Source organism: Bacteroides caecimuris (genome assembly GCF_001688725.2).
Lineage (GTDB): Bacteria > Bacteroidota > Bacteroidia > Bacteroidales > Bacteroidaceae > Bacteroides > Bacteroides caecimuris.
On the sequence record NZ_CP015401.2, the window covers coordinates 2,479,870 to 2,537,540 of the forward strand.

Below are 57,671 nucleotides of genomic sequence, written 5' to 3' on the forward strand. Positions count from 1 at the left end.
ACAACTTATTGATGTGAAAAATCGTGAGAACTATTGTGAGAAATTTCTCACAACAAATTTTCATCGATGAAATGGCACTTTTTAAACAATCAAAGAATAGCTATTTCCTGATGATTTAATAGATATATTCACTGATTCTTCCCGAAGTATACACCTTAAATCACTCACTACACGACGCAACCTACCTTCTACGCCTCTATCTTCCGACCTCCAAAAACATGAAATAATCTCTTCTTTTGTCATCGTATGATTGGGAGCTTTCAAAAGCAGCAAAAGTAAAGATGCAGGTTGGCTAGTAATCCGGATCTTTCGATTATCATCTGTATAAAATTCATGCGAACTGTAAACATAACGCAGATTCGCTATTTTTATATTTAATTGGGAGATATCTGTTACTGAAGGAATGCTCTTTTTTATTCTTTTTCTTAGATAATAGATAAAACAAACAAATAAAAGAACAAGGATAATTAATTCTACAATAACCACCATCGTTATTGAAGTGTTTTTAAGAACTGTCAACCAAGAATACCGAATAAAAGGCTCTACTTCAATTTCATTGGAAAGTCCGGAGTAAAAACTACTAATTTTTTTATACTCTGGTAAAAATAACGTAGAATCTCCACAAGCAAGTACATAGGCACTATCTGTATGAATATGTATTCGTAATGCATGACAAGAAACAATATTAGCCGCAGACAGTTTCTTACTCCACAAAGATAAACAAGCATCGGCATCTATTCCCTCTTCTGCTAAAACGGTATGACTTATTCCAGTATCAATATCCGAACTCACTACGACCTTGTTTTCTTCAACCACAATATCTTTTACTTTTTTACCTTTAGAACTAGTTATAGTACAATGCTCAAAGTTCCTATTTGGTTCCATTTTATAACCAGCCTCATATAGTCCCAGTGCCTTATATTGTGCATTGAATCCATCTTCTATTGTTTCCAATAAAGTTATTCTAGTCTTATTTGCAAGTGCAACTTCTCCTGAAGCATAAAGCATTCGTTCTAATGTAACAACAAGAATTATCATTAAAATGAAAAATAGCAAAGCCATTCGTCTGTCTGGATCCATAATTCGCACAAATAACAAATTACTACAAATAGTTCTCATAGTATTTCTTTTTATATATTTTTCAAGCACAAAGGTAACATTATTTAATTAATTCGCGAATAAACCGTAACAATATCTATAGTGCGAGAAACAATATTCTCGCAGTTTCAGCAGAGTATCCTATTTTATGAATAAAAAAAACGCTCCCAGCACAAATGGAAGCGTTGTCTTTATCATTTTAAAATTCACATTTTTCGGGGGCGATCCTTCTACAAACTTTTTATTTCTTCAATGGATAGTCCTGTAACTTGCGAAATGGTATCAAGTGGAATATTCAAAGATTTCATATTATGTACCATTTCTCTTTTTTCTTCCATACGACCTTCCATAAGTCCCTCGGCACGGCCCTCAGCACGGCCCTCTGCACGACCTTCAGCACGACCTTCAGCACGGCCCTCAGCACGACCTTCCGCACGTTCGGTATATATATTGTCACGTAGAATTACTATATTATCCAAATGACGATAATAAGCACTTAATTCTTCTTTTGTCATCTTATCCAGTTTCAGGCGTTGACGAGCCTCATCCAACCCCGGTGCTGTCGCACCATCAGGTATATCACCTGTATTCATATAATAAATCCATTCTTCCAACGGACTCCGGGCCACTTGATTGAAATCATTGACCTTCAGAATATAATATTCGGGATAAAGCTGACTGACACTATCTACTTTGAATGTCTGTTTCTGGAAAGGAGTCAATTCCAAAACATCTCCCTGATGGATTCCGCGGAATTCTGTTTTTCCATGATATACGATATCCTTTCCACTCCCTAAAGAGAAATATACAATATTGACACTATATACTTTCCTTACTTTGTCATACCCTTCCCCGCGGTTTATGTATTCGGTCACCAATTTAGAAGTGCCGAATAACATACGTTGGAAATACGCATACTCATTATTGTTTTGAACTTCAATCAAAATGAGTTCACCCTTTGAGTTTTCCGCAAGCATATCCACCCGATTATACTTGTCAAACTCGTCCTCTTGATTGCTCTCACTTTCCAACAGTTTCTGAATGACTATCTTTTCATTTAGAAGAGTGGTTAGAAAGCCCTCGAGAACTGCAAAATTGGCTTTATTACGCAACAAGCGTTTCATTGCCCAATCGAAACGAATATAATTACTTGCCATAAGTTCGTCTCCTTTACCGTTTCCTTTTTTCATGCTGACAAAGGTAAGCAGAAAATGTTTGATTTCAAGTATATATGATTCAATTTATTTCTATCTAAGAATATTCTATCTCCCACTCTCCCAAAGTCCGCGTTGCGCTATCGAAATTCGCTCCAACTTTAACAACCTTGCGATGGGCTATCTCATAAGGGATGGCATATTGTTTACTATTAATTTGCACCAATGCCTCTTCAGGAGTACCATCCACCTTGAACTCAAGTACATAAACCGCGTCAGGCATTTTGATTACCACGTCGGCCCTGCCAATGGCATTCTTTACCTCTACATCCACATATTGCCCCATCAAACGGAATAACAAATAGAATATGGTTTGATAGTGTTTTTCCTGATTGTTCTCCAAATCATAAGGAATAGAAGAGAAGAAAGAACGGGTACGAAGCAGACATTGCTCAATATCACCTTTCATCAAATCCCTTACAAAAGAGACTGAATATCTCTTTCATATCAATCTAATGTCTTTTGTTGAAACATATACAAAGATAACGTTTTTACGCATACCTTGTATAATAAAGTTCTACTATATTAGATAAAATAATGGCTTATTGCTTGAAGATATCCATTGGTTCCGATTGTCCCATATATTGTGGGACTGAAACAATATCCTTGCAGTTTTAACAAAGAATGGAATATCAACTATATTCGTTTATAAGGCATTTTGTCAAAAAGTTGGGATAATGTTTTTGGGGATAATAATTTTTATTATCCAAATATTCAAGCAAAAGTTTGTTCATCTAAAAGCTTTTATTTTACTTTGCATCACAAAGTACTTTTATATGAATAAAGATAAAGCATTAGAATCGGTAAATGAGATAAAAGAGTTGATGGAAAAGTCCTCAAAGTTTATCTCTCTAAGTGGTCTCGCTGCAATCATGGCGGGCATTTACGCATTAGTTGGGGCATATATCGCCACACAAGTTATTACACCGGACACTTATTTAATTGTTGCCCTTGAACTAATGGTCATAATAGCCTCGCTCGTATTGATAGCTGCGGCGGTCACTACCTGCATCCTGTCCTATTACAAATCTAAAAAGACAGGACAAAAATTTTTCAGCCGCCTCACTTACCGGGCATTGTGGCATTTCTCTTTTCCGATGCTGACCGGAGGTGTTTTATGTATTTCCATCCTTATGCACGAGTATTATGACATTATGGCTTCTGTCATGCTTTTATTTTACGGGCTGGCACTGGTCAACGTTTCCAAGTATACTTATTCCAGCATTGTATGGTTAGGCTATGCTTTCATTTGCCTGGGCGTCGTAGACTGTTTTTGTGAAGGTCATTCACTATTGTTCTGGACTATCGGTTTCGGTGTTTTCCATATCCTCTATGGTATATTATTCTATTTACACTACGAAAGAAAGAAATCATAAATGATAGAAGCATTCCAATATATTAATAAAGCATTCGAAAGCAAGGTCCGATTAGGCATCATGGCTATCCTGATGGTAAATGAGGAAGCTGATTTCAATTTTCTGAAAGAACAGCTCTCTCTGACCGACGGCAATCTTGCCAGCCATACCCGCGCCCTGGAAGAGCTGGGATATATCGTATGCAACAAAAGTTTTGTCGGACGAAAGCCACGGACTGTTTTTCAGGCAACCCCGCAAGGCAGAGAAGCTTTCAAATCGCATATTGAAGCCTTAGAGAAATTTCTAAAATCAAAATAAATAATTCATCAAAACATTACTGGTTTATGGACGCTTTCAACGAAAATTCAAATGAGCAACAGGCACAGCAACCTATGGGATGCCTCAACCGTTTTTCCAAAACAATCAAAGTGGTCATCATCGGATTATTAATCCTTCTCCTGATGATACCTATGTTCATGATTGAGAATCTTATTTCCGAACGGGGACAAACCCAGGAAGAAGCTATCAACGAGGTAAGCCAAAAATGGAGTCTTGCACAAACCATCACTGGTCCTTACCTGAATCTCCAGTATCCGGTTGTCACTGAAAACAACGGCGAGAAGACGGTTTCCATCAAAGACCTGATACTCTTTCCTGACGAGCTTACGGTCAACGGACAACTGAAGACTGAAATTCTGAAAAGAAGTATCTATGAGGTCAATGTATATCAATCGGAACTGACATTGAAAGGATCATTCAGTTCGGAAGAATTGAAAAAGAGCAGAATAGATATGGAGCAATTGCAGTTTGACAGGGTAGCAATTTGCTTAAACCTGACCGATATGCGAGGTATCAGCGAACAAATCAGCATCACTCTGGGTGATTCTGTTTATATATTCGAACCGGGTATGGACAACAGAGGAATAAATAACACTGGAGTTCATGCAATCGCAAATTTATCGGAATTGAAGCAGAACAAAGAACTGCCATACGAAATAAAAATCAAACTGAAAGGTTCACAGTCACTCAACTTTATTCCGCTGGGTAAAACAACCCGTGTAGACCTGAAAGCCAATTGGAATACACCGAGTTTCACCGGAAACTACCTGCCTAACAACCGGAATATTACCGAAAAAGAATTTTCGGCACAATGGCAAGTTTTGAACTTGAACCGGAATTACTCACAAGTAATGATTGACTATACCAATTCTAATATTAAAGATATAGATAATTCCAGTTTCGGTGTGAACTTCAAAATTCCGGTGGAACAGTACCAACAGTCCATGCGTTCAGCGAAGTATGCTATCCTGATTATCCTGTTGACATTCGGAGTTATCTTCTTCACTGAAATTATGAATAAAACCCGTATTCATGCTTTACAGTATTTGTTAGTGGGACTGGCACTTTGTCTATTCTACAGCCTGCTCCTCTCCTTCTCCGAACATATCGGCTTCAACCCTGCCTATTTGTTATCTTCTGCACTGACTATTATACTGATAGGCGGATATATGTTCGGAATCACCAAGCAAAAGAAACCGTCATTAATCATGTCCGGTTTGTTGACTATACTCTATATTTATATCTTTGTTCTTATCCAGCTGGAGACTTTCGCATTATTGGCAGGCAGCTTAGGATTATTTATTATCTTAGCAATGGTGATGTATTTCTCAAAGAAAATAGATTGGTTTAATGAGTAGTCAGTTTTTTAAAATAGAACTATGAACATAATGTATATAAAAGGAGATGCCACATCTCCTATTGCGCCCAATAATAAAGTTATCACTCACATCTGTAACGATATTGGCGGTTGGGGATATGATTTATAAATAAAATCAACACTATCGCATGAGCAACCCGCTTTTCTTCTGATACATTTGACAAACGATTTTTTTATATTGTATTTTTGAGGAAAGAAAAGTAATCAACAGCATGGATAATATAAGAAAAATAGATACATAAATAACATTTAACTGATATATTTTAGTATCAGTACAAATATGGTATAGGGCAATAGTCTAACGATTATTGTCCTATTTTGTTCATATTTTTACTTAGATCCTGTTTTAAATTCTCTTCAGTCATAATATTATAGCTGATATTTTAGCTTACCTCGGCTCTTCTTGTCGCGTCCGTCTGTAGTTGGCGGAAGGGGTATTAACAGTTGCGCTCTTGGCTATTAATAGAAAACTTCCCGCCCATTAAGTCTAAAGTTCCTTCGGACAGGAAGGAAACTTTCTTTTCATTCGATGCAAACTATAAACGCAAGCTTTGATTATATAATTGCAAGCTTCGTTTTTATAATCAAAGCTTTTGTTTTTATAAACGAAGCTTGCGTTTATAGATTACGGTTAACGAAAAATAAGTTTACATGCTGATAATAAGAAGTTTACAATTAATGAAAGAGAACTTTTCTATTAATGAATGAAAAGTGGGTTATTAAGAGCCTGCTCCGAGTTTTGCCCGACACAGTTTTGAGAGTTGCTCTCGAGTATATTTTCTGTTACTGTGAGAAGCATGACGGAGACTATGTGACGAATAAAAACAGGTCGGTAAAGCCTATCTAACATAATCTCAGGAAAATTTAAACAGGCTCTAATAATTCAAGGAATTCTTTTTTATCCGAAGTTACTAGTTTTATTTCCATATTTTCTTTCTATGAAAAATACATTTGCATCACAAAAGTAATAAACTTACCAATAACTGTTCTTTCAATTAAATAATTATGATATCCAAAGATGAAAAAACACGCTCGTTTAAAAAGAAAAACACTACTTTTGCATCACTATTTTGATTTTAGAATAAAAAAAATACCCAACGTCCATTTATGACTGAAGAAAAAATACATAAAGACCGTCGCGGAAACTGGTGGGCATTGAGCCCGTTACTCGTATTCTTATGCCTTTATCTCGTGACTTCTATCCTCGTCAACGACTTTTATAAAGTGCCTATCACAGTGGCTTTTCTTATCTCTTCCTGTTATGCCATCGCCATTACACGCGGCTTGAAACTGGACCAGCGTATCTATCAATTCTCGGTAGGAGCTGCCAATAAGAATATTCTCCTGATGATATGGATATTCATTCTTGCCGGAGCTTTTGCTCAAAGTGCGAAGCAAATGGGGGCAATCGATGCTACCGTCAATCTGACACTGCATATTCTTCCTGACAATTTATTGCTGGCAGGCATCTTTATTGCCGCCTGTTTCATCTCTTTATCCATCGGAACCAGTGTGGGAACTATTGTCGCCCTTACTCCCGTTGCCGTAGGACTGGCAGAAAAGACTGAAATAACTCTCCCCTTTATGGTAGCTGTCGTAGTAGGCGGTTCTTTTTTCGGAGACAACTTATCTTTTATCTCCGATACCACTATCGCTTCGACAAAAACCCAGGAATGTGTAATGCGCGATAAATTTCGGGTAAATTCTATGATTGTCGTCCCGGCGGCCATCATTGTATTGGGAATTTACATATTTCAAGGACTGTCCATTACTGCTCCCACCCAAACACAGACCATCGAATGGACCAAAGTTATACCTTACATAATAGTATTAGGAACAGCCATTGCCGGAATGAACGTAATGCTCGTACTCATAATAGGTATATTGACAAGTGGCATCATTGGCATCGCGACCGAAAGCTTCGGAATCTTCGACTGGTTTGGTGCCATGGGAACAGGAATTACAGGAATGGGAGAACTGATTATTATTACTCTGTTGGCCGGAGGGATGCTCGAAACAATCCGTTATAACGGTGGCATTGATTACATTATCAGAAAACTCACCCGCCACATCAATGGTAAAAGAGGGGCCGAACTAAGCATCGCCGCTCTGGTAAGTATCGCCAACTTATGTACAGCCAACAACACGATTGCCATTATCACAACAGGGCCGATTGCCAAAGACATTGCCATGAGATTCCATATCGACCGAAGAAAAGCAGCCAGCATCCTCGATACTTTCTCCTGCCTGATACAAGGGATTATTCCATACGGAGCACAAATGCTGATTGCAGCAGGACTTGCCAATGTCTCCCCTATCAGTATCATCGGCAATCTCTATTATCCGTTTACAATGGGAGCATGCGCCCTGCTCGCGATTTTATTCCGCTATCCGAAACGATATTCGTAAAAAAGACGCGAAATGTTTGTCAATCAAAAGAAAAGCCGTATCTTTGCGCCCGCTATTACGAGATAATAGCATAATTCAAATCAATCATTAAAAACAATTATTTAAAATGGCAACTAGAATCAGATTGCAGAGACACGGACGTAAAAGTTACGCGTTCTATTCAATTGTAATTGCAGACAGCAGAGCACCACGTGATGGTAAATTTATTGAGAAGATTGGTACTTACAACCCTAACACCAATCCTGCTACAGTAGATTTGAATTTCGACGCTGCATTGGCATGGGTACTGAAAGGTGCACAACCAAGTGACACTGTACGTAACATCCTCTCTCGTGAAGGAGTTTACATGAAGAAACATCTTTTGGGCGGTGTAGCAAAAGGCGCATTCGGAGAAGCAGAAGCAGAAGCTAAATTCGAAGCTTGGAAAAACAACAAACAGTCAGGTCTGGCTGCTTTGAAGGCTAAACAAGAAGAAGCTAAGAAAGCTGAAGCTAAAGCACGTCTGGAAGCAGAAAAGAAAATCAACGAAGTGAAAGCAAAAGCACTCGCTGAAAAGAAAGCTGCTGAAGCTGCTGAAAAAGCTGCTGCTGAAGCACCCGCAGAAGAAGCTGCAGCTCCGGCTGAAGAAGCTGCTGCAACAGAAGCTGCTGCTGAATAATTTTCGGCAGGTTCCGAATAAGAAATCAGGAAAAGCTATAAATCCTCTCCGGTTCGCTGGAGAGGATTTTTTCATTTTATGCTATAAAACATAGTAAATAATTAGTTTCATTCAGAATAAAACGCCTTCCTTTGCATCAGCATAGTTCAGTACAGTATTATTTACTTTTCGAATATGAAACGAATTGATAAAAAGGCAACATTCGGACAACAGGCAAGCAAGGTTACGCACTAGCGGACACACTTAGCCAGGCGATTTCCAGAAAAGAATTTCTTGAAGGAGATTCTTTGCCTTCCATCAATCAGTTAAGCGCTCAATACGGAGTATCACGTGATACGGTTTTCAAGGCTTTCCTTGATTTACGCGAACGAGGACTGATCGACTCCACTCCCGGAAAAGGATATTATGTGACGAGCCAGGTGACCAATATCTTATTGCTGCTCGACCAATACACTCCTTTCAAAGAAGCTTTATACAATAGTTTCGTCAGACATCTGCCCATTAACTATAAGGTAGACTTATTGTTTCATCAATACAACGAACGGTTGTTCAATACGATCCTCCGGGAATCCATCGGAAAATACAACAAATACATCGTGATGAATTTCGATAACGAGAAATTCAGCACTGTTCTCAATAAAATTAATCCTTCAAGATTATTACTTCTCGATTTCGGCAAATTTGAAAAAGAAAAGTATTCATATATCTGTCAGGATTTTAATGATTCTTTCTATCAGGCATTGAATCTGCTCAAGGAAATGTTAAGGAACTATCACCAGCTCGTTTTTCTGTTTCCCAAAAGCCTGAAACACCCTCAAAGCAGTAAGGTATATTTTACCCGTTTCTGTCAGGAACAGGGGGTTCTCTGTGAAATACAAGAGGATATTGAGAATCTGATCGTACGTAAGGGAGTTGCCTATATCGCCATCAAACAACAAGACGTAGTAAAGGTGGTGAAACAAGGAAGATTGGAAGGGCTGGAATGCGGAAAAGATTTCGGTCTGTTGGCGTACAATGATATTCCTTCCTACGAAGTGATTGATGAAGGAATAACCTCATTGAGTATTGATTGGGAAATGATGGGAAACGAAGCCGCCAATTTCGTTCTCAATAATGTACCGGTGCAGAAGTTCTTGCCGACGGAAGTAAGACTTCGAAAGTCGCTTTAATTTTTTTTGCAAATAAATCAGCACAGCTCAGCACAGATTTTAATTAATCATTTAATAGATAAACAGTTCATCGAACAAGCACACCGTTACGGAGATGCTAAGTTAATGCTTTGCAGCAGCGGTAACCTTTCCTGGAGAATCGGAGAAGAAGCATTGATTTCCGGTACGGGTTCCTGGGTTCCTACACTTGGCAAAGAAAAAGTCTCTATCTGCCATATTGCCAGCGGCACCCCTACCAATGGTGTAAAACCGTCTATGGAAAGCACATTCCATTTAGGGATTCTCCGCGAGCGTCCGGACGTCAATGTCGTTCTCCACTTTCAATCAGAATATGCCACGGCTGTCTCCTGCATGAAGAACAAACCGACAAACTTCAACGTAACAGCAGAAATTCCCTGCCATGTAGGTTCGGAAATACCTGTGATTCCGTATTATCGTCCCGGCTCACCGGAACTGGCAAAAGCCGTGGTAGAAGCCATGCTAAAACATAACTCGGTTTTATTGACCAACCACGGGCAAGTGGTATGCGGAAAAGACTTCAATCAAGTATACGAACGGGCTACCTTCTTTGAAATGGCTTGCCGCATCATCGTTCAATCCGGCGGTGATTATTCAGTGCTCACACCGGCAGAAATTGAAGACCTGGAAATCTACGTATTAGGAAAGAAAACCAACTAATATCCGGGCAATATACCATGAAAGATACCATCAAACACACTTATTTAGCAGCGGACTTCGGAGGCGGAAGTGGACGGATTATCGCCGGCTTCCTTTGCCATGGCAAACTGGAGTTGGAAGAGGTATACCGCTTCTCCAACCGACAGGTCAAACTAGGAAATCATATCTACTGGGATTTCCCGGCACTGTTCGAAGATATGAAAACCGGACTGAAACTGGCTGCACAAAAAGGATATGCCGTAGAAAGTATTGGTATTGACACCTGGGGAGTGGATTTCGGACTGATTGACAAACATGGAAACCTGTTAGGAAATCCTGTCTGTTATCGGGACGCAAGAACAGAAGGAATACCGGAAGAAGTATTCAAGCTACTGGATGAACGCCAACACTATGCCGACACTGGTATTCAAGTGATGTCTATCAATACACTGTTTCAACTTTACAGCATGAAACAGCATCAAGATGCGCAGTTGGAAGTTGCCCGGCAACTGTTATTTATGCCCGACCTCTTCAGCTATTTCCTGACAGGTGTAGCCAATAATGAATATTGCATTGCCTCCACCTCCGAATTACTCGATGCCCGGTCGCGGAACTGGCCACTGGATACCATACGCACTTTAGGTCTTCCCGAACACCTATTCGGGATTATGGATTTTGCAACGCTTGATGAGTGAATGGAAAGCATGTGGCGAAGAACAAAATTATGATATAATCATCCCGCAAGCTGCCGAAGCACAGATTGCGACCATTATCCCTGTGGATGACGCAACATTCATGAACCCGGAGAATATGGAAAACGCCCTTATTCATTATTGTCGGCATCATGCTTTGCAAGTGCCTAAAAACAAAGCAGAAATCGTGAGATGTGTACTCCAGTCATTAGCTTTCAAATATCGGCAGGCAGTGGAACAGCTCAACCGTTGTCTCCCCTCTCCGATCCGTCAGCTAAACATCATCGGCGGAGGATCACAAAACCAATTACTCAACCAACTGACAGCTGACGAACTCGGTATTCCCGTTTACGCAGGTCCGGTAGAAGCCACTGCAATGGGAAACATTCTGACACAGGCTATGGCAAAAGGAGAAATAGCCGATCTCCGTGAATTGAGAGAGATTGTAACCCGTAGCGTTACACCACAAGTATATTACCCTAAAAAATAAAAGTATATGGAAACACCCCAAACCGGTTATCAGGTTCAATCTTATAACGTTCTCGTCAAACGATATTGCCAAACCCTCGATTTACGCGATTCTCCGGAACTGATCGCTGAATATCGGAAAAGACATAGCCAGGCGGGAGCATGGCCAGAAATCCTAGCCGGCATCCGGGAAGTCGGTATTCTGGAAATGGAAATTTATATCTTGGGAACACGACTGTTTATGATCGTCGAGACTCCCCTTGATTTTGACTGGAACACAGCAATGGAACGCCTGAACACGCTTCCCCGCCAACAGGAGTGGGAAGAATATATGGCAATCTTCCAGCAAGCCGCTCCCGGAATGAGTTCCGCAGAGAAATGGAAACCAATGGAGAGAATGTTCCATTTGTATAACACTTAAAAAATACCAGAAACAACCATGAAACAACCCAAACAGTCCATCCTCTCGAAAGATGGCATCAGTTATCTTATACCTTTTGTTCCCATCACCTCATGTTTTGCATTATGGGGATTTGCCAATGATATAACCAATCCGATGGTAAAGGCATTCTCCAAAATTTTCCGGATGAGTGCTACCGACGGAGCGTTGGTACAGGTTGCCTTCTACGGAGGATATTTTGCAATGGCTTTCCCGGCTGCCATATTCATCCGCAAATATTCTTACAAAGCCGGTGTTTTATTAGGACTGGGAATGTATGCTTTCGGAGCATTTTTATTCTTCCCCGCCAAAATGACGGGAGAATATTATCCGTTTTTGATTGCCTATTTCATCTTGACCTGCGGATTGTCCTTCCTCGAGACAAGCTGTAACCCGTATATTCTTTCTATGGGAACAGAAGAAACAGCTACCCGGCGTTTGAACCTTGCACAGTCTTTCAATCCAATGGGATCCCTTCTCGGAATGTATGTAGCCATGCAGTTCATTCAAGCGAAGCTACATCCGATGTGTACCGAAGAGCGCGCATTGCTTAACGACAGTGAATTTCAAGCAATTAAAGAAAGTGACCTTAGCGTCCTGATTGCTCCTTATCTCATTATCGGACTTATCATAGTAGCTATGTTACTTCTGATACGATTCGTCAAGATGCCGAAAAATGGAAATCGGAATCATAGAATAGATTTCCTTCCTACACTGAAGCGCATTTTCACCCAAACACGTTATCGTGAAGGGGTCATTGCTCAATTCTTCTATGTAGGCGCGCAAATTATGTGCTGGACTTTCATCATTCAGTATGGAACACGCTTGTTCATGTCACAAGGTGTGGACGAGAAAAGTGCGGAAGTGCTATCGCAACAATATAATATCATAGCGATGGTGATATTCTGTATCAGCCGTTTCATCTGTACATTCATTCTGCGTTATCTCAATGCGGGTAAATTACTGATGATCCTCGCTATCTTCGGAGGTGTTTTCACTTTAGGCGTAATCTTCCTTCAAAATATCTTCGGAATGTATTGCCTTGTAGCAGTATCGGCTTGCATGTCATTGATGTTCCCTACCATCTACGGTATTGCCTTGAAAGGTATGGGAGATGATGCAAAGTTTGGAGCTGCAGGTCTTATCATGGCTATCCTGGGAGGTTCTATTCTTCCACCGCTACAAGCAAGTATTATTGATTTGAAACAAATAATCTGGCTACCAGCTGTCAATGTTTCATTTATTCTACCCTTCATCTGTTTCCTTGTAATCATCGGTTATGGTTATCGTACAGTGAAAAGAAACTGGTAGAAGACATGCCTGAAAATATCAATATTCTTTCGCAAGAATAAATCGTACTTCCTTTTTATCCGTATATGAGAAAATATAAGGAACCATAGAAGCGGAAGAAAAAGGCTAATATACATATATAAAGACCAAAAACTGACATTTGAAATCAAATTATCTCCAGAAAGAGTATGCCGTTGCATGATGCGCATGCTCTTTTTTTATACCTTTCCTCTAAAAAGAAAAATCCCCCGCTCTTATATTCGTATGTAACCTACTTGTATCTAATTAATTATACTTATAGTCCGTAAATTTTCCCACAAAACGCCTAAGACGACAAGTATTTTGTCGTCTGAACTAGTAAAGTTTGTTACTTTCCTCTTCAGCCTAAAAGGACTACGCCGGTGTCCAATCCCTCTATGGATACAATAATTTTGTAAACGCGCTCATGTGGCAGCACAAAGGTAATTATGTTGTCGATAGAGGTATATCGGAAAGGTCTATCCGACCAATAACGATTCTAATGCTTGAAGATCATTTTGCCATTCCGCCTGCTTTTCAAGCCGCTTGAGGTAAACATCTATAAAATCCTCGTCTTTTGTCAGCATATGCCATACTGCGACCAATAACTTTCGGGCGATGGCTACTTGTATCTTCATCTTGTTCTTATGGCGTTGGGTGCATTGCACGTAGCTGAAGTTTGAGAAAAAGCATTTTCGGGTTCTTGATGCGACCCAGGATATTTCAATCAATATCTGACGCAGGAATCGGTTCCCATGCGTCGTCCTGTTGCTTTTGACTTTATTGTTGCTTATATCATTGCGTGGTTTCAATCCACACCATCCCACAAGGTTTGTTGCTTTTTCAAACGGTTTCATGTCAGCCCCGGTCTCCGCAATTATAGCCGAAGCGGCGCGTTCTTTAACACCGGGGATGCTCTGTAGACGTTTGAATTGTTTCGGGAAGTGTTCCTGGCACATGGAAATGAGAGCATTCCTGCATTCTTCGATTTGTCGCTCGATTACCCCTATAAGCTCTGCGTATTGCTTTAACAAACAGATGTCTGCCTGGTGAAAGTCACCCGTTACGGCATCCTTTATGATGTTGCGTCCGTATTTCCGTAGAGTTTTTCCATGAATGAGTTTCACCAGCTCCTCAGGGTCGGTTATCCCGGTTATTATTGCACGGACGCACTTCTGATAGCTTTTTCCATTGACTCGGGAGACATAGTTACTTAACCGGAAGCCACATCGCTGTAAAGCAGCGTCCTGTTTATTGCTGTTATACGTCAGGTCTTCATTCAGGTCGAAGATGCGACGGTTATACTTGCGCATGTCCTGCACTGTCTTATCCGGCACAAAACTTCCACGAATCAGATTCTTCAACAAGCATTCCGCTATCCATTGGGCATCCTTCACATCACTCTTGCGACCGGGAAGCTGCTTTATAAAATAAGGATTTACCAATTTGAGAGACATGCTCTCGCACAAGGCATTCCACACAGGGACCCAATAGGTTGAAGTGCTTTCCATGGCTGCCTCTGTCACCCCATGAGAAACCATCTCGGAACACACAAGTTCTAAATCAGGAGTCAATGTACCATAAACTTTTGCAAAAATAACGGCCTCGGTATTATCCATCACACAGAGATAAATTGTATCTTTGTGGACATCAAGGCCGGCCACGATTCTGTCTTTGTCCATATTTGAGATTTTTTAGTTACACTCCTTAAATATAGGACATTCGTAACAATTAAACGAAGTATGAAGCAGAGTTTGAGGGTTGGCCTCGGTTTTTATTGTGCCGGTGTAGAAAAAATCGATTTTTCTATATAATTTTGTGAAATAACCAATTATATGATGAAAATGACAACAACTGAAAACATACGGAAAGAATTACAAGCATTAGTAGATGCCAAATATAAGGAATTTCACTCTTCCCTCCTTCCGGGAGTAAACAATATTCTTGGTGTACGTATCCCCCAACTGCGAATCATGGCCAAAGAAATTATAAAAAAAGAGGACTGGCGTACGTTTGTTGAGTCAACCGATACGAACTATTATGAAGAAACAATGCTTCAGGGAATGATTATCGGACTGGCAAAAATGGAACTTGAAGAACGAATGAAATATGTAGCGATGTTCATTCCCCGTATAAATAATTGGGCTGTATGCGATATTTTCTGCGGTGAACTGAAAACAGCCGTAAAAAAAGGAAAAGAAACCGTATGGCAATTTATACAACCTTATCTGAAATCCTCTAAAGAATTTGAAATACGCTTCGGGATTGTGATGCTTTTCCATTATGTGGATAACGAACATATCGATTCATTACTGGAATATGCCGATTTATTCAATCATGATGCTTATTATGCACGTATGGGTATAGCATGGATGCTATCATTGTGTTTCGTCAAATTTCCCCAAAAGACAATGGAATATCTGAAACATAGTACATTGGATAACTGGACTTACAACAAAACATTGCAAAAAGCAATCGAGTCTTTCCGGGTAGACAAGGATACCAAAGATATACTTCGGAATATGAAAAGACGATAAAAACAAAACACGGTGAACATCCTGCCATTAGCTTCCCGTTCACCGTACTTCTTATTCTTTCTATAGATGCTACTTCTATCTTTGCACCTTTTATTTTGGATTTGCAATCCGGAGAAATACTAATTCCTCCTCACCTTTTTCCTTCTGCTTCTGCGCTTCTGTTGTTTCTGGCGACTGTAACGCTGGCATCTTTTGTAAATCATCCAACCACTCATCAATGCAACAACGACAAAGATAAGAATAGTGATACCAACCCCCAAATTATCGCCCTTAATACGCGACCAAATATCAAGAACTTCTTTTGTCTGATCGCCAAAGTCACGAATCATAGCACATCGTTCCACCACTTTGCGATCCGGGTATTGTATCTTATCAATTTGTATGCTGTCTGCACCCGGTCCGAAGAAGTAACTTAAGTCAGCATAATAATGGAGGGTCGTATCTATTTTCTCTTCCAGTATTTCGGGCGTAGCTATGGAACTTACATATCCGCAGAAATCCATATTCCGCAAAGCAATGTCCGGACGGCACATAAAATTGATGAAATAACTAGCTGCTTCCGGGTTTCTTGCATATTTGGGAATCACCCAACCGTCATACCAAATATTACTCCCTTCCTCGGGAACCTCATAATCCAAGTCCACTCCTACCTCATTTGCCTCTTCAATCGCCCAAATCGCGTCACCGCTCCAAGTCATATTCAACCAGGCTTTATTCTTCGTCATCATCTCCTTACCGAAATCCGCTTCCCAACCGGCAATATTCGGTTTCAAGGCTTTCAGATATTTTTCGGCTAGTTTCATTGCACGTGGAGAGTAGTCGTTCATCAGTTCTTCCACTGTCACCGTTCCGTCTTTCAGTTCCTTCGCATGCGCATAGATGACAGCTGTTCCGTAAGCATCACGATAACTATCTTTCATCAGGATTTTTCCAGCATACTCTTTATTCCAAAGACAATCCCAGGACAGCGCTACCGAATCGGGTACATAAGCCCGGTTATACAGAATTCCAGCCGTTCCCCACATATAACATACAGCATAGCGGCTCGCCTGCTCACCCGTTTGGCTCAATTTATTGATTTGTTCGCGAATAAACGGAGCTACATTATTCATATAGTTGGGAGAATGTGCAAAATTCGTATCGATGGGCAACAGCAAATGTTTCTTCAGCATACGCTCGATGATATATTCCGAAGGACAAACCACATCAAAATCTTCATGCCCCTTCTCAATCTTCGTCAACATGATCTCGTTGATGTCGAATGTCTGGTAAACGATACGGATATTCTCACCAGTCTGTTCTTTATAATATGCCTGAAAATCCTCAAGTACACCTTCGCCGATGTAATCTGCCCAGTTGTAGATTTTAAGAATCCGCTCACGAGGTTCACCGGAGTTGTAGCATCCGGTCAAGGTCAGTAAGAGCAGGATTACGGGAATTATTCTTTTCATATTATTTACGTAGTAGCACATTTGATAGTCTATTAATCTTTTTTCTTCGCTTTTCCTGCCCGGTAATTGATGACAATCAACAACGCCAGCACTACGACAAAAATAATCGCAGAAAGCGGACGAAGCTCCGGTGTCAAACCACCTTTGCGAGCATCGGCATAGATATAAGTAGAAAGCGTCTCCAGACCTTGATTGCCGATGGTAAATACTGTTACGGCAAAATCATCAATAGATAATGTCAATGCAAGCATAAAACCACTAATCATTCCCGGGCGAATCTCCGGCACAATGACTTTCCACAAGGCTTGCATGGGAGTCGCTCCCAAGTCAAGAGCGGCCTCATAAATATTCGGGTTCATCTGCTTCAAACGAGGCAAAACACTCAAAACAACGTATGGTGTACAAAAAGTAATATGAGCAAACACTACGGTTGTGTATCCTTGTGTGATTCCTAAAGAAACAAACAAAAGGAAAAGAGAAATACCCGTGATGATATCTCCGTTCAGAATAGGAATGCTATTCACAAAACCAATCGCTTTACGCGAACGGGATTTCAGATTAAAGATGCCGATAGCAGCTACGCTACCCAATAAGGTAGATACCGTTGCAGCTAGCAGGGCAATAGTAATCGTGTTAATCAATGCATTCATCAAAGAATGATGCGCGCCCGTAGTGAAAAGCGAAGTATAAAGTTTTGTGGAGAAACCAGTCCAGTTGCCCAATACTTTCGCTTCCGTAAAAGAATAGATAACGATAATCACAATAGGAGAATAAAGCAACAACAGCAATATCCATAAGTAAGCCTGAGCGAATATTTTCTTTACCATAGCCCGCCTCCTTCGTTTGAATTGTCTTTATCGTCTGTGCTAAATAAGGAAGTAGCAGCAATCAGCAGCAACATAATAAGCGAAAGTGCCGCTCCATAATTCCACATGCTGTTATTGATATTTTCCTGAATCGTCGTACCAAAGAGTTTGATATTATTCATCGTCAGCAACTCGGCAATGGCAAATGTTGATATAGTCGGCATGAACACCATCATAATCCCACTCATTACTCCCGGCATGGAAAGCGGAAGGACTGCTTTCAAAAAGACTTGTAGCGGATTGGCTCCCAAGTCTTGTGCAGCTTCAATATAACTATGATCCATTTTCTGCAACGTGTTGTAAATAGGATAAATCATAAAGGGGATAAAGTTGTACACCATACCGAATATCAATGCTCCCTCGCCCAACGGTACACTGAAAAAGTCGAACAAGGCAACCGTAGCAAGGGTACGCACAAGAATATTTACCCACATCGGCAGGATAAACAGTACGACCATCGTCTTAGAACGGTTCAGCTTACTGTTACTCAATATCCATGCTGCAGGATAACCCAGCAAAATACAAACAAGGGTGGTAATAATGGCAATACCGATAGAATATACAAAGGTATTGATTGCTGCGGGATGTTCGAAGAACTTCTGAAAATTGGCAAGTGTCAAATGACCACTATCATCGGTAAAAGCATATATGACAATTAAAAACAGTGGTATTATCACAAAGATCGCCGAAAAAATAATGTAAGGGAGAGTCCAACTCTTACGTGATGACAAAAAGACTATAAACTTCTTATTCACTTCCTTTCCTGTTAATCGGTTATTTTAATTATACGAATGGCATCTGGAGGAATGGTAATACCTACACGGTCTCCGTCGTCCCATACATCGTTCGTATCTACAAATACATTCTCGTCCCAGTCTGACAATACAGTCAGATGATAATGGTCGCCCTTGTAAAGGATGAATTTCACCTCACCTGTCAGCGTTCCGTCTTCTTCATTATCCTGAAGAATCACTTTTTCAAAGTCTACTTCCACTTTGACATTCGTATCGGCAGCTATATCTTCCACCGGAGTACATTCAAAGTTACAGCCCAGGAATTCCACATGAGTGGCATCCAACAATTTTCCTTCAAACGTATTGCAGATACGCTCTTTCTTCATGATGTGAATATCAAACGGCTTCACCAGCAGTCCAACTTCCGCTCCCACTTCAAAATGATGGTAATCCTGTACCAAGAATTCATATCCGCCGCACATCACCGTCATTTCATAATGCACACCTTTGAAAATAGAAGTCTCTACTACACCTACCAACTGCGCCATATCCGAAACGGGGAAAATATAAAGATCTTCCGGACGGATGACTACGTCTACCGGAACATTTTCACCAAATCCTTCATCCACACATTCAAACTCCGTACCGCAGAAGCGTACCAGTTTATCATGAATCATGGTACCATTGAGAATATTGCTTTCTCCGATAAAATCGGCAACAAAAGCGTTGATGGGTTCATTATAAATATCAATCGGTGTACCGATCTGCTGAATTTTTCCTTCACTCATCACGACTATTGTATCACTCAACGTCAATGCCTCTTCCTGATCATGAGTGACATAAACAAACGTTATACCCAAAGATTTATGCATCTCTTTGAGCTCCATTTGCATATCCTTACGCATTTTCAGGTCGAGCGCTGCCAACGGCTCATCCAATAGCAACACCTCCGGCTCATTCACAATGGCGCGGGCAATGGCTACACGCTGTTGCTGACCACCGGAAAGAGAATCTACATCACGATATTCGTAATCCGTCATACCTACCATTTTTAAAGCAGCTTTCACTTTCTTCTCAATGGTCTGTTTCGGTATCTTTTTCAGTTTCAGCCCGAAAGCAATGTTATCATATACATTCAAGTGCGGGAATAAGGCATATTTCTGAAATACCGTATTCACGGGACGCTTGTGGGGAGGGGTTTGTGTTATTTCCATCCCCGAAATTCGGATCTCGCCTTCCGAAGCCGTCTGAAAACCGGCAATGAGACGCAACAACGTGGTTTTACCGCAACCGGAAGGACCAAGTATAGTGACAAACTCGCCCTTTTTCACGTTTAGAGTCACATCATCCAATGCTGTTTTCTCGCCAAAATACTTCGAGACATGGCTCACCTCAATGATGGATTTATCTTCTTGCATATTCATACTAAAGTTTGGGCTGCAAAGGTACACATTTCTACGGTTTTCACCTAGGTGTTAATCTAATATAACAGTGTTTTTCGATACCCGATAGAAAAAAAATCTATCTTTGCATAAATATTTATTCACTAATTTTACAAAAGCATGAAAAAGTTAACTTATTTAGTTATTGCAACGGCTGCTTTAGGTATGGTAGCTTGTACCGGCAACAAAGCCGGCTACGTTGTTACGGGTACAGTAGAAGGCGCAGCCAATGGTGACACCGTTTATCTTCAGGAAGCTACAGGTCGAAATCTGACTAAACTCGATACAGCTGTCATCTCTAAAGGAACTTTTACCTTTAAAGGTACACAAGATTCTGCTGTCAACCGCTATGTCACTTGTGAAGTTAACGGAACACCATTGATGGTTGATTTCTTCCTCGAAAACGGAAAAATCAATGTCACTTTAGGTAAAGATGATGATTCCGTTACCGGTACTGCCAACAACGACGCTTATCAGGAACTCAGAGCTAAAATCAATGACATCAGCAAGAAAATGAATGCCATCTACGAAGCGATGGGGGATTCCACATTGAGCGATGAACAGAAAGAAGCCAAACAAAAAGAAGGAGCCGACTTACAGGAACAGTACGAAAACGCAGTCAAGGAAGCTGTACAGAAAAACATCACCAACCCTGTTGGCGTATTCTTGTTCAAACAGACTTTCTACAATAACTCTACTGCCGAAAACGAAGCATTACTGCAACAAATTCCGGCAAACTTGCAAAACGATGAAGCTATCGCAAGAATTAAGGAACTGACCGACAAGCAGAAAAAGACTGCCGTAGGTACTCTATTTGTTGATTTCGAAATGCAGACTCCGGAAGGAAAGACCGTGAAGTTGTCTGACTATGTGGGTAAAGGCAAAGTGGTATTGGTTGACTTCTGGGCAAGTTGGTGCGGTCCTTGCCGTCGCGAAATGCCTAACCTGGTAGAGGCTTATGCTAAATATAAAGACAAAAACTTCGAAATCGTAGGCGTATCTCTCGACCAGGATGGAGCGGCATGGAAAGAAGCAATCAAGAAGATGGACATGACTTGGCCGCAAATGTCCGACCTGAGATTCTGGCAAAGTGAAGGTGCACAGCTTTATGCTGTGAACAGTATTCCTCACACTGTATTAATCGATGGTAGTGGTAAAATTATCGCTCGCGGTTTGCATGGAGAAGAACTTCAGGCTAAAATTGCAGAAGCTGTAAAATAACAGATCGAAAAAGAAGGTTTTTCAAAGGCTTTAAAGTTCAAACAAGGGGCTGTTCGAAATGCCTTGATCCTATAAATCACGCTTACTACGACATGTTGCAGTAAGCGTGATTTTTCTTTTTAGAGACTTTTCAGATGGCTTCTTGTTTATTAAAAACGTCACAAGTCAACAACCAAACAGATAAAATCCAGCCCCTGTAATTCTCGAAAGAACACAGGGGCTGAATCTATATATGAAAGTAAGGGAGAAGGACTCCCCTACTTCTATTTCAAATCAATTAGATAAACCAACGTACGTAGCAGAAATCTTGACGGTGTGGAAGTTCCGGATTCTTCGGGAACATACGGTAAGCCACCTTGAAGCTACCTGCATTGGACAAGCTGTGTTTAACCTGGAATGTATACAAGTCACCTTCTTTCTTGATTACATCAAACGGTTCTACAGAGTAGATGTGTTGTTTTCCATCGACCGTTGTGTAAGTAGTAACCAATTCCAGACCCACTGCATCATTCAAACCTTTTTCATCGATTACGTAAGTAATAGTATATTCTTTTCCGCTTTCGATATCACCGTTCTTCAGTTCTTCTACCTTATCGCAAGATACGATTTCGATAGCATCCCATTTGGCAACCACTTCTTCTTTCCAAGCTGCGATTTCTTTGGCTTTCGCATTATCGTTAGCAGACAAAGCAGCGAAACGTTTGGCTTGCTTACAATAGAATTTGCTATAGTAGTCATCCAACTGACGTTTCATTGTATAATGAGGAGCGATCTGTGCGATAGAATTCTTCACGACCTTAATCCAGCCTTCAGAATATCCTTTCTTGTTACGCGCATAATACAATGGCATAATTTCAGTTTCAAGAATGCTGTAGATTGTAGCAGCGTCCAATTGATCCTGATGTTCCTGGTTCTGATAAGTACGTTTTTCTGTCAACGCCCAACCTGCACCTTCACGGTAACCTTCCAACCACCATCCGTCTAATACGGAGAAGTTGACAACACCGTTCATCAAAGCTTTTTCACCCGATGTACCGGATGCTTCCAACGGACGAGTCGGAGTGTTCAACCAAATATCAACACCGGAAACCAAACGACGAGCCAACTGCATATCGTAGTTTTCGAGGAAGATAATCTTGCCCAAGAATTCAGGACGGCGAGAAATTTCGATGATACGCTTAATCAATCCTTGTCCTGCTCCATCGTGCGGGTGAGCTTTACCTGTAAACAGGAACTGTACCGGATAGTCAGGATTGTTCACAATCTTAGAAAGACGTTCCAAGTCGGTAAACAACAAGTGTGCACGTTTGTAAGTAGCGAAACGACGGCCGAAACCAATCAACAATGCATTCGGATTGATTTTATCCATCAATGAAACAATGCGTGAAGGGTCTCCCTGATTCTTCAACCAAGTATCGCGGAATGACTTACGGATATAGTCAACCAACTTATTCTTCATAGTCATACGAGTCTTCCAAATCTCTTCATCGGGCACATTGTAGATAGCTTCCCAAATCTTAGGATTAGATTGATCGAACCAGAAGTTTTCGTTGAAATATTTAAAGTACAGTTCTTTCCATTCAGTTGCACTCCAAGTCGGGAAGTGAACACCATTCGTTACATATCCTACATGACTTTCTTCCGGGAAATAACCTTTCCAAATAGAAGAGAACATTTCTTGAGAAACCTTTCCGTGCAGCCAGCTCACACCGTTCACTTCCTGTGAAGTGTTGCAAGCAAAAACAGACATACAGAAACGTTCGCCTTTGTCACCCGGATTGTTACGTCCAAGATCCATCAAGTCATCCCAAGTGATACCCATTCTGGAAGGATAACCACCCATATATTTGCCGAACAGGCCTTCATCAAAATAGTCGTGACCTGCAGGAACCGGAGTATGAACAGTGTAAAGAGAAGAAGCACGAACCAACTCGATAGCTTGATCGAAAGTCAATCCTGTAGCTACATAGTCGCAGATACGCTGAACATTGATTAATGCAGCATGTCCTTCATTACAGTGATAAACATCTTTCTTGATGCCCAACGCTTTCAAAGTCAGGATACCACCGATACCCAACAAGATTTCTTGTTTCAAACGGTTTTCCCAGTCGCCGCCATAAAGCTGGTGAGTGATAGGACGGTCGAATTCACTGTTCATTTCATTATCCGTATCAAGCAGATACAAAGAAATACGTCCAACGTTTACACGCCATACGTTTGCATGAACAAAATAATCAAGATAAGGAACGTCAACTATCAACGGCTGACCATTGGCATCCATTACACGTTCAATAGGAAGTTGACCGAAGTTTTGTGCTTCGTAGTTGGCAATCTGCTGTCCATCCATAGACAACGTTTGAGTAAAGTAGCCGTAACGATACAAGAAGCCTACCGCACACAAATCAACATTGCTGTCGGAAGCCTCTTTCAGATAGTCACCAGCCAATACACCCAGACCACCGGAATATATTTTCAGGACGCTGCTCAAGCCATATTCCATACTGAAATAAGCGATAGATGGGCGTTGCTCATCCGGCTTCACATCCATGTAATCTCTGAATTTCGTATAAACTTCATTCATTCTTCTTAGAATCACTTTGTCTTTTGCCAGCGCTTCCAGCTTTTCATAGCTCATACGTTCCAACAACAGTACTGGATTCTGTCCACATTCTTTCCAAAGTTCCGGATCTAGATCTCTAAACAGTTCAGTCGCTTCAAAATTCCATGCCCACCAAATGTTGCGTGCGATTTCAGACAACTTCTCCAACTCTTCCGGTATACGTGATTTTACAGTAACCTCTTTCCAGTTGGGAGTATTCACATTACTAACTTTGATTTTCATAATGTTTACGTTTACTTATTGATAAATAATTCTTTCTTAACTCAACTGACGCTTCATAGCATTGCGCAAGGCAATGTCATAAGCCTCATAGTAATATTGTATAAAGTGCTTCCATAAAGCCTGTTCCGCTACTTCAGCGGCACGCTTACGGATTTCCTTCACTTCTTTTTCCGTCTTATCGGCAAACAGCGTAATCGTATCCTTGATGCCATCCGCCACTTCCGAATAATTATAGTCCGAACGATGCAGCACTTCTACTCCGTCATTAATGCCATGCTGGTTCTTCAGGCTGTTTACCCAAAGACCGAATCCGGCCAAATCAGTAGTGATTGTCGGCACATGAAATGCTACACTTTCCAGCGGAGTATATCCCCACGGTTCGTAATAAGAAGCGTAGACACTCAAATCCTGTCCCAACAACAAATCGTAATATTCCTTGTTCATAATGCCGTCACGACCATTCAGATAGCAAGGCACAAAAATCACCTTTACCTTATCTTCCGGACGATTGCCCATTCCCAGATATTTCAGCATGTCCAACACTTGGTCATGAGTCATATTATGCAGCCAATGAGTGACAAACGGAACTTCGAGCGGGGTATCAAACTTTTTCTTGCTTTTCAAACGTACTTGCAAATCCTCACGGGGTTCTCCTACCCAACCGGGAACATTGATGAATGCCAACACATTCTTATGCAAGTTCTTATCCCTGTTCAAGCGGTTTAATGATTCCAAAAAGACATCAATACCTTTATTCTTAAACTCATATCGCCCGCTGGTTCCGACAATTAATGTATCATCACCCAGGTTTGTTCCCAATAGTTTATTCGCTACACTGAGCATCAAGGCACGCGCACGTTTACGTTTTCCGGTAAATGTGCTTCCTTTCGGCACAAAATCATCTTCAAAACCGTTCATAAGGACTACATCCGCTGATTTGTCCAGCAGCTCCTTACATTCGTTGTTGGTGATTTCGCTAACTGTAGTAAAGCAGTCTACATAATGCGCGGTTTGTTTTTCAATCGAATGTTTCGATTCCATATTCAGTTCCTGAGCCATCTGGTCGCCATTATAAGCAAACAGATAGTCATACAACGGCTTATGATTACCAGCAATAGAACGACCGATAGAAGTAGCATGGGTCGTAAAAATAGTAGCTACCTCCGGCACAGCTTCCTGTACATAAAGCGCTCCCATTCCAGTCATCCATTCATGCGCCTGATATACCACCTTGTCCGTTTCTGTCAGGTTGTAGCGATAGAAACTCTCCACTACCCTGCCCGCAGCGTATGAAAACATAGAAGCTTCATCATAATCACCGTATGCGTGCAACGAATCTACCTGATAACGATTCCACATTTCTGTGTATATATCGTTTTTCTTTTCAAAAAAAGGTTGAAAATCAACAAGAATGACTATGGGTTCACCGGGAATGTTCCATCGTCCTACACGGACAGAAAGTTCATCTTTCTCACGTGCATGCTCTTTCCAAGCGGCACACAGATTATCCGACTCGATGAATAGAGGGTTTTCTTTTCCTTGCCACACATCAGGACCTATGAAGAAAATTCTATCGCGGAATTTTTCCTGCAATGTATTTGCCCGTGTCGACAAGACAGTATATATCCCTCCCACTTTATTACATACTTCCCAACTGGACTCGAAGATATAATCGGGGGTTAATAAATCTTTTACCATATAATATATTAAAACTCTTTTTAGTATGCGGGTGCAAAAGTACACATTATTCTTTGAAAAATAATACTTTATACAAAAAATATGAGTTAAGAAGAGGAAAGAAACGTTGTCCTACAATGGAAAAAGAATATCCCCTTGTACATGCAAAGCTGCATGAACAAGGGGAGTTACCGTTTTTTAGGAAATAAATCCTAAAAAAAGATTTACGTAGAAAGACTACATAAATTTATACCATCAACGCTGCTACCAACGCCAAAATAGCGTAAAACTCAGGAAGAGCCGCATAAATCATTGTATTGGTTTGTACATCATGTCCTTGAGAAATTCCAAGAATACCATTTGCACATACCTGTCCTTGACGAATGGCAGAGAACAGACAAACAAGTCCTACACCTAAACCGATACCCAACATCAAAGGACCTTCCGTTGCAAAATCTCTACCCATTGACATCAGAAAAGCAACAAATCCATAAAGACCTTGAGTAGCCGGAAGTGCAGACAGAATCATATAACCGGCAGATTTTGAAGGGTCTTTCTTCAAAGCGCCTTCTGCCGCATTTCCTGCAATCGTTGTGCCAAAACAACTACCAATTCCTGCAAGGGCCAACATCAAGCCCAATCCTAAATAACCTAAAACTTCATTCATAACTTTATTATTTTATTTATTTTTTAATTAATTATTTTTTTACTGTAGCAAATGGTTTATAGGCTTCACCCTTACCATTATAACCTGAATTCTTAAAATATTCGACAAACGTAAGACGAAGCGGATGCACAAAAGCACTCAGACAAGACATGGCTATATTCAGCGTATGTCCGAATATCAATATCACACCGCAAAAAATCCAGCCCAACACCGGACCCGCAGCGTCATTCACCATAAATGCCAATTGATTAAATACTCCGCCAAGCATGGCGCCTGCCAGTCCTAAAGCATACAGACGAATGTAAGAAAGCACATCACCCATCAGTCCGGTGGCCATATTGTAAGTATCCCATACACCGGCACCGATATTAACGAATATATTGCGATGAATGTTATTCAACAGATAAATGCCAATAGCCGAAATTCCACCTATCACAATAAATGCCCATGTTGACACGTCTTCTGAAATGACCTTGAAAAATGACAGGCCTCCCGTAGCAATAAAACCTACCACAAGCAACAACCATCCCCATGCGCTCAACGACTCCTTGAAACCGAATCGTACTGTCTGTCCGATAGCCTTCACCAGCATGGCAATACAAATATGCACCACACCAATAATAAGTGCCAGCAACATTTGTTTATCATACGTAGTTTCACCAATTTTACCGACAATCATGAATTGCTTCAGTTGATCCGGCAATTCCAAGTCAAACAAGTTGACACCAAAGAATGTACCCAATATGGTTCCGATAACAGATGTAAAAACACCTAACGTTATGACCAGATTCATCATTCCCCGCATCGATTCCGGCATTTTCTTCTTCAAGAAGAAACCTAAAAGTATCAATGCCAGCCCATATCCTGCATCTCCCATACAAAAGGCGAAAAAAAGCGAAAAGAAAGGAGCTACAAGAGGAGTCGGATCAAACTCGGCATAATCAGGCATACCATACATCTTGGTAAGCACCTCATACATACGAGTGAAGGCATTGTTTTTCAATTTGATAGGCGCGTTGTCTTCACGTGTAGCAGGACGTATTTCATAATATACGCTACTATTATCAAGCAATGTCTGCACTTCGTGCTGATTATCTTCCGGAATCCATCCTTCCAACAACACAACTACGCCTTCGGCCATTTCCCGACTGTTGCGTTTCACTTTCAGCAAATCAATATCGCCCTCAAGTTGAATACTACATTTCTCCAGTGTACGATAATTCTTCTTGCAGAAAGCTTTCAGTGCATCCTTTGCCTGTACAAGCATCTCTTCCGTCTTTGCCTGTTTCTGTCTCAATTCGGACAGACTCAAAGAAGGCAAACGAAGAGACTCTCTTTCCAGTTCCACCGCTTGCGAAGTCACAGTCATGAAAAAGATCACTCCACCTTGTTCATTTATAATGATGGCATTGTGTTCTTTCACCCACACTTCGTCAAACTCTTTCTCTGGACAAGTATAGAAACGTACATACAAACCTGCTTTTTCTAACCGCTGAACGGACTGCCAATCGAAATCTCCCCACATTTCCATCTGTGCTATATCTTTGGAAATGGCAGGTAATTGCTGGTTCAAATCTTGTATTCTTACCTGCAACTCTTCGTATTCCTTCGTCAAAACATCAGCCGACTGTTCCGCATAGATCGTTTCATCCGGTTGTTTATCCGCCCAAGCATACATGTTTTGAAGCATATTCTTGTACAGAACGCGTTTTTGGATAAACTGTTGCAAGTCATCATCCATTTCGCCCAACTGCTTTTCTACAATATGAACAACTCCTAACTCACGGATTTTTTGCAAAAACAACTCATACTCTTTATGATAAACCAGGAATGTGAGTTTCTTCATTTTTGTAATCATGCCTCTACCTCCTTCCTTTTTTCTTGATGGGACTTCATAATCTTTTGCGAAGATTTCGACAGGTTTTCTTCATCTTCCATAAATCGCTTGATCTTTCGCAATGCATCCTGATAGCCCGGTATCTGCACCTTCTCAAAAAGGTTCACCTTTTGAGTGGTCTTTTTCCTTGCATGTTCTAACAAGTTCAGCTTGGCGAGCATAAATTCACGTTCAATTGCCGTATGAGCCAGTTCTTCCAACAGGTGGATACCGTCGGCATACCACTTGGGGGCATTAAACATACTGTACGGACGTATCTCGAATTCTACATTCTCGAGCAACGGCACGCGCACACCCGCAATCTTTTTCACGCCAAGATGAACATCATTCACCTTTATTAATGAAGCGTCAAACTCATTCCAAAGGGCGAACATAGCTTCATAGGCTTGAATTTGTTGTTCGAGCCTATCCTCCAAATCGGCAGCTTCCGTTTTACAGCGTTTCACTTCCATGCGGAGGGCACTTTCCTTATTCTTAATGATAGGAAGCGTACGCACCCGCACTTTCAGTTGCTTTTCGAGCTGCTGAAGAGAGGTTTTGTTATATTGAAACTTTATAGCCACGATGTTCTATTTACTATTTAACTATTTACGATTTACGATTGAAATTGCTTTTATGACCATTTACAATTAATAAGTTTCAATCATAAATGATAAATCGTCTAATCGCTAATTATTTTGTTTTGGCCAGTATTGATCCACCAATTCTTTCTTGATATTCACTTCTTCCGGACGGAAGTATTTACCGAACAAGCCCCAAGCTACATCCAACATTTCAGTAGTATCCAGATTGACATCAATAGCCAACAACTGATTGGAATAGTCCTTCGCAAAAGCCAACGTACGTTCGTCGTAGTTTGTCAGGTCGAAACCGTTTTCCATCTTCGTCTTAGCGTTAGCAGCATCTGCATAGAGACGTACGGCGGCATTCATCACCTGCGGATGGTCTTTACGCGTCTTCTTACCGGTAACCAGCTGTTTCAAACGAGACAATGAACGGAACGGGTCAACAATAACCTTACCAATATCACTATCACGACGCAGGAACAACTGACCTTCTGTGATGTACCCCGTATTATCAGGCACAGCGTGCGTAATATCTCCACCGGACAAAGTAGTCACCGCAATAATTGTGATTGAACCGCCGGAAGGAAACTGCACCGCCTTTTCGTAAATCTTCGCCAAGTCCGAGTAAAGTGATCCCGGCATAGAGTCTTTAGACGGAATCTGGTCCATACGGTTGGATACGATTGCCAACGCATCAGCGTAGCTCGTCATATCGGTCAACAGTACCAGCACTTTCTCATTATTATTTACTGCAAAATATTCAGCAGCAGTCAATGCCATATCCGGAATCAGCAAACGTTCTACCGGTGGGTTTTCGGTCGTATTCATGAAACTCACGATACGGTCGAGCGCACCGGCATTAGAGAACACATTCTTAAAATACAGGTAATCATCATTCGTCATACCCATACCGCCGAGGATAATCTTATCCGTTTCAGCACGTAAGGCCACGTTTGCCATTACCTGGTTGAACGGTTGGTCCGGATCGGCAAAGAATGGAATCTTCTGACCGGATACCAGCGTATTGTTCAAGTCGATACCAGCAATACCCGTTGCAATCAGTTCCGACGGTTGTTTACGCCGAACCGGATTCACAGACGGACCACCAATTTCCACTTCCTGTCCTTCAATGTCCGGACCTCCATCAATCGGGTCACCGAAAGCATTGAAGAAACGTCCGGCCAGTTGCTCACTCACTTTCAATGTAGGCGATTTGCCGAGAAATACTACTTCGGCATTGGTCGGAATACCTTCCGTACCTTCAAATACCTGCAAAGTGACATCGTCACCGGCAATCTTAACCACCTGTGCCAGTTTACCGTCCACGGTGGCAAGCTCGTCATACCCTACCCCTGTCGCTTTCAACGAACAAGTAGCCTTGGTAATCTGAGTAATCTTGGTATATATCTTTTGAAAAGCTTTTGTTGCCATCTTACTTATTTACGATTTAACAATTTACGATTTACGATTGAAGTTTCCTCTCTTCAATCAATTCCTTCAGTTGTTTCTGGAATCCTTCATACTGTTCTGACTTGAACTTCGAATAGTTCATCTGCTTACAGATATTAATTATCTTCTTGAAGTAGTCCATTACTTCATTGAAGTTATCAAATTCAAATTCCGTATGACAGATGTCGATTACCATGTTCAGAATGTCTTCCTGACGTTCCATCGGAGTTACCGCATCAATTTCGTCGAATGCATCCTGTTGCAGGATTACAAAGTCAATCAATTCAGATTTCCAGAAGATCACGTGATATTCTACTGGTACACCGTCGTCACCGAGGATATTGATCTGTTCAGCAATTTCCTTACCACGTTGTAAACGGGTCTTAAGCTCATTGACTTTTCTGATCCATTCACCGTTGATATGACCTTTGATATACTCTTCAAATTCCGGATATTCGATATATTTTGAATAAGAATCAATCGGATTCACTGCCGGATAACGTTTCTTATCGGCACGGTCCTGCTCCAAAGCATAGAAACAGCGAGCTACCTTCTTCGTATTTTCAGTTACCGGTTCCTTCAAGTTGCCACCAGCAGGAGATACCGTACCGATAAATGTAATAGAGCCCGTTTCATCATTGTTAAGTTTTACATATCCCGCACGACCGTAGAAGTTGGAGATAATAGCCGAAATATCCATCGGGAAAGCATCTGGACCAGGCAACTCTTCCATACGGTTGGACATCTCACGCAGAGCCTGTGCCCAACGGGAAGTAGAGTCAGCCATCAACAAGACTTTCAATCCCATTGAACGGTAATATTCCGCCAGTGTCATCGCTGTATATACAGATGCTTCACGGGCAGCTACCGGCATGTTAGAAGTATTGGCGATAATAATAGTACGCTCCATCAACTTACGTCCTGTGTGCGGGTCTACCAGTTCGGGGAACTCGGTAAAGATTTCCACCACCTCATTCGCACGTTCACCGCAAGCTGCAATGATAACGATATCCGCTTCCGCCTGCTTAGAAATAGCATGCTGAAGCACCGTTTTACCTGTACCGAACGGACCGGGGATAAATCCCGTACCACCTTCCACAATCGGATTCAGCGTATCAATCACACGTACACCAGTCTCCAACAATTTGAAAGGACGCGGTTTCTCCTTATAATTCGTCATCGCACGTTTTACGGGCCATCTCTGAATCATAGTTACAGAAATATCATTACCTTCTTCGTCTGTCAGGATTGCGATGGTATCTTCTATCTTATAATCACCTTCCGGCATGATTGTTTTTACGGTAGCCGTTCCCTTCATAGTGAACGGGGCCATTATTTTCAACGGCTGAAAGTTTTCATCCACCTGTCCCAACCATGCAGAAGCCTGCACTTTGTCACCTACATTCGCCAATGGTACGAAATGCCATATACGCTCCTTATCCAACGGATACGTATATTGTCCTCTCTTCAGGAAAACTCCATCCATCTTATCGAGGTCATTTTGCAGACCATCATAGTTTTTCGATAACATACCCGGGCCTAATGTAACCTCAAGCATGTGTCCTGTAAATTCGGCTTCGGCACCCACTTTCAGCCCACGGGTACTTTCGAACACCTGGACATATACATGTGAACCTACAACCTTAATCACCTCCGCCATCAACTTATCGCCACCGGTCGAGATATAACAAATCTCATTTTGAGCTACCGGTCCGTCAACGACGAGGGTCACCATGTTGGCAATAACGCCACTAACAGTTCCTTTTGTTGCCATATATTTCTTTAATTTTATTATCTGAATTCTGCAGGAATCTGCACTTCGTTCTTCAACGACTCAATTATGCTTCTGAACAACTGATTACCTCTTTCCTTATCCAGTGAAATCCACCTTTCAATTATTTCCAACTTCAGCAGGAAAGCGAAAATACGCTCAATAGTGAAATAATCGAAGAAAGTAGCATCCTCTATCCAGTTCCACCGTAGGGCATCCAATTTCTTCTCACGCTCCACCAATTCTGTAATCTCACTGATTTTCACTAACGATTCAAAAACATCCACTTCACCGGACAGTCCGAAATCGCGGGCACTTGATGTACGCAATGCTTCGCATACTTCCGTATTTCCCACAACATTGGAAGCAATATCCCACTTAAATTTACGGCTGGTAAATGCAACAAGAATATTATTGATGTTCAAATTGAACTCAAACCAGGCAGAAACAAACTTATTTCCACACTTCATAGCATGCTCATAATACAAAGCAGCCAGATGATCTTCGTGCAAAGTCGTACTATCAGCCGGAGTATTCAAATAATCAGTTATAAAAGTAGAAAGATAGACCGGAAATTCTTTAGGACTAATTTCTCCACCTTCTCTCAGAACAGAAATATATTCTGTGAGTTCTTCAGCAGAGTAATTTCCCCGTTTGTCGATTTCCGCTTCTTTATCTTTGAGAAGTTTCAGCACATTTGCATTATCAAATTTCAGATAAAACAAGTCGATCAACTTCCGGTCTGAAGCAGACAATCCATTATAGATTTCAGTCTTAAAATCGGCTACTGTATAGCTCAGCTTGCTGTCTTCCAGCGAAAGTTCCGGCAAACCTGCTACCAAGTAATAGTACTTACTACTCATAGTCGCTTCTTTTAAAATAGCATTTCTACTAATTGAGGACGCAAGAACGCTTTGAAGTAATTCATGAATTCTTCTTCTCCGAAGTTCACCTTATACGAACCGTCCGCTGGAGAAACGGTAAACAGAGTCTTGATACCATTTACTTGCTGGATAGTCATTCCCTTGTCTAATAAAGCTTTTGCATGAGCTGCAAAATACTTTTTCAGTGATTCCGCATCGGCTGTTGAGATGACGATAGGTTCGTCTATGCTCCATTTGGATGCCAATGCTACGATAAACGCGTTCAGATAATCTTTATCCTGAGCGAAATCTTTCACGGCAGCGGTTATCAACTTGTCAGTTACCATTGTAGCGACTTCAGATTTGAGCGCATTCACAGCCTGACCGGCAAATAGTTTTAACTCTGATTTAGTATTTTCTGCTAACTCATCAGCAGATTTACGAGAGAAGTTTACAATTGATTCTGCCTCTTTACGGGCATCCTCAATGATTTTCTTAGCTTCTTCCTGAGCATTCGCGATAAGTCTTTGCGCTTCCTCGTTTCCTTTTTCCACGCCTTCACGATAAATCTTATCGGTCAACTCTTGAATTTTGTTTTCCATATTAACAGGAGTATTTAGTATTATTACTATATTAACTATGTGTCCTTTCTCAGATTCTCGCCAAATTTACAAAAATCAATTTGATAAAAAAGAGAAAGAAGAAAAGAAAAAAGATTCGTTTGCAAAAAAATCACAGACCTACACCTATTTTGTTCCACTTTTGCCCTTTTTCTATTACTAAATGACACATTCCCGGATTTTTCAAACCGGAAAACAAATATATATTGAAAGCGACAAACAGGATATTAATACAAGATTAAATAACAAAAGCTATTGGTATCACATTTGGCATTAGTGAATATAGCAATCTTATTTGCGGAAGAAGAGAAGAGGTTATCTTTTATCCATCCTTAAAAACAGCCCCTCTTGATTCATTGATGGATCTTTTTGCAAAGTTCCAAAACACCGAAATCCCCTTGACTCATTCCTGAATCAAGGGGATTCTTCTTTAAAACGGCGGCTACCTACTCTCCCACTGTTACGCAGTACCATCGGCGTGACGAGGCTTAACTTCTCTGTTCGGAATGGGAAGAGGTGGAACCCTCGTGCTATAACCACCTGAATAAGGTTATGACATGATGAAAAGTAAAATATAAAGTATTATTCTCAAAAGAATAATCCGCTAAACGTATATACCCAACCGGTACATATTTGAAAGAAAGTGGACGGGCAATTAGTAATGCTCGGCTATGATGTTACCACCTTTACACCTGCATCCTATCAACGTCATCGTCTTTGACGACCCTAAGAAATCTAATCTTGTGGCTGGCTTCGTACTTAGATGCTTTCAGCACTTATCCAATCCCGACTTAGATACCCAGCGATGCACCTGGCGGCACAACTGGTAAACCAGAGGTCAGTCCAACACGGTCCTCTCGTACTAGTGTCAGAGCCACGCAAATTTCATACGCCCACGATAGATAGAGACCGAACTGTCTCACGACGTTCTGAACCCAGCTCGCGTGCCACTTTAATGGGCGAACAGCCCAACCCTTGGGACCTTCTCCAGCCCCAGGATGTGACGAGCCGACATCGAGGTGCCAAACCCCTCCGTCGATATGAGCTCTTGGGAGGGATCAGCCTGTTATCCCCGGAGTACCTTTTATCCTTTGAGCGATGTCCCTTCCATGCGGAAACACCGGATCACTATGCTCTAGTTTCCTACCTGATCGACCTGTCTGTCTCCCAGTCAAGCGCCCTTATGCCATTACACTCTGCGGACGGTTACCAATCGTCCTGAGGGCACCTTTAGAAGCCTCCGTTACACTTTTGGAGGCGACCACCCCAGTCAAACTACCCACCAAACAGTGTCCTCTTATCCAAGAGTTAGAACTCAAATAATCAAAGGGCCGTATTTCAACAGCGACTCCACAAATACTGGCGTACCTGCTTCGAAGTCTCCGGCCTATCCTACACATCAATTACCCAAATTCAATGTTAAGCTATAGTAAAGGTTCACGGGGTCTTTTCGTCCCATCGCGGGTAATCGGCATCTTCACCGATACTACAATTTCACTGAGCTCACGGTTGAGACAGTGTCCAGATCATTACACCATTCGTGCAGGTCGGAACTTACCCGACAAGGAATTTCGCTACCTTAGGACCGTTATAGTTACGGCCGCCGTTTACTGGGGCTTCAATTCAATGCTTCTCTTGCGATGACATCTCCTCTTAACCTTCCAGCACCGGGCAGGTGTCAGGCTGTATACGTGATCTTTCAATTTGGCACAGCCCTGTGTTTTTGTTAAACAGTTGCCTGGACCTATTCTCTGCGCCCAACTCTCGTTGGGACCCTTTATCCCGAAGTTACAGGGTCAGTTTGCCTAGTTCCTTAACCGTGAATCACTCAAGCGCCTTAGTATATTCAACCCGACTACGTGTGTCCGTTTGCGGTACGGGTACCTTAAAGATTAAGTTTAGCGGATTTTCTTGGGAGTATGCTTACACGCGCTATTACCGTTTCCCGGAGGAATTGGTATACTATCAGGTTCGACTCTCTTTGTGGATTTGCCTGCAAAGATCAAAATCTACACCCTTCAACGGACTATTCCGTCAGTCCGCGGCGCTGTCACTGCTCCGTCTCCACGTCACTCTGAAAGGTAGTACAGGAATATTAACCTGTTCTGCCATCGGCATCACCGTTCGGCTGAGCCTTAGGACCCGACTAACCCTGATCCGATTAGCGTTGATCAGGAAACCTTAGTCTTTCGGCGAGGGGGTTTCCCACCCCCTTTATCGTTACTTATACCTACATTTGCTTTTCCACACGCTCCAGCAAAGCTCACGCTTCACCTTCGACGCGGAGTGGAATGCTCCCCTACCGATGTTTGCACATCCCATAGCTTCGGTAAATTGCTTCATGCCCGATTATTATCCACGCCAAACTCCTCGACTAGTGAGCTGTTACGCACTCTTTAAATGAATGGCTGCTTCCAAGCCAACATCCTAGCTGTCTTAGCAATCTGACTTCGTTAGTTCAACTTAGCAATTATTTCGGGACCTTAGCTGATGGTCCGGATTCTTCTCCTTTAGGACATGGACCTTAGCACCCATGCCCTCACTCCCGGGATAGGACTACTGCGCATTCGGAGTTTATCAAGACTTGATAGGCGGTGAAGCCCTCGCATCTTATCAGTCGCTCTACCTCACAGTAGTAATTCCCGAGGCTGCACCTAAATGCATTTCGGGGAGTACGAGCTATCTCCAAGTTTGATTAGCCTTTCACCCCCACCCTCAGTTCATCCGGAAGCTTTTCAACGCTTATCGGTTCGGTCCTCCAGTTAGTGTTACCTAACCTTCAACCTGACCAAGGGTAGATCACTTGGTTTCGCGTCTACTCCTTCCGACTGGGCGCCCTGTTCAGACTCGCTTTCGCTTCGGCTGCGCATCTCAAGATGCTTAACCTTGCCGGAAAAAGTAACTCGTAGGTTCATTATGCAAAAGGCACGCCGTCACTTCTTACGAAGCTCCGACCGCTTGTAGGCGCACGGTTTCAGGGACTATTTCACTCTTCTGTTCGAAGTGCTTTTCACCTTTCCTTCACAGTACTGGTTCGCTATCGGTCTCTCGGGAGTATTTAGCCTTACCGGATGGTCCCGGCAGATTCACGCAAGATTCCTCGTGTCCCGCGCTACTCAGGATACCACTACGCTTCGTTTAGCTTCGAATACAGGACTATCACCGTCTATGGTCCAATTTTCCAAAGGGTTCTTCTCACTAAACTTCTTGCGACATCGTGGTCCTACAACCCCAATATTGCCGTAACAACATTGGTTTGGGCTAATCCCCGTTCGCTCGCCACTACTAGGGGAATCATTATTATTTTCTTTTCCTGCAGGTACTAAGATGTTTCAGTTCCCTGCGTTAGCCTCCATCTAGGATGGATGATGTTCCTTCAGAACACCGGGTTGTCCCATTCGGAAATCTCCGGATCAAAGGTTATTTGCACCTCCCCGGAGCTTATCGCAGCTTATCACGTCCTTCATCGCCTCCGAGAGCCAAGGCATCCGCCATGCGCCCTTGCTTACTTTCTTTCAAACGTTCTGTCCGTGTATTGGTATTGGTGTGGAATCGCTTCCGGCCGCCAATATTGCATACCCGGACACGTACGGTTTGATATATACTTTTAGCTCTTACTTTTTATTTTACTTCTTGTACATCATGTCAAAGATCGTTTCTCTTTTCAGAGACTGTGGAGAATAACGGATTCGAACCGTTGACCCTCTGCGTGCAAGGCAGATGCTCTAGCCAGCTGAGCTAATCCCCCAAAAGAGTTTCGGAGTAGTCCCAGGCAGAGTTGAACTGCCGACCTCTACATTATCAGTGTAGCGCTCTAACCAACTGAGCTATAGGACTAGTTCAACCTTGTCTACCTGTGCGTTAGACTCGGCTTCTTGTTTCTCTTGTTTATCTCTATCTATACTTCTATAGATGGTTGATCTATATCTTATAAATAAACAAGTACCAGTAGTACAAAAACAGAACCTTGAAAAAGCCATCATTACGGCATCTCTCCAGAAAGGAGGTGTTCCAGCCGCACCTTCCGGTACGGCTACCTTGTTACGACTTAGCCCCAATTACCAGTTTTACCCTAGGACGCTCCTCGCGGTTACGTACTTCAGGTACCCCCGGCTTTCATGGCTTGACGGGCGGTGTGTACAAGGCCCGGGAACGTATTCACCGCGCCATGGCTGATGCGCGATTACTAGCGAATCCAGCTTCACGAAGTCGGGTTGCAGACTTCGATCCGAACTGAGAGAGGTTTTGGGGATTAGCATCCTGTCGCCAGGTAGCTGCCTTCTGTACCCCCCATTGTAACACGTGTGTAGCCCCGGACGTAAGGGCCGTGCTGATTTGACGTCATCCCCACCTTCCTCACATCTTACGACGGCAGTCTCTCTAGAGTCCTCAGCAGAACCTGTTAGTAACTAAAGATAAGGGTTGCGCTCGTTATGGCACTTAAGCCGACACCTCACGGCACGAGCTGACGACAACCATGCAGCACCTTCACACCTGCCTTGCGGCTAACATGTCTCCACGTTATTCAGGTGCAATTTAAGCCCGGGTAAGGTTCCTCGCGTATCATCGAATTAAACCACATGTTCCTCCGCTTGTGCGGGCCCCCGTCAATTCCTTTGAGTTTCACCGTTGCCGGCGTACTCCCCAGGTGGAATACTTAATGCTTTCGCTTGGCCGCTTACCGTATATCGCAAACAGCGAGTATTCATCGTTTACTGTGTGGACTACCAGGGTATCTAATCCTGTTTGATACCCACACTTTCGAGCATCAGTGTCAGTTGCAGTCCAGTGAGCTGCCTTCGCAATCGGAGTTCTTCGTGATATCTAAGCATTTCACCGCTACACCACGAATTCCGCCCACCTCTACTGTACTCAAGACTGCCAGTTTCAACTGCAATTTTACGGTTGAGCCGCAAACTTTCACAACTGACTTAACAATCCACCTACGCTCCCTTTAAACCCAATAAATCCGGATAACGCTCGGATCCTCCGTATTACCGCGGCTGCTGGCACGGAGTTAGCCGATCCTTATTCATATGGTACATACAAGAGGGTATGCATACCCTGTTTTATTCCCATATAAAAGAAGTTTACAACCCATAGGGCAGTCATCCTTCACGCTACTTGGCTGGTTCAGACTCTCGTCCATTGACCAATATTCCTCACTGCTGCCTCCCGTAGGAGTTTGGACCGTGTCTCAGTTCCAATGTGGGGGACCTTCCTCTCAGAACCCCTATCCATCGTCGTCTTGGTGGGCCGTTACCCCGCCAACTAACTAATGGAACGCATCCCCATCGATAACCGAAATTCTTTAATATCAAGATCATGCGACCTTGATATCCTATCGGATATTAATCTTTCTTTCGAAAGGCTATCCCCGAGTTATCGGCAGGTTGGATACGTGTTACTCACCCGTGCGCCGGTCGCCATCGGAAGTTTGCAAGCAAACTCCCATGCTGCCCCTCGACTTGCATGTGTTAAGCCTGTAGCTAGCGTTCATCCTGAGCCAGGATCAAACTCTTCATTGTAAAAGTATCTTTAATCATCCCTTAGGATGTCTTTTTGCTCTGTTCAGGACGCCGTAAATTCATTGACTCTTTTCAAGTACCTGTGTCTCATAATGCATTGCTACATTAAGACAAGTATTGACGGTTCTATTTTTTACTTGTACTACTTGTATTGTTTATCAATATTTCAAAGAACTTGTCGCTTTCGTTTCAAAAGCGGGTGCAAAGGTAAGCGCTTTATTTTTAACCACCAAACTTTTTCGGAAGTTTTTTTTTCATTTTTTCTTTTTACTCATTTCTCAGGCTCTCTTTGCGAAAGGGAAAGAATGTATAAAAGAAAAGAAACAAAGGACGCTTTCTTTACGAATCGGACTGCAAAGATAAGAACTTTATTTTATATCTTCCAAAACTTTTTCGAAGTTTTTTTGTTCTTAATGTTGAAGACCAAGACGCGCTTTCTCACTAAGTCAATCTTACAAGGCTTTCTTCTCTTGGAAAGCGGGTGCAAAAGTAGGCCCTTTTCACATATACTCCAAATATATCAGGATCTTTTTTCGAAGTTTTTTTGAAGGATTTTGCTAAAGTGCTGAAAGAGAATGATGTTGTAGAACATGTTTTCTTTATCATAAAAGGATTGGGGAGGAAACGGTAAAGGAAATGCACATTATTATATTGCATGCGGGTACACGCGTGCGCATCCGAAGAATCGCACACATGAAAAGAATAGGGCGAAAGGGATAAACAAAAGAAAAAAGGTAGATTAGACAACGGATTGTTGATTGAAGAGACCTATTGGTTCCGGTTGTCCCACATATTGTGGGAAAGTATTCCCGCATATTATGGGAATTTGTTCCCAAGTAATAGGGAATCTTTTCCCAAGCAGTAGGGAAACTTTTCCCACAATATATGGGACTGATGCACGGTATATGGAAACAAGCAAAAGGAAGAGGGCGGATACGATATAACTATACTTGGCAAAAGCCGGCAATTGAGGCATATATCAGGCATTCAAGCGATAAAAAAAACGAGAAATACACTAAAAACAGAGGAGTGCTTGCAGAGGTGCAAAAACGACATATATCATTATCAATCAACGGATTGAATAAAAAAAGGGAAATTCACATAGTGAGGGCAAACGCCTGCCCTCACTATGCTATCATACTTGCCCTAATAGCGGAAAGCACGATGAATAAAGGGATTGGGAGGAGATATGAGAGCATGAGGGCAAAAAAGGGAAATAATTCCTGTGGGAGGATTAAGAAAAATGAATTTAGGGGAGAATTGAGAAAGCATCCCAACCCTATCACTCAAACAACACACATAAGCTCGTTAATCATTGTGTTATTTTCAAGTCTTTGTTTTTCTATTTTACCTTAATTCCTTCCACAAATTCATTCGTTATAAAGCCATTGATATTCTTCATCTTCACCCCATTTATTATCACATTATCAAAAGTCACATTTTTTATTCTACGATTCTCATCTAATCCTTTCAATAGAGAGGGATTCTCCCCTACTCCATTATAGGTTATATTACGGAAAATAATATCCTCAATACCTCGTCCGGGCTGCTTGTCATATTTCGGATTGAAGCGGACATTGACATGGAACAAACGCCCTTCCTGAATACTTTCTACTCTTATATTATCGAACAAGATATTACGTACCAGGTTCTTATCACCGCAATCTATCGTCATGCATCCCTGATAAAGGGGATCATCTTCATCATGTTCCAGAATATCGACATTGCGAACTGTTACGTTTTCTACTGTCTCTCCCACTTCATCTGCCGGATTACCATGTCCGCCGATATTGACAGGGTGTGCAATATCAGCCCAAAGGATAGAATTCTGCAAAGTGATATTTTTACTTCCACCGTAATAATTCCAACGATGTGCATAAACAGCAATACAGTCATCACTATTCCGCATGAAAATATTATCAATCAGTACCTCATTGCAACACATCAGATCAATGCCGTCGCTCCATCCTTTACAACTGAAAGATTTCAGGTTCTTGATGGTCAAGCCGGTGGCTTCACCTCCGAAAACCGTATAATGATCAGGATTTACAATGGTTATTCCATCAACCAATACATTTTTAGAATAGGTTACTTCAATGCCGCGCAATGGATGATCGAGAATTCCACGGCCAATGATACGTACATTCTCGGCTTTATCCACCAATAATTTTGCTTTTACGACAGCGCCCGGTGCCAGATAAACGGTTGTATTGGAAGGGATTCTAATTTGATTATTGGGAACATCCTGGGGACGATGTATTCCCGGTCCAAAAAACATGACGCCCGCACTGCTTTCCGAGTAGGTTTCTGTCTCTAAAGGATTAGCAAACAGATGAAGATTATGTAAACGGTCTCCATTAAATTCCACGGATAGATATCGTGGTTTCTCCAAAGTAAATGAAATAGTATTCTGATTTACTGTATGACGGATTTTATTTTCCAAAGGTCGGATTTGCACATCCTGAATCAGTCCGTTATTCTTCTTTACCATCACCTCAACGGGACTGCCCATATCAAACTGTACCATAGAAGCTGATTGCACATTATCCATATCCACACTGACATTGTATTCAAACAAGTCTTTCCATTCTCCACCCGGCACACGTACCCGGACGGTATAATCGTCATTATGTTGCATCCCCGTTTTTAATCCTTCCGGATAAGTCACCAGTTGCGCATTTGCAAATATCGAAAATGCCATAAATGTGAGCAATAGGCACTTTTTTCTATCTTGCAATTTCTTAAATAGATTCATCTTTGTTATTTCCATATATAATTCTCCCATCATAAAAAAGACACGTTTTGTCCTACCTTGTTTCATCCCATCATAAGTATCATTAATAACCACCCCACACAAGATATGCTTTTTTTTCATTCAGAATCATTTTAATCAGACAGGCAATAACGTGAGTTGCGATGTTATTCCTGATTTTATCTTTTTGCCATTAATAACCACTGTACAAGGAACAGAAGAAAGGATATACCATTTCCCCTGTTTCTTTTCGAGTAGCACATTACCTGCCTGATCCGTATGGACCGTCACTCTGGGTGCAACAAGTTGTGTTCCGTTTCCCAAGAATAAAGTTCGGTTTCCTGCATATTCATTGCTGATAATCGCATAGTCTGCTTTTACTTTCATTCCTCGATAAGTGGCGGTCTGCGTAGCATCAGACAAGGAGAAAATATAATCTGTACGCCTATTTTTGCTTTTCACACAAATACCGGCAAAGTCTTTCAAAACAGTTTCTTCTGCATCAAAATAGGATACAGACTGAATGGCAGATGGTTCTTTCTTCGTACTCGGTTCATAGACTGCGACAAAAGGACGAGTCCATGCTTCTCCATGCTGACGGGCCACGAAAGTCAATGTCGGTTGTTCTTTTATATTATATGGCATACCAGGTGTACGACTTAAACCTTCGGTCATCGGTGACAAGGCTGTGAAAACTTCACGATCCGGTTCCCCTTTCATCCAGAGGTTCATTACTATATCATCCCCGCCTTTATCTTTCATGTCGATGATAAAGGTCGCTTTTACATCTTTACTGGTAGCTGCAACTTTCTTGTCATATAAATAAGAATAACCATACAGATGCGCTCCAGCAAAAGCTAGTTCTTCTGTCGGTTGAAGATTCAGGTCTGTACCATCAGCTGCTGTCAATGTCATGACCTGTCCGAGATTATGATAGAAATAATCATGCATCTTATCCCCTCCCCGCTCTTTCCGGCTTCGGAATACATCTACATAATATCCTGTCTCGGGGCTGGTGGTAACAATACTCATCATCCGGGTCTGATCCGCCCTGCTTTCCGGTTCACGAAAATAGACATTACTGTAAGTAACAGAAGTAAACTCCTTTCCCGGTTCTGCCGAAGCAGGAAAACAGGAAAGCAAATCAAAAGAATGATTACTTTTCATTACCGGATAGCTTGATATTCCATCTACGCATACTGTATTGTGACTTGGAAATTGAGAGTAATATTCGGCATAATCCAGACCGCTATACAAAGTCAAACCGATTCCTGCATCTGGTCCAAGCACATATCCTTTTCCATAAAGTTCCATGGAAATACCGTTAGCGTGCATGTGGTTTCCTTCACTGGCATTCAGAGAAATCATCAGGCTATGACGCGGATGCATTCCGTTCCGCTGCACCAACCACGACACATTGGGAGCATAGAACAAAGGAGAAACATAATCCTCTATCTTCCCTGCTTTCACTTTCGGACTCAGACTTAACGGTTTATCTTCAAAGAAAGAATTGACAGATACACGCACGTTATTCTTCTCTCCTTTTTCATTATCAATTTCGGGATTCAAGCATTTCAGCAAAGCGGTGAAGTAGTTCTCTTGTTCCGTCTTACCGTTTGCCTGCGCATTCTGTATCATGCGGATAAAGAAGTTCGTATTCAAATAGCTTGGATGCGTATCTCCGAAACCACAAATCATCCGGTTGGGAAAAAGATATTGCGGAGTGGCTGCCACTGCTTTCGACAGCACAGGCATAGCCTTTACCAAATCATATTTCAAGTTGTTATCAAACTGGTTGGCAAAATTAGCATAATCGTTGATTACTACACTACTATATCCTGGACACTCTGCCCAGATACCAGTTGTTGAATCAAAGCCATAATCAGCAAGACGAGTCAGACTCCATTGGCGGATACTGGAACGGTTCAACACATAATCAATATAATATTCACGTCCTTTTCCATCTGCATACTCTTTATTATCTTCAAGCACCAATCCCACATTCATGATATATCGTGCCTGCAATAAATCCCAGTTATTATGAGGGACTCCATTCGCTATGATGTTATCCGCCCATTTCTTAAATGCACCGGCATAGATGTCCATCTTTTCCGGATAGTTGGTCCTCAGGTAATTATAAAGAAAATCATACAAGGGAACGACGATATGCAGGGCGTCTTCGTGAATTACTTCAAAAGAAGTCAATCCTACCAATGTCTGTTGATGGCCATGATTCAGATCAATGGGAACATTTCTGTAATAAATTCCGGTCATATACGTATCAAACACACCGGCTGCCAGTTTCGCGAATTTTTCCTCATCTGTCATCCAATAGAGGAAAGCTGCATCACAAGCTATTCCTAGAATTTCCCGGTTCAGGCTTTCGATATTTCGTCCTGTTTTTGACGGATGTACACTTTCCAAAGGACGTTCCGGCAATGCATTGTTGCAAAAAGTCACATTTCCGTTTTCATCATCGTCATAAGGTACTACATCTGCCAGTTTGGGACGGCCATGAGTAGCAGCCGTTCCACGTGTCCCTGTATAACGGACAGTCGGATAAGGAGCTTTCTCGCCTCCGGCATGATCGTAATTCTCACCTTTCACATATACCTCGGTTGCATGAGATTTCCAATACATTGCCAGACGGAATAACAACCATGCGGGTTGAGCATCCGTCAGTTTGGTATATACTTCGGTTCGTTCCTTTAATTTATTGAATACGTCTTTCGCCCATTTCTCTTTTTTAATCAACTCCCACGTATCCTGCTTTTCATCCGGTGTGGTCAACACTCTCGGATGTTCTTGCGGCATTTTCTCCGGCAACGGAATTTCCCGTCCGTTTTCCTGTCCGGATGCATTATTCAATAAGCAAAGAAGACATAGTCCCAGTAAAAATTGTCTCATACTTTATATTTCATTTTTAAGTTTACTACCTATTAAATACGAAGATAGAGAATTATTTACCTAATTACCTTCATTAAGGCCTGTTTTATTTGCCCGAACGCTGCTTCTATTCAAAACTATATTTGCAAAAAGATTATTGAAGAATTGGGGATCAGTTGTAATTCTTGGAGATTTGATTCAGGGCAATCACATCCTTAAAATTTAATTCAATTCTATACTGGAATGAATGAGATTTTGTTTTCAATTACTGATTTGCATAAGTATAACATGAACTTTTGATTCATAAGTTCCACCAGCTTCACCTTATAACTGAAACATCGATGAATAAGGAGATAACGGGTGAAAGCGTAGGAAAAAAACAGGTGAAGTCTTCCATTATCGCTTTCACCTTTTGAATTTATTTATACCGATTGCTAGACATATAGAGCCATCATGATGGACATATAGAGCCACCGTGCTGAATATATAGATGCAATACGGTGAGTATATAGATGTACCAATTCAAATATTAACAGATGAGAGCCAAGGTATTAACAACTGACAACTAGGCTATTAATATCTGACAGTTTATCTGTTAATACCTGACAATGGATTTGCTATAAGCATATTTTCATTAGCTATAATGATATTGGTTTTAGCTCAAAGGATATTTTGAAAAGACAAGGTGAAACCAATAATGTCCTGTTTCACCTGATTTCACCCCTCGCTTTCACCCGCTATAGCCTTATTCATCGGCATTTCAAGAATCAGGTGAAATCGATGAATGGCAATAATTTTATAGTAGCATTGATGATACTTTATTTATAAAGAAAGAGGTAAGTTACGCAGTATTCCGCTATCGAATGAGTCAGAACTGCACAGTTTAGCTCATTTTCACACCGGAATGAATCTATTTTGTTAAGGATGTGATTGCCCTGAATCAAATCCCCCAATTTCCAGACTGAGCCCAAAAATAAGAATTTTAACGCAATCCCCCAAGAATTACAACTGCCCCCCGTTCCAAATGTGTTCCACTAAAAACAAATCAGCCGCTAACTGTCCGTCAGCAGCTTTCTTACACCCTTATTTGCGGAGAGGGCGGGTTTTGAACCTATAACTCTAACCGCTTATATTTCAGCTACTTTACTTTCAAAATTTCAAATAGGTAACGAAACAGTAACGATTTTCAACCGTTAAGCCTGTCCAACTTTGACCGCTGTTTGTCTGCCTAACTTTCGGGTTCAAAGATACGGCTTTCTTTTGAAACTCGCAAATATCTGATAATAAATATTTTTGGGTTAGTGCAAGGTGCAAGCTATATATATAAATATATACTTGCACCTTGCACTAAAAAAAAGCACTGGAGTACAAATGGTTAAAACAAAATCCGTATCTTCGTAACCAATTAAAAACTAACATGTATGATAATAACTAACCGTGAAGAAGTAATAGATAAAGCGTTCGGCGTATTTGTCAGGATGAACTACGAGAAAGCAAGTATCATCACGCTTGCCAAAGCCTGCGGGGTGACAAAAACGGGTATCGTTTATTATTTTCCGCACAAGCTGGATTTGTTCATGGCTGTGGCGGACAAATACGTGTTAAAAATGCACGAACCGGGAAACAAGTTTGCCACTCCTGCCGATACGTTGGCAGAGTTCATCGGTCAATACGTGGCGGGGGTAGCCGCTTCCATGAAAAGGATTGTTGAACTGATTGGCGACAATGGCGACCCGCATGATTGTAGCCCCAACTTCTACTACTTTCATTTCCTGTCACAAGTGCGTATGTACTATCCGGGCATCAGGCAGAAAATCGAAAGGATGTTCAGCCACGACCATGACCTGTGGGCGAAAGTCGTGCAGAAAGCAAAAGACAGCGGGGAAATCAGGAGCGACACGGACGTGAAGAAAACGGCTACCATGTTCCGGCAAATGTTTTTAGGACTGTCATACGAACAAGCATTTCTGAACGGTTTGAACGTGGACGAACTGGCAGAAAACTTTCGCTATATCTATTCGCTGCTTAAAGCCTGATACAGTTTTGTTTTTTTAACTTCCATTATTTTTGAACGCATGTTCAAAATGTGGCGTTTTTGTTTTATCTTTGGAGCATGAAGCAAAATTCAGCGACATGGATAAGGTTCAGAAACAAAGAGGAAGCATCGTGCTACACAAAGAAACAAGGGACGGTGCAGACTACATACGGGTAGAATATGCGAACAGTCAGGCTGTCGCCCGACTGCTCGCCCAAGACACGGGCATGAAAATGGCTGGCAACGGTTCTGCATACATAGCGTCAGCCGCTTTCAGCCTGCCGGATTTCTACGACCGCTATTCACCCCACGCCTATATTGATTACAGCCGGGTTTACGTGCGGCATCCCAAACCCAAAAGGGAATACACACTGCCAAAAGGCTATCTCGAACTGCTGGAACAAAAGCGTTACAGCCCTTCGACCGTCAAAACATACCGTGCCTATTTCAGCGATTTCATGGAATATCACAAGGGACGGAACATCGACCGCCTGAAAGTGCCGGACATCAACAAGTACATACTCTATCTTGTGAACGAGAAGAAAATCTCGGTGTCGCAACAGAATATGCGCATCAATGCTATCAAGTTCTATTACGAGCAGGTGAAAGGCGGCAAACGGCAATACTACGGCGGTATCACCCGTGCCAAAGAGTACAAGAGCCTGCCCGAAGTGTTGAGCAAGAATGAAATTAAGCGCATCCTTGCACAAATTTCCAACATCAAGCATCACTGCATGATTTCATTGGTTTACTCTGCCGGACTTAGAAGAAGCGAATTGCTTAACCTGACCCCGCAGGACATCAACAGCGAAACAATGTCGGTTCGCATCATGGGCAAGGGGAAGAAATGCCGTTATTCGCTCCTTTCGCCCAAGTTGCTGGAAGAACTACGGCACTACTTCCGGGAATATCGTCCACAAAAATGGTTGTTTGAAGGCGAAACACCCGGAGAGCAATATTCGGCAAGTGCATTGGTGAAAGTGCTGAAAGAAGCCGCACATCGTGCAGGCATCAAACACCGGGTACACGTACACATGCTGCGTCACTCCTTTGCCACACACTTGTTGGAACAGGGAACAGACCTGCACACGATACAGGAATTGCTGGGACATAACGACATCAAGACCACAACCATTTATCTTCATGTGTCAAGTGCCCATAAAGCAAAAATCCCTAATCCTCTTGATACACTGGATAATTCGTGAGGTGCAGTTATAGGAATGTAGGAACGACACCATAAGGTGCGGTTATAAATAAATTATATGTAACAGTATGGAATATCACGATAAAGAAATAACATCAATTGCATACCAAAAAGATGATGCAACACTAATCTTTACTATATCAAACATTCGTTTGGTTTGTAAAGGTGTTGAATGGTGGGAATTATCTTCTTTTGATATTCAAAATGTTATATTTGAACTCAATATCTTCACGAACGCCAACATACCAGCCTATCTGATTGGCGAGTATAGTTGGGTGAAGAATTATCAATCAAAAGATACTTTGAAGTTCATTCATATAGATTCATCTGTTGGTATGAATGGAATGATAGTAGCCAGTGATATTCAAGAAATACATATAACGACGAAAGATAGCATCTGACGATGCTCCTTTCTAACCATTACTAACAATACGAATAACTCTTTATGATAAAATTCATTTTAGATGCGATGTATTATCAGATATTCATATTTAATAGGGATAAATTTATATTGGAAAATCCACATGAGCGGACGATACAGATAATATGTGGAATATTATTTCTTCCTGTTATAGTATTGACATATCTACTGATAGAGGAGAATTTCAATTATAAAACCCCTTTTGTGTTTTTCATCATAATCTATATTTTATTATATAAGACATTCTGTTCGTATTATATAAAAGGGAAAAAAGGTATGGAAATTATAAGAAGTAAACCTCTGATATTTAATAGTCAAAAGATTTCTTCCTTCATATCATGGATGATTTATCCCATTTTGGTTGTATTACTTTATTTTATAATAACACATCGTCATTGGCTAAAAGTTATACAATAAAGATTTAATAAGTTAGTAACGACGAAAGATAGCATCTGACGATGCTCCTTTCTAACCATTAGCTGTAATTAATGACATGAAAATCTATGAGAATAAAATATTGAGAATACTTGGATTTATTTTTATTTGGATTTATGTATTCGGTGTGGGCATTTGCTTTGCTGCAAAATGGTATGCTATTGGAATATCGGGAGCTATCTTATTGGCTGTTTGGTTGAATTCCGGACTTATTGGTGATACCATTTATAAATATAGAGTAAAACAGGCTACAAAACAAATAAAAAGGCATGGAATACAATTATTTGTTGATTTAAACCAATGTAAAGTCACTACACAGAAATGGAATACCAAGAAATCAAGGATGCAAGAGCCTATCTTTCGGATATTCCATACATGGGAAATCCAATTTTGGAATGGTGTCAGTGGCTATTTATTCCCTGACATTTATCATAGTGAACAAATTGTGTCCACTACAATATGCACCGTAACGTACACAACCAAATACAATGGAAAGACAAAAACATTTCGCAGTGATGCAATCTTGAAGGAAAAAGTTTCATTGGAAATGCTATTGCAACACTATGGAATGACGAAGATTTACATAAATCCGAAGAATGACAATCAATATTATTTTGATTTAGATTTTCTAAAATAGATACAGCTAACAACGCAGGATAACGGATAAGCCGTTTCTATGCTGAACCATTAGCAACTTTTTATTTGTTGCTTAGTAGCGTATGAGGGAATACAATTTGAAAAGTAAAAATAATTATGAGCTATATTACAGCGGAAAGATTGGGAAAAGTTCTTATATGGGCATGGAACAAGTATGTGAAGAAAACCGCCATTCCTTACAAGAAGATTGACTTTCATTATTCGGATTGGGTCTTTCTCCTGACAGGTCTTGTCTTTTTTGGAATTGTGCTGGGTATTACCCTGCTTCATTTTGCATTTTGGAGAACATAATTCATCGAATATATATGAGTAAAGGAATAAAAAAGACAGATAACTATTTTGAACGAGTGAAGCAACGTGCCAACCGGACGAATTACAGATACTATTTTTTTGACTACCTATATTTCAAGGGAGAGGTTTGGGGCAAGAAAATAGGACGGATGTCAGGTTTTATACTGCTGTTTTGGTATTGGTGGTGGGTAGTAGTTCTGCCCGGCAACTTTCTCCTGATTAACAGTGTACCGGAATGGTCGTCCTTACATCTTGGCTATTTAGGTGCAATGTTTTTGCTTATTTGTATATTTATTCTTGCACGATACAGGAAAGCCCGTGTACAGGCATTGTTGAACCGCTACCGCCGCTCTAAGCATATCAGCGCAGTACAGGCATATTTTCTGTTCCTGCTGCCCTTTGTACTTTTCTTCTTAGAAACATGGCTGTTCGATGAATGGGGTTGGACGGATTGCGTGAGGTGGAACAAATGATATGTCATTCATATATAAAACATCAGATATGGAACAACGGATTACATCATTATTGCTTCCCGCTCCCGAAGTGGAGCTGGAAGCGTCCTGCAAGGAACTGGACGAAAAGGTAACATGGCTGCTGCACAACGGCCGGAAAATGGACAACTACTTGGAACTTGAACCGTTCAGCAAGGACGTGCGGCTGTGCGCCCACGTGTGCGACACGCTCAAAAGCCTGCCGGAAACACCGACACTGGCAGCATACAAGGACTACAAGGCAATCATCATCCTGCTGGGTATATCCACCACACATTACGCCATACTGGACGAACTGGCGGAACAGCACCGCAAGCGGGACGACATACCCGAACTGACCGCCTACTGCGATGCGCTCCACTGGATGCGACCGGGACGGCAGTACCTCTGCAACGTGTACAACACGGTATGCCACGCTTTCCACCTGCTGCGGAGAAACCCGGTAAGGGACAACCGCCTGCTGGTGACGGAAAAGGAGCTGCGCCACGCCGAACGGATGTTGCCGGAACTGGGCAGGCAGACGTTCACCGAAATGGTACGTCTGAAAGGCTACATGGTCTATGATGCCGAGCAACTGGCGGACAAATGCGGCATGGAATACGGCTCGTTCCGGCGAAAGGTAAAGAAAATGACCGGGTACACGGCTAAGGAATGGGTGATAAAGGAACGGGTAAAGGATGTGGAACACTACCTGATGAACACAAACCTCACGCTTACCGAAGTGGCGTTCACCACCGGGTTCGCATCGACATCGAACCTGAACGACTTCTGCAAGGCGTATCTTTTAGATACCCCCGGAGAAATACGCAGAAAAGCGCAGGAAACAAGAAAATGCACAGTTACAAGAACGTAATGTGAAAAATCAAGAATAAAACAGATTTTTTATGCCCGTAACTTTGTGCTTCATAAAAGATAAGCACAAGGTTATGGAACATAAGATACTGTTGGAAACATACTTCGTCGGACTGCTTCAAAAAGTGGAATGGCAGATACAGGAATACGAGGACACCGCAGCGGACACGCTGACGCTCTGCCGCCTGTGCGTGGACTACCTGCAAGAGATACTGGGCGAACTCAAAACCTTTATAATCTCCTACCCGTTCGCCAGCACGGAAGAAGAAATACACTTCTTCAAGGAACTGAAACCGCTTTTAGCAAGCAAAATCATCTATTACAACACCGTTTACAAGATAGAGGTGCGCTTTCCCAGCGGCAGCGAGGACGTGCAGCGGGACTACCTGCTGTCGGAAACCGACCGGATTTCAAAGTCGTTCCAGCGGAACTTGGCGTTCTACCAGTACCACCGCACGAAAGCCACCTACTTGGACAGGCAGTATTTCATGCGTGGGAAGCCTGACATACAAATCATTGTGGACAGTTTCTATTACGAAACAGACCCACAGTTCAGCACCAGTCACGACTTCAAGGTAGCAAAGATTTTAGCCAACGAACTGCTGGAAATATACCTCACCAACCGCCTGCACGAGCTGGAACGCCGGGAACAGCGCAAGCGGGTGAAGAACGGCTTCACGGGAAAGGTGCTGCGCTGGACGGGGACGAAAAGGGCGTTGGTGGAGCTTGTCTATGCACTGGACGCCTGCGGCTGTCTGAACAAGGGAACGGTTGATATAAAGGAGATTGTAGCCTATTTTGAATATGTTTTCGACATCGACCTCGGCGACTTCTACCACACCTACATGGAACTAAAAGCCAAGACCAAAGACCGCACGGGCTTCCTCTCCACCCTGAAAGACAGGTTGCTGCTGCGCATGAGGGAGCAGGATTAGGCAACCGTTCTTTAACAAAATTTATTTCGCCACAGGTGGGTTCGCCTGTGGCGTTTTATTTTTCAGGACACCCGAACTTTGCGGCAAATCAATTAGTTACCATTATGGAAATAATAACATTCGAGTCCAAAGCCTACAAGGAGCTGGACAATAAGATTACCGCCATTGCCGACTACATCTTCAACCATGTGGAAACGGCAAGACAAAGCGAGGAAGATATGTGGGTGGACAGCTACGAGGTCTGCACGTTCCTGAAAATAAGCGAAAAGACCCTGCAACGCCTGCGGGTGTCGGGGACTATCGCCTATTCCAACATCAGGGGACGCTACTTCTACAAGGTCAGCGAGATACGCCGGATGCTGGAAGAACGCCTGATAAGGAGCAACAAGGAGAACATCGACAACCTGATAACCAACCACCAGTTGTATGCTAAGGAAAGAGGAAATCTTAGAAAGGACAAGTAACGGGCTGGCGGTGTTCAAACACTACCTGCCCGGAAACTGGCGCATAGGTCGCAACTTCCTTAACCCGCTGTACGAGGACAGCAAGGCTTCCTGCAACATCTATTTCGACCGCCGGGGCGGTATCTACAAGATGAAAGACTTCGGCAACGACAGTTACAGCGGCGACTGCTTCTTCCTCGTGGGGCAGTTAAAGGGGCTGGACTGCAACCGGGCGGCTGACTTCGTGGAAATACTGGAAATCATCGACCGGGATTTGGGCTTGGGGCTGGCTTCCGGCACCCCGGTTTCCATTCCCCCGGCAACCGTCCGCCGGGCAGAGCCGGACAAACCCGAAGAAACGCCCGAAAAGCCTGTCAAGCCCTACCAGTTCCGGGAACAGAAGTTCCCGCTTGCCGAACTGGTGTACTGGCAACAGTACGGCATCACGCCCGAACTGCTGGAACATTACAAGGTCTGCTCGCTCCGGGAATACAATAGTGAAACGACAGAGGGGAAGCCGTACACCTACATTTCATCGGTGGCAGAACCCATGTACGGCTACAAGGGCAAACAGCACATCAAGCTGTACCGCCCGTTCTCCACGCCCCGCTTCCTCTATGGCGGCAGCTTCGGCGAGAACTATTGTTTCGGACTGGAGCAACTGCCCGCCAAAGGTGACACGCTCTTTATCACGGGTGGCGAGAAAGACGTACTTTCACTGGCGGCGCATGGTTTTCACGCTATCTGCTTCAACAGCGAAACGGTGACGATACCAACTATGGACTAATCAAGTCATTTTCAGGTCATTTGAGGACAAATCGTTACCGTTTTTGTCCGGCGGGGAATAGGTAACGATTTAGTAACGAAACTTTGTCTTTTACCGTACTTTTGAAGTCTTGGAAGCTGGACTTTCGGGTAATAAAAAAAGCCACAAATCATTGATTTGTAGCTTTTTGTTCGCTTACTGACCATTTCTGTCCAGTAAGTTCAGCGGAGAGACAGGCTCCAGAACCTACGCTTTCAGAAAATATCATAAAATTGCAAATCACTGATAATCATATATTATCTACAATGAAGAGTAAATCTAAATCTTTCTAAATGCCTTTTGCTATTTCAATTTTTGGGTGTATATTTGGGTGTAGAATTTCAAACGCACCCAATTATGAATATCAAACGTAACATCATTTTTGCATTGGAGAGCCGGAAGAAGAACGGTGTGCCAATCGTAGAGAACGTGCCTATCCGTATGCGTGTCATATACGCAAGCCAACGCATCGAGTTTACAACAGGCTACCGGATTGACGTAGCCAAATGGGATGCCGACAAACAACGGGTAAAGAACGGATGCACCAACAAGCTGAAACAAAGCGCATCCGAAATCAATGCAGACTTGCTGAAATACTATGCCGAAATGCAAAACGTGTTCAAGGAGTTTGAGGTGCAGGAAACCATACCTACCACCCAGCAGCTAAAGGATGCATTCAATCTGCGGATGAAAGACAGCAGTGAAGAACAACAGGAAGAAGTACAGATTAGTTTTTGGGAAGTGTTCGATGAGTTTGTAAAAGAGTGTGGCAACCAGAATAATTGGACGGCATCCACCTATGAGAAATTTGCAGCGGTAAGAAATCACATCAAAGAGTTCAAGGAGGATGTAACCTTTGAATACTTCAACGAGTTCGGGCTGAACGAGTATGTTAATTTCTTGCGTGATAGAAAGGACATGAGAAACAGCACCATTGGTAAACAGATGGGGTTTCTCAAATGGTTCCTGCGTTGGAGCTTCAAAAAAGGGCATCATCAGAACATTGCATACGACGCATTCAAGCCCAAATTGAAAACAACCCCTAAAAAGGTAATATTCCTGACATGGGATGAACTGAACAAGCTGAAAGATTATCAAATACCGCATGACAAGCAGTATTTGGAACGTGTCAGGGATGTCTTTCTGTTCTGTTGCTTCACGAGCTTACGATATTCGGATGTCCGTAACTTGAAAAGAAGTGATATTAAGCCCGACCACATTGAAGTCACCACAGTCAAGACTGCGGACAGCCTGATAATCGAACTGAACGACCACAGCAAAGCCATTCTTGAAAAATACAAGGATGTTCATTTCGAGAACCACATGGCATTGCCCGTCATCAGCAATCAGAAGATGAACGATTATCTGAAAGAACTGGGTGAACTGGCGGAAATCAACGAGCCTGTACGGGAAACCTACTACAAGGGAAATGAGCGCATAGATGAAGTCACACCCAAATACGCATTGTTAAGTACCCATGCAGGAAGAAAGACTTTCATCTGTAATGCGTTGGCACTCGGAATTCCGGCGCCGGTGGTTATGAAATGGACTGGACACAGTGATTACAAAGCCATGAAGCCCTACATTGATATAGCGGATGACATCAGAGCAAACGCCATGAACAAGTTTAATCAACTATAAAAGTATCAATTAGTTTCATGGATTACCACCATTGAAGTATATTTGTATTCTGAAAATATCATAAGATGAGCAACAACGGACATAACATAGAAAAAACGAACTTTGACGCATTTATAAATGCTGTCGGTTCGGAAATACAACAGGCGCAAGTCCGGCTGATTACCGCTGCCAATGCGCAAATGTTGTTCCATTACTGGAAAATGGGCAACTATATTCTCTATCATCAGCAACTGCACGGATGGGGAAGCAAAACCATCAAACAGTTGGCAAAGGCTATCCGGCTAAATTTCCCTGAAAAGAAAGGCTATTCAGAACGCAACCTTACCTATATGTGTCAGTTTGCAAGAACATATCCATTGAGAGCATTGCAGAATTTCATTGATACGGATGCAAAGTTGATAGCTCCAAGCGTGAAGAAAATTGAAGATGAAGTACACTACTTAAACGATTCGCAATTTACGCAAGAGCCTCTTGCGCAAATTCAATCCATTGATAACAAAGAAATTATAATCACGCAAGAACCTCTTGCACAAATTCATAATGTTGCCAGAACCGTATCCGACATTTACCGTATGGAAATTAAGGATATAGAAAACATATTTATGGCATCACCTGTTGCAAGAACCAATTGGGCGAGCCATGTGATTATGCTTAACAGTTCGCTTCCATTGGGTGTAAGCTATTGGTACATGAAACAGTCCGTGGAAATGGGCTGGAGCAGCAATGTTCTTAAAATACAAATTGAAACCAATCTGTATAGCAGACAAATCAGCAACAACAAGATTAACAATTTCACAGCCACGCTTCCTGCACCGCAAAGCGACCTTGCCAATTACCTTCTAAAAGACCCATACATCTTTGACTTGGCTGGAACTAAGGAAAAGGCGGACGAAAGGGACATAGAAGAACAACTGGTTAAGCACGTCACACGTTACTTGCTGGAAATGGGAAATGGCTTTGCTTTCGTTGCCCGACAGAAGCATTTTCAAATTGGTAACAGCGATTTCTATGCAGACTTGATTCTGTATTCCATCCCCCTGCACGCATACATTGTAGTAGAATTAAAGGCTACCCCATTCAAACCGGAGTATGCGGGGCAACTGAACTTCTACATCAATGTAGTGGATGACAAACTGAGGGGAGAGCATGACAACAAGACTATCGGGTTGTTGCTGTGCAAGGGGAAAGACGAAGTTGTAGCGCAATACGCATTGACAGGCTACGACCAGCCGATAGGCATCAGCGATTACCAGTTAAGCAAGGCTATACCTGAAAACTTAAAATCGGCTCTGCCAAGTATAGAGGAAGTGGAGGAAGAACTGACTTCCTTTCTTGATAAAGATAAGAACCCGTAAACTAAGCGTATATGGCAGGAAAAATACAGATTATGATTCCCCAATATGGCGAACTCAACCGGATATACAGCGACTTTATAATCAGCCATGCTTTCTCTTTTGAAAGGCAGAAATTCATCACGGACTTCTACAAGCAATACAATGACACAAAATCTTTTGAAGCCGCCATCCTTGAACTGGTGCTTGACAAACCGAAAGAACAATATACTCTGGTCCTCAACAGCCTGAGAACCGAGATAGAGAAAAACATATTGATTTACGAAAAACATCCATTGTTTGATGATGAGATAATTTCTCGTGTGTGTTACAACTTCGCTGGCAGATATGACGCTGATATAGAAGCACAGCTGAGAGTTACACAAAATTTAAGCAAGCCTTTGAATGAAGCATACAACAGGTATGATTCCATTGGCTACAGGGTACATACGGCAGAAGAAGAAAAGCAAGCCGAAAAGGAGCATGAACGCTGCAAGGCTGAATATGAGAAGGAAAAAGAAGAACTGGACAGGCTTTATGAATTGGAAAGGCAGGCAAGAAAGGAATCTCTCCAATATATTGAGAACTGTTGCGGAGATATTTATAAACTGAGTTTCCATTTTATGGAAATATTGGCAAAATATATTCCCGTAGAAAAAGACAAGCCGGATGAACCGAGCAAGCAAGAGAAACAGCAGGATGCGCCAAAGGAGCAATCCGAATATTTCGATGCAGAATTACTTTCGCTTATTCATAAAGTCTGTGTGGGGGAACAGTTTGAAGATATTGCAACGCAGGACTTCTATGCCAACATGAACCTATCCTCCTGTAAAAAGGAATTAAAAATCAAGGCAAGGGAAAAGATACGGGTGTGTTACCTGATATTCCTGATGAGTGAAAGACTGCCCAAACAAGACAGGGATAAATGGAAGAATACAATCCTGAAACAGTTGGATATTGACGAGAACTACTACAAGTCAAAGTACAAGGAACCGGTGTCGGATTTTCCAAGTGACAGTAACCAGAAGTTCGCCAAAGAAATGGACGCAATATTCCGATAATCCGTGATACACCCTGATATTTTACGAAATTACCACTTTTACCACTCAAATTAATTTTTGAGTGGTATTTTTATTATCTGATATTCAGAGAAATAATAAAACATTCCATTTATACC

42 protein-coding genes, 2 tRNA genes, 3 rRNA genes and 4 pseudogenes are annotated in these 57,671 nt (G+C 42.0%); 27 read left to right on the forward strand and 24 right to left on the reverse strand.

The features are described from left to right. Nucleotides 1–81: 81 nt before the first annotated feature. From A4V03_RS10700 to A4V03_RS10710, 3 genes and pseudogenes are all read right to left on the reverse strand, one after another. The gene (locus A4V03_RS10700; protein ID WP_236588642.1) at nt 82–1,119 is read right to left on the reverse strand and encodes a winged helix-turn-helix domain-containing protein; all 1,038 of its coding nucleotides are present in this window, start codon (nt 1,117–1,119) and stop codon (nt 82–84) included. Between the two features lie 209 nt (nt 1,120–1,328). Next, a complete protein-coding gene (locus A4V03_RS10705) occupies nt 1,329–2,288 on the reverse strand; it encodes an Rpn family recombination-promoting nuclease/putative transposase (RefSeq protein ID WP_065538882.1) in 960 nt (319 codons plus the stop codon). Between the two features lie 61 nt (nt 2,289–2,349). Continuing rightward, a pseudogene (locus A4V03_RS10710) lies at nt 2,350–2,748 on the reverse strand (PD-(D/E)XK nuclease domain-containing protein); the annotation flags it as partial. Nucleotides 2,749–3,088: 340 nt separating this feature from the next. On the opposite strand from A4V03_RS10710, the gene A4V03_RS10715 reads away from it, so the two are divergent. From A4V03_RS10715 to fucP, 10 genes and pseudogenes are all read left to right on the forward strand, one after another. After that, the gene (locus A4V03_RS10715; protein WP_065538884.1) at nt 3,089–3,688 is read left to right on the forward strand and encodes a hypothetical protein; all 600 of its coding nucleotides are present in this window, start codon (nt 3,089–3,091) and stop codon (nt 3,686–3,688) included. Further along, entirely contained in the window at nt 3,689–3,985 is a 297-nt protein-coding gene (locus tag A4V03_RS10720; protein ID WP_004313179.1) for a winged helix-turn-helix domain-containing protein, read from the forward strand. A 26-nt stretch (nt 3,986–4,011) separates the two neighbouring features. Then, the gene (gene creD, locus A4V03_RS10725) at nt 4,012–5,364 is read left to right on the forward strand and encodes a cell envelope integrity protein CreD (protein ID WP_065538885.1); all 1,353 of its coding nucleotides are present in this window, start codon (nt 4,012–4,014) and stop codon (nt 5,362–5,364) included. A gap of 1,127 nt (nt 5,365–6,491) precedes the next feature. Beyond that, nucleotides 6,492–7,793 carry a Na+/H+ antiporter NhaC family protein gene (locus A4V03_RS10735; protein WP_065538886.1) on the forward strand — a complete coding sequence of 434 codons (1,302 nt, stop codon included), beginning with the start codon at nt 6,492–6,494 and terminating at the stop codon, nt 7,791–7,793. Nucleotides 7,794–7,899: 106 nt separating this feature from the next. Further along, nucleotides 7,900–8,451 (forward strand): 30S ribosomal protein S16, encoded by a 552-nt coding sequence (locus A4V03_RS10740; RefSeq protein ID WP_065538887.1) that lies wholly within the window; start codon nt 7,900–7,902, stop codon nt 8,449–8,451. 174 nt (nt 8,452–8,625) lie between these two features. Next, nucleotides 8,626–9,620 (forward strand): annotated as a pseudogene (locus tag A4V03_RS10745) (GntR family transcriptional regulator). 42 nt (nt 9,621–9,662) lie between these two features. Beyond that, a complete protein-coding gene (locus A4V03_RS10750) occupies nt 9,663–10,298 on the forward strand; it encodes a class II aldolase/adducin family protein (protein ID WP_369882244.1) in 636 nt (211 codons plus the stop codon). Between the two features lie 17 nt (nt 10,299–10,315). Beyond that, nucleotides 10,316–11,459: pseudogene (locus A4V03_RS10755) on the forward strand (rhamnulokinase). A 6-nt stretch (nt 11,460–11,465) separates the two neighbouring features. After that, nucleotides 11,466–11,858, forward strand: coding sequence for an L-rhamnose mutarotase (locus tag A4V03_RS10760; protein ID WP_065538888.1), 393 nt, complete (start codon nt 11,466–11,468; stop codon nt 11,856–11,858). A gap of 18 nt (nt 11,859–11,876) precedes the next feature. Then, nucleotides 11,877–13,187, forward strand: a complete 1,311-nt coding sequence (gene fucP, locus A4V03_RS10765; protein WP_065538889.1) for an L-fucose:H+ symporter permease — start codon at nt 11,877–11,879, stop codon at nt 13,185–13,187. 476 nt (nt 13,188–13,663) lie between these two features. Here the strand turns inward: fucP and A4V03_RS10770 are convergent, their stop codons facing one another. After that, nucleotides 13,664–14,866, reverse strand: a complete 1,203-nt coding sequence (locus A4V03_RS10770; protein WP_065538890.1) for an IS110 family RNA-guided transposase — start codon at nt 14,864–14,866, stop codon at nt 13,664–13,666. Nucleotides 14,867–15,028: 162 nt separating this feature from the next. On the opposite strand from A4V03_RS10770, the gene A4V03_RS10775 reads away from it, so the two are divergent. Continuing rightward, entirely contained in the window at nt 15,029–15,721 is a 693-nt protein-coding gene (locus tag A4V03_RS10775; RefSeq protein WP_065540381.1) for a DNA alkylation repair protein, read from the forward strand. Between the two features lie 119 nt (nt 15,722–15,840). Here A4V03_RS10775 and A4V03_RS10780 read toward each other — a convergent pair whose 3' ends face one another. Genes A4V03_RS10780 through A4V03_RS10795 form a run of 4 tightly spaced genes read right to left on the reverse strand, consistent with a single transcriptional unit; the run spans nt 15,841 to nt 20,196 of the window. Continuing rightward, on the reverse strand, nt 15,841–17,172 hold the full coding sequence (locus tag A4V03_RS10780) for an ABC transporter substrate-binding protein (RefSeq protein ID WP_065538891.1): 1,332 nt from the start codon (nt 17,170–17,172) through the stop codon (nt 15,841–15,843). Between the two features lie 32 nt (nt 17,173–17,204). Further along, the gene (locus tag A4V03_RS10785; protein WP_065538892.1) at nt 17,205–17,999 is read right to left on the reverse strand and encodes an ABC transporter permease; all 795 of its coding nucleotides are present in this window, start codon (nt 17,997–17,999) and stop codon (nt 17,205–17,207) included. Further along, complete coding sequence (locus A4V03_RS10790) at nt 17,993–18,793, reverse strand: ABC transporter permease (protein ID WP_065538893.1); 801 nt, start codon at nt 18,791–18,793, stop codon at nt 17,993–17,995. Before A4V03_RS10790 ends, A4V03_RS10785 begins: the two co-directional genes overlap by 7 nt. Before the next feature lie 11 nt (nt 18,794–18,804). Continuing rightward, the gene (locus tag A4V03_RS10795) at nt 18,805–20,196 is read right to left on the reverse strand and encodes a polyamine ABC transporter ATP-binding protein (protein ID WP_089280795.1); all 1,392 of its coding nucleotides are present in this window, start codon (nt 20,194–20,196) and stop codon (nt 18,805–18,807) included. Between the two features lie 138 nt (nt 20,197–20,334). Here A4V03_RS10795 and A4V03_RS10800 point away from each other — a divergent pair, with 138 nt between their 5' ends. After that, nucleotides 20,335–21,435, forward strand: coding sequence for a TlpA disulfide reductase family protein (locus tag A4V03_RS10800; RefSeq protein ID WP_065538894.1), 1,101 nt, complete (start codon nt 20,335–20,337; stop codon nt 21,433–21,435). 277 nt (nt 21,436–21,712) lie between these two features. Here the strand turns inward: A4V03_RS10800 and A4V03_RS10805 are convergent, their stop codons facing one another. The 14 genes from A4V03_RS10805 to A4V03_RS10870 form a co-directional block, all read right to left on the reverse strand. Next, the gene (locus A4V03_RS10805; protein ID WP_065538895.1) at nt 21,713–24,277 is read right to left on the reverse strand and encodes a glycosyltransferase family 1 protein; all 2,565 of its coding nucleotides are present in this window, start codon (nt 24,275–24,277) and stop codon (nt 21,713–21,715) included. Between the two features lie 36 nt (nt 24,278–24,313). Further along, a complete protein-coding gene (locus A4V03_RS10810; RefSeq protein ID WP_065538896.1) occupies nt 24,314–25,975 on the reverse strand; it encodes a glycogen/starch synthase in 1,662 nt (553 codons plus the stop codon). A gap of 226 nt (nt 25,976–26,201) precedes the next feature. Further along, nucleotides 26,202–26,621: an ATPase gene (locus A4V03_RS10815; protein ID WP_024986612.1), complete on the reverse strand. Its 420-nt coding sequence runs from the start codon at nt 26,619–26,621 to the stop codon at nt 26,202–26,204. A gap of 31 nt (nt 26,622–26,652) precedes the next feature. Continuing rightward, nucleotides 26,653–28,479, reverse strand: a complete 1,827-nt coding sequence (locus A4V03_RS10820; RefSeq protein ID WP_024986613.1) for a V-type ATP synthase subunit I — start codon at nt 28,477–28,479, stop codon at nt 26,653–26,655. Further along, nucleotides 28,476–29,081 (reverse strand): V-type ATP synthase subunit D, encoded by a 606-nt coding sequence (locus A4V03_RS10825; protein WP_004297640.1) that lies wholly within the window; start codon nt 29,079–29,081, stop codon nt 28,476–28,478. Before A4V03_RS10825 ends, A4V03_RS10820 begins: the two co-directional genes overlap by 4 nt. A gap of 105 nt (nt 29,082–29,186) precedes the next feature. Next, on the reverse strand, nt 29,187–30,515 hold the full coding sequence (locus A4V03_RS10830; protein ID WP_024986614.1) for a V-type ATP synthase subunit B: 1,329 nt from the start codon (nt 30,513–30,515) through the stop codon (nt 29,187–29,189). Nucleotides 30,516–30,546: 31 nt separating this feature from the next. Further along, the gene (locus A4V03_RS10835; RefSeq protein ID WP_065538897.1) at nt 30,547–32,307 is read right to left on the reverse strand and encodes a V-type ATP synthase subunit A; all 1,761 of its coding nucleotides are present in this window, start codon (nt 32,305–32,307) and stop codon (nt 30,547–30,549) included. A 17-nt stretch (nt 32,308–32,324) separates the two neighbouring features. Continuing rightward, complete coding sequence (locus A4V03_RS10840) at nt 32,325–33,167, reverse strand: DUF2764 domain-containing protein (protein ID WP_065538898.1); 843 nt, start codon at nt 33,165–33,167, stop codon at nt 32,325–32,327. Nucleotides 33,168–33,178: 11 nt separating this feature from the next. After that, complete coding sequence (locus tag A4V03_RS10845) at nt 33,179–33,769, reverse strand: hypothetical protein (RefSeq protein ID WP_065538899.1); 591 nt, start codon at nt 33,767–33,769, stop codon at nt 33,179–33,181. Nucleotides 33,770–34,220: 451 nt separating this feature from the next. Then, nucleotides 34,221–34,331, reverse strand: a 5S ribosomal RNA gene (gene rrf, locus A4V03_RS10850). A gap of 91 nt (nt 34,332–34,422) precedes the next feature. Next, nucleotides 34,423–37,302 (reverse strand): 23S ribosomal RNA (locus tag A4V03_RS10855). Nucleotides 37,303–37,461: 159 nt separating this feature from the next. Further along, nucleotides 37,462–37,535, reverse strand: a tRNA-Ala gene (locus tag A4V03_RS10860). A 15-nt stretch (nt 37,536–37,550) separates the two neighbouring features. Next, a tRNA-Ile gene (locus A4V03_RS10865) sits at nt 37,551–37,624 on the reverse strand. Between the two features lie 162 nt (nt 37,625–37,786). Next, a 16S ribosomal RNA gene (locus A4V03_RS10870) occupies nt 37,787–39,315 on the reverse strand. The 16S, 23S and 5S rRNA genes sit together here with 2 tRNA genes alongside, the layout of an rRNA operon. Nucleotides 39,316–40,200: 885 nt before the next feature. On the opposite strand from A4V03_RS10870, the gene A4V03_RS10885 reads away from it, so the two are divergent. Next, complete coding sequence (locus A4V03_RS10885; RefSeq protein WP_065538901.1) at nt 40,201–40,671, forward strand: hypothetical protein; 471 nt, start codon at nt 40,201–40,203, stop codon at nt 40,669–40,671. On the opposite strand, the gene A4V03_RS10890 is transcribed toward A4V03_RS10885, so the two are convergent. Both A4V03_RS10890 and A4V03_RS10895 read right to left on the reverse strand, forming a co-directional pair. Then, nucleotides 40,658–42,070 (reverse strand): glycosyl hydrolase family 28 protein, encoded by a 1,413-nt coding sequence (locus A4V03_RS10890; RefSeq protein ID WP_065540383.1) that lies wholly within the window; start codon nt 42,068–42,070, stop codon nt 40,658–40,660. The two genes, A4V03_RS10885 and A4V03_RS10890, sit on opposite strands and share 14 nt — an antisense overlap. A 135-nt stretch (nt 42,071–42,205) precedes the next feature. Beyond that, the gene (locus A4V03_RS10895; RefSeq protein WP_065538902.1) at nt 42,206–44,974 is read right to left on the reverse strand and encodes a heparinase II/III family protein; all 2,769 of its coding nucleotides are present in this window, start codon (nt 44,972–44,974) and stop codon (nt 42,206–42,208) included. A gap of 1,400 nt (nt 44,975–46,374) precedes the next feature. Here A4V03_RS10895 and A4V03_RS10900 point away from each other — a divergent pair. The 14 genes and pseudogenes from A4V03_RS10900 (at nt 46,375) to A4V03_RS10965 (ending at nt 57,555) form a co-directional block, all read left to right on the forward strand. After that, a complete protein-coding gene (locus A4V03_RS10900; RefSeq protein ID WP_016274269.1) occupies nt 46,375–46,989 on the forward strand; it encodes a TetR/AcrR family transcriptional regulator in 615 nt (204 codons plus the stop codon). A gap of 97 nt (nt 46,990–47,086) precedes the next feature. Beyond that, nucleotides 47,087–48,193, forward strand: coding sequence for a tyrosine-type recombinase/integrase (locus tag A4V03_RS10905; protein ID WP_065540384.1), 1,107 nt, complete (start codon nt 47,087–47,089; stop codon nt 48,191–48,193). 67 nt (nt 48,194–48,260) lie between these two features. Beyond that, nucleotides 48,261–48,593 carry a hypothetical protein gene (locus A4V03_RS10910; RefSeq protein ID WP_065538022.1) on the forward strand — a complete coding sequence of 111 codons (333 nt, stop codon included), beginning with the start codon at nt 48,261–48,263 and terminating at the stop codon, nt 48,591–48,593. Nucleotides 48,594–48,637: 44 nt separating this feature from the next. Then, a complete protein-coding gene (locus tag A4V03_RS21665; RefSeq protein WP_065538903.1) occupies nt 48,638–49,030 on the forward strand; it encodes a hypothetical protein in 393 nt (130 codons plus the stop codon). A gap of 76 nt (nt 49,031–49,106) precedes the next feature. Then, nucleotides 49,107–49,685 carry a hypothetical protein gene (locus A4V03_RS10920; protein ID WP_065538904.1) on the forward strand — a complete coding sequence of 193 codons (579 nt, stop codon included), beginning with the start codon at nt 49,107–49,109 and terminating at the stop codon, nt 49,683–49,685. 116 nt (nt 49,686–49,801) lie between these two features. Then, entirely contained in the window at nt 49,802–49,996 is a 195-nt protein-coding gene (locus A4V03_RS10925) for a hypothetical protein (protein WP_016274261.1), read from the forward strand. Nucleotides 49,997–50,010: 14 nt separating this feature from the next. Continuing rightward, on the forward strand, nt 50,011–50,469 hold the full coding sequence (locus tag A4V03_RS10930; RefSeq protein ID WP_016274260.1) for a hypothetical protein: 459 nt from the start codon (nt 50,011–50,013) through the stop codon (nt 50,467–50,469). A 28-nt stretch (nt 50,470–50,497) separates the two neighbouring features. Further along, complete coding sequence (locus A4V03_RS10935) at nt 50,498–51,340, forward strand: helix-turn-helix domain-containing protein (RefSeq protein WP_065540385.1); 843 nt, start codon at nt 50,498–50,500, stop codon at nt 51,338–51,340. 31 nt (nt 51,341–51,371) lie between these two features. Then, on the forward strand, nt 51,372–52,274 hold the full coding sequence (locus A4V03_RS10940; protein ID WP_065538905.1) for an RteC domain-containing protein: 903 nt from the start codon (nt 51,372–51,374) through the stop codon (nt 52,272–52,274). 104 nt (nt 52,275–52,378) lie between these two features. Beyond that, nucleotides 52,379–52,738: a helix-turn-helix domain-containing protein gene (locus A4V03_RS10945; RefSeq protein ID WP_004329675.1), complete on the forward strand. Its 360-nt coding sequence runs from the start codon at nt 52,379–52,381 to the stop codon at nt 52,736–52,738. After that, nucleotides 52,701–53,492 (forward strand): annotated as a pseudogene (locus A4V03_RS10950) (toprim domain-containing protein); the annotation flags it as partial. The gene A4V03_RS10945 and the pseudogene A4V03_RS10950, both read left to right, overlap by 38 nt. 387 nt (nt 53,493–53,879) lie before the next feature. Next, nucleotides 53,880–55,163 (forward strand): site-specific integrase, encoded by a 1,284-nt coding sequence (locus A4V03_RS10955; protein ID WP_065540386.1) that lies wholly within the window; start codon nt 53,880–53,882, stop codon nt 55,161–55,163. 65 nt (nt 55,164–55,228) lie between these two features. Continuing rightward, a complete protein-coding gene (locus A4V03_RS10960; RefSeq protein WP_065538906.1) occupies nt 55,229–56,518 on the forward strand; it encodes a PDDEXK nuclease domain-containing protein in 1,290 nt (429 codons plus the stop codon). 11 nt (nt 56,519–56,529) lie between these two features. Further along, nucleotides 56,530–57,555: a hypothetical protein gene (locus A4V03_RS10965; RefSeq protein WP_065538907.1), complete on the forward strand. Its 1,026-nt coding sequence runs from the start codon at nt 56,530–56,532 to the stop codon at nt 57,553–57,555. Nucleotides 57,556–57,671 lie beyond the last annotated feature (116 nt).

Coding starts and splice junctions, on each gene's coding strand:
- A4V03_RS10700 (WP_236588642.1), bottom strand. CDS start 1,119: ATGAGAACTATTTGTAGTAATTTGTTATTTGTGCGAATTATGGATCCA.
- A4V03_RS10705 (WP_065538882.1), bottom strand. CDS start 2,288: ATGAAAAAAGGAAACGGTAAAGGAGACGAACTTATGGCAAGTAATTAT.
- A4V03_RS10715 (WP_065538884.1), top strand. CDS start 3,089: ATGAATAAAGATAAAGCATTAGAATCGGTAAATGAGATAAAAGAGTTG.
- A4V03_RS10720 (WP_004313179.1), top strand. CDS start 3,689: ATGATAGAAGCATTCCAATATATTAATAAAGCATTCGAAAGCAAGGTC.
- creD (WP_065538885.1), top strand. CDS start 4,012: ATGGACGCTTTCAACGAAAATTCAAATGAGCAACAGGCACAGCAACCT.
- A4V03_RS10735 (WP_065538886.1), top strand. CDS start 6,492: ATGACTGAAGAAAAAATACATAAAGACCGTCGCGGAAACTGGTGGGCA.
- A4V03_RS10740 (WP_065538887.1), top strand. CDS start 7,900: ATGGCAACTAGAATCAGATTGCAGAGACACGGACGTAAAAGTTACGCG.
- A4V03_RS10760 (WP_065538888.1), top strand. CDS start 11,466: ATGGAAACACCCCAAACCGGTTATCAGGTTCAATCTTATAACGTTCTC.
- fucP (WP_065538889.1), top strand. CDS start 11,877: ATGAAACAACCCAAACAGTCCATCCTCTCGAAAGATGGCATCAGTTAT.
- A4V03_RS10770 (WP_065538890.1), bottom strand. CDS start 14,866: ATGGACAAAGACAGAATCGTGGCCGGCCTTGATGTCCACAAAGATACA.
- A4V03_RS10775 (WP_065540381.1), top strand. CDS start 15,029: ATGACAACAACTGAAAACATACGGAAAGAATTACAAGCATTAGTAGAT.
- A4V03_RS10780 (WP_065538891.1), bottom strand. CDS start 17,172: ATGAAAAGAATAATTCCCGTAATCCTGCTCTTACTGACCTTGACCGGA.
- A4V03_RS10785 (WP_065538892.1), bottom strand. CDS start 17,999: ATGGTAAAGAAAATATTCGCTCAGGCTTACTTATGGATATTGCTGTTG.
- A4V03_RS10795 (WP_089280795.1), bottom strand. CDS start 20,196: ATGAATATGCAAGAAGATAAATCCATCATTGAGGTGAGCCATGTCTCG.
- A4V03_RS10800 (WP_065538894.1), top strand. CDS start 20,335: ATGAAAAAGTTAACTTATTTAGTTATTGCAACGGCTGCTTTAGGTATG.
- A4V03_RS10805 (WP_065538895.1), bottom strand. CDS start 24,277: ATGAAAATCAAAGTTAGTAATGTGAATACTCCCAACTGGAAAGAGGTT.
- A4V03_RS10810 (WP_065538896.1), bottom strand. CDS start 25,975: ATGGTAAAAGATTTATTAACCCCCGATTATATCTTCGAGTCCAGTTGG.
- A4V03_RS10815 (WP_024986612.1), bottom strand. CDS start 26,621: ATGAATGAAGTTTTAGGTTATTTAGGATTGGGCTTGATGTTGGCCCTT.
- A4V03_RS10820 (WP_024986613.1), bottom strand. CDS start 28,479: ATGATTACAAAAATGAAGAAACTCACATTCCTGGTTTATCATAAAGAG.
- A4V03_RS10830 (WP_024986614.1), bottom strand. CDS start 30,515: ATGGCAACAAAAGCTTTTCAAAAGATATATACCAAGATTACTCAGATT.
- A4V03_RS10835 (WP_065538897.1), bottom strand. CDS start 32,307: ATGGCAACAAAAGGAACTGTTAGTGGCGTTATTGCCAACATGGTGACC.
- A4V03_RS10840 (WP_065538898.1), bottom strand. CDS start 33,167: ATGAGTAGTAAGTACTATTACTTGGTAGCAGGTTTGCCGGAACTTTCG.
- A4V03_RS10845 (WP_065538899.1), bottom strand. CDS start 33,769: ATGGAAAACAAAATTCAAGAGTTGACCGATAAGATTTATCGTGAAGGC.
- A4V03_RS10885 (WP_065538901.1), top strand. CDS start 40,201: ATGGGACTGATGCACGGTATATGGAAACAAGCAAAAGGAAGAGGGCGG.
- A4V03_RS10890 (WP_065540383.1), bottom strand. CDS start 42,070: ATGAATCTATTTAAGAAATTGCAAGATAGAAAAAAGTGCCTATTGCTC.
- A4V03_RS10895 (WP_065538902.1), bottom strand. CDS start 44,974: ATGAGACAATTTTTACTGGGACTATGTCTTCTTTGCTTATTGAATAAT.
- A4V03_RS10900 (WP_016274269.1), top strand. CDS start 46,375: ATGATAATAACTAACCGTGAAGAAGTAATAGATAAAGCGTTCGGCGTA.
- A4V03_RS10905 (WP_065540384.1), top strand. CDS start 47,087: ATGGATAAGGTTCAGAAACAAAGAGGAAGCATCGTGCTACACAAAGAA.
- A4V03_RS10910 (WP_065538022.1), top strand. CDS start 48,261: ATGGAATATCACGATAAAGAAATAACATCAATTGCATACCAAAAAGAT.
- A4V03_RS21665 (WP_065538903.1), top strand. CDS start 48,638: ATGATAAAATTCATTTTAGATGCGATGTATTATCAGATATTCATATTT.
- A4V03_RS10920 (WP_065538904.1), top strand. CDS start 49,107: ATGAAAATCTATGAGAATAAAATATTGAGAATACTTGGATTTATTTTT.
- A4V03_RS10925 (WP_016274261.1), top strand. CDS start 49,802: ATGAGCTATATTACAGCGGAAAGATTGGGAAAAGTTCTTATATGGGCA.
- A4V03_RS10930 (WP_016274260.1), top strand. CDS start 50,011: ATGAGTAAAGGAATAAAAAAGACAGATAACTATTTTGAACGAGTGAAG.
- A4V03_RS10935 (WP_065540385.1), top strand. CDS start 50,498: ATGGAACAACGGATTACATCATTATTGCTTCCCGCTCCCGAAGTGGAG.
- A4V03_RS10940 (WP_065538905.1), top strand. CDS start 51,372: ATGCCCGTAACTTTGTGCTTCATAAAAGATAAGCACAAGGTTATGGAA.
- A4V03_RS10945 (WP_004329675.1), top strand. CDS start 52,379: ATGGAAATAATAACATTCGAGTCCAAAGCCTACAAGGAGCTGGACAAT.
- A4V03_RS10955 (WP_065540386.1), top strand. CDS start 53,880: ATGAATATCAAACGTAACATCATTTTTGCATTGGAGAGCCGGAAGAAG.
- A4V03_RS10960 (WP_065538906.1), top strand. CDS start 55,229: ATGAGCAACAACGGACATAACATAGAAAAAACGAACTTTGACGCATTT.
- A4V03_RS10965 (WP_065538907.1), top strand. CDS start 56,530: ATGGCAGGAAAAATACAGATTATGATTCCCCAATATGGCGAACTCAAC.